At 72.7% G+C, this 57671-nt stretch carries 46 protein-coding genes and 1 riboswitch (1 of these 47 cut by a window edge); of the genes, 32 read left to right on the forward strand and 14 right to left on the reverse strand.

Going from position 1 to position 57671, the window contains the following annotated elements:
• A protein-coding gene (locus ACFY8O_RS23345) for a flavin monoamine oxidase family protein (protein WP_387905268.1) crosses the window boundary here: on the forward strand, positions 1–1559 show its 3' portion. 133 nt of this gene lie to the left of the window's left edge; only the last 1559 of its 1692 coding nucleotides appear in the window; its start codon lies beyond the left edge, outside the window; its stop codon occupies positions 1557–1559.
• 344 nt (positions 1560–1903) lie between these two features.
• On the opposite strand, the gene ACFY8O_RS23350 is transcribed toward ACFY8O_RS23345, so the two are convergent.
• Entirely contained in the window at positions 1904–2614 is a 711-nt protein-coding gene (locus tag ACFY8O_RS23350) for a DUF5995 family protein (RefSeq protein WP_387905270.1), read from the reverse strand.
• 97 nt (positions 2615–2711) lie between these two features.
• On the opposite strand from ACFY8O_RS23350, the gene ACFY8O_RS23355 reads away from it, so the two are divergent.
• Positions 2712–3908, forward strand: a complete 1197-nt coding sequence (locus ACFY8O_RS23355; protein ID WP_387905273.1) for a glycoside hydrolase family 6 protein — start codon at positions 2712–2714, stop codon at positions 3906–3908.
• Positions 3909–3924: 16 nt separating this feature from the next.
• On the opposite strand, the gene ACFY8O_RS23360 is transcribed toward ACFY8O_RS23355, so the two are convergent.
• Both ACFY8O_RS23360 and ACFY8O_RS23365 read right to left on the reverse strand, forming a co-directional pair.
• Positions 3925–5316, reverse strand: a complete 1392-nt coding sequence (locus ACFY8O_RS23360) for a uracil-xanthine permease family protein (protein ID WP_145812460.1) — start codon at positions 5314–5316, stop codon at positions 3925–3927.
• Positions 5317–5479: 163 nt separating this feature from the next.
• Complete coding sequence (locus ACFY8O_RS23365) at positions 5480–6709, reverse strand: MFS transporter (protein ID WP_387905275.1); 1230 nt, start codon at positions 6707–6709, stop codon at positions 5480–5482.
• A gap of 142 nt (positions 6710–6851) precedes the next feature.
• Between ACFY8O_RS23365 and ACFY8O_RS23370 the strand changes: the two genes are divergently transcribed.
• The 11 genes from ACFY8O_RS23370 to ACFY8O_RS23420 all read left to right on the forward strand — a co-directional run bounded on the left by ACFY8O_RS23370 (position 6852) and on the right by ACFY8O_RS23420 (position 17025).
• Positions 6852–8084, forward strand: coding sequence for an ROK family transcriptional regulator (locus ACFY8O_RS23370; protein ID WP_387905278.1), 1233 nt, complete (start codon positions 6852–6854; stop codon positions 8082–8084).
• 67 nt (positions 8085–8151) lie between these two features.
• Positions 8152–8282: riboswitch (FMN riboswitch) on the forward strand.
• Between the two features lie 161 nt (positions 8283–8443).
• Positions 8444–9544: a bifunctional diaminohydroxyphosphoribosylaminopyrimidine deaminase/5-amino-6-(5-phosphoribosylamino)uracil reductase RibD gene (gene ribD, locus ACFY8O_RS23375; protein WP_145812466.1), complete on the forward strand. Its 1101-nt coding sequence runs from the start codon at positions 8444–8446 to the stop codon at positions 9542–9544.
• The gene (locus ACFY8O_RS23380; RefSeq protein ID WP_387905280.1) at positions 9545–10165 is read left to right on the forward strand and encodes a riboflavin synthase; all 621 of its coding nucleotides are present in this window, start codon (positions 9545–9547) and stop codon (positions 10163–10165) included.
• Positions 10162–10806, forward strand: a complete 645-nt coding sequence (locus ACFY8O_RS23385) for a nicotinamide mononucleotide transporter family protein (RefSeq protein ID WP_145812471.1) — start codon at positions 10162–10164, stop codon at positions 10804–10806. Before ACFY8O_RS23380 ends, ACFY8O_RS23385 begins: the two co-directional genes overlap by 4 nt.
• Positions 10803–12092, forward strand: a complete 1290-nt coding sequence (locus ACFY8O_RS23390) for a bifunctional 3,4-dihydroxy-2-butanone-4-phosphate synthase/GTP cyclohydrolase II (RefSeq protein ID WP_145812473.1) — start codon at positions 10803–10805, stop codon at positions 12090–12092. The genes ACFY8O_RS23385 and ACFY8O_RS23390 overlap by 4 nt, the downstream gene beginning before the upstream one ends.
• 25 nt (positions 12093–12117) lie before the next feature.
• Entirely contained in the window at positions 12118–12603 is a 486-nt protein-coding gene (gene ribH / locus ACFY8O_RS23395; RefSeq protein ID WP_073751806.1) for a 6,7-dimethyl-8-ribityllumazine synthase, read from the forward strand.
• Between the two features lie 35 nt (positions 12604–12638).
• On the forward strand, positions 12639–12911 hold the full coding sequence (locus tag ACFY8O_RS23400; RefSeq protein ID WP_031097852.1) for a phosphoribosyl-ATP diphosphatase: 273 nt from the start codon (positions 12639–12641) through the stop codon (positions 12909–12911).
• Positions 12912–12962: 51 nt separating this feature from the next.
• Complete coding sequence (gene hisG, locus ACFY8O_RS23405; protein WP_145812475.1) at positions 12963–13811, forward strand: ATP phosphoribosyltransferase; 849 nt, start codon at positions 12963–12965, stop codon at positions 13809–13811.
• Between the two features lie 95 nt (positions 13812–13906).
• Positions 13907–14386: a PH domain-containing protein gene (locus ACFY8O_RS23410; RefSeq protein WP_387905285.1), complete on the forward strand. Its 480-nt coding sequence runs from the start codon at positions 13907–13909 to the stop codon at positions 14384–14386.
• A gap of 189 nt (positions 14387–14575) precedes the next feature.
• Positions 14576–15943, forward strand: a complete 1368-nt coding sequence (locus ACFY8O_RS23415) for a hemolysin family protein (protein ID WP_387905287.1) — start codon at positions 14576–14578, stop codon at positions 15941–15943.
• Positions 15940–17025, forward strand: a complete 1086-nt coding sequence (locus ACFY8O_RS23420) for a hemolysin family protein (RefSeq protein ID WP_145812482.1) — start codon at positions 15940–15942, stop codon at positions 17023–17025. Before ACFY8O_RS23415 ends, ACFY8O_RS23420 begins: the two co-directional genes overlap by 4 nt.
• A 79-nt stretch (positions 17026–17104) precedes the next feature.
• Here ACFY8O_RS23420 and ACFY8O_RS23425 read toward each other — a convergent pair whose 3' ends face one another.
• Positions 17105–19009, reverse strand: coding sequence for an AAA family ATPase (locus tag ACFY8O_RS23425; protein WP_387905291.1), 1905 nt, complete (start codon positions 19007–19009; stop codon positions 17105–17107).
• Positions 19010–19377: 368 nt separating this feature from the next.
• Positions 19378–19992 (reverse strand): uridine kinase family protein, encoded by a 615-nt coding sequence (locus ACFY8O_RS23430; protein WP_387905293.1) that lies wholly within the window; start codon positions 19990–19992, stop codon positions 19378–19380.
• Positions 19993–20178: 186 nt separating this feature from the next.
• On the opposite strand from ACFY8O_RS23430, the gene ACFY8O_RS23435 reads away from it, so the two are divergent.
• The 3 genes from ACFY8O_RS23435 (at position 20179) to ACFY8O_RS23445 (ending at position 23054) form a co-directional block, all read left to right on the forward strand.
• Positions 20179–21537 carry a peptidase C39 family protein gene (locus ACFY8O_RS23435; protein ID WP_387905295.1) on the forward strand — a complete coding sequence of 453 codons (1359 nt, stop codon included), beginning with the start codon at positions 20179–20181 and terminating at the stop codon, positions 21535–21537.
• A 196-nt stretch (positions 21538–21733) separates the two neighbouring features.
• The gene (locus ACFY8O_RS23440; protein ID WP_387905298.1) at positions 21734–22351 is read left to right on the forward strand and encodes a TOPRIM nucleotidyl transferase/hydrolase domain-containing protein; all 618 of its coding nucleotides are present in this window, start codon (positions 21734–21736) and stop codon (positions 22349–22351) included.
• A 553-nt stretch (positions 22352–22904) separates the two neighbouring features.
• On the forward strand, positions 22905–23054 hold the full coding sequence (locus ACFY8O_RS23445) for an SCO1431 family membrane protein (protein WP_145812495.1): 150 nt from the start codon (positions 22905–22907) through the stop codon (positions 23052–23054).
• A gap of 95 nt (positions 23055–23149) precedes the next feature.
• Here ACFY8O_RS23445 and ACFY8O_RS23450 read toward each other — a convergent pair whose 3' ends face one another.
• Entirely contained in the window at positions 23150–24415 is a 1266-nt protein-coding gene (locus ACFY8O_RS23450) for a glycoside hydrolase family 18 protein (RefSeq protein ID WP_387905301.1), read from the reverse strand.
• 348 nt (positions 24416–24763) lie between these two features.
• On the opposite strand from ACFY8O_RS23450, the gene ACFY8O_RS23455 reads away from it, so the two are divergent.
• A complete protein-coding gene (locus tag ACFY8O_RS23455) occupies positions 24764–25936 on the forward strand; it encodes an acyl-CoA dehydrogenase family protein (RefSeq protein ID WP_387905304.1) in 1173 nt (390 codons plus the stop codon).
• A gap of 420 nt (positions 25937–26356) precedes the next feature.
• Here ACFY8O_RS23455 and ACFY8O_RS23460 read toward each other — a convergent pair whose 3' ends face one another.
• The gene (locus ACFY8O_RS23460; RefSeq protein ID WP_145812501.1) at positions 26357–26767 is read right to left on the reverse strand and encodes a hypothetical protein; all 411 of its coding nucleotides are present in this window, start codon (positions 26765–26767) and stop codon (positions 26357–26359) included.
• 202 nt (positions 26768–26969) lie between these two features.
• Between ACFY8O_RS23460 and ACFY8O_RS23465 the strand changes: the two genes are divergently transcribed.
• The 4 genes from ACFY8O_RS23465 to fxsA all read left to right on the forward strand — a co-directional run bounded on the left by ACFY8O_RS23465 (position 26970) and on the right by fxsA (position 31127).
• The gene (locus ACFY8O_RS23465; protein WP_014157449.1) at positions 26970–27410 is read left to right on the forward strand and encodes an Lrp/AsnC family transcriptional regulator; all 441 of its coding nucleotides are present in this window, start codon (positions 26970–26972) and stop codon (positions 27408–27410) included.
• A 125-nt stretch (positions 27411–27535) separates the two neighbouring features.
• Complete coding sequence (locus tag ACFY8O_RS23470) at positions 27536–29176, forward strand: amidohydrolase (protein WP_387905307.1); 1641 nt, start codon at positions 27536–27538, stop codon at positions 29174–29176.
• A gap of 534 nt (positions 29177–29710) precedes the next feature.
• Positions 29711–30478 carry a polyprenol monophosphomannose synthase gene (locus ACFY8O_RS23475; RefSeq protein WP_145812505.1) on the forward strand — a complete coding sequence of 256 codons (768 nt, stop codon included), beginning with the start codon at positions 29711–29713 and terminating at the stop codon, positions 30476–30478.
• A gap of 55 nt (positions 30479–30533) precedes the next feature.
• Positions 30534–31127 carry an FxsA family membrane protein gene (fxsA, locus tag ACFY8O_RS23480; RefSeq protein ID WP_387905310.1) on the forward strand — a complete coding sequence of 198 codons (594 nt, stop codon included), beginning with the start codon at positions 30534–30536 and terminating at the stop codon, positions 31125–31127.
• Between the two features lie 222 nt (positions 31128–31349).
• Here fxsA and ACFY8O_RS23485 read toward each other — a convergent pair whose 3' ends face one another.
• The 4 genes from ACFY8O_RS23485 to yczE all read right to left on the reverse strand — a co-directional run bounded on the left by ACFY8O_RS23485 (position 31350) and on the right by yczE (position 34838).
• Positions 31350–31724, reverse strand: coding sequence for an RNA polymerase-binding protein RbpA (locus tag ACFY8O_RS23485; protein ID WP_014044757.1), 375 nt, complete (start codon positions 31722–31724; stop codon positions 31350–31352).
• Between the two features lie 264 nt (positions 31725–31988).
• Entirely contained in the window at positions 31989–33353 is a 1365-nt protein-coding gene (locus ACFY8O_RS23490) for an MFS transporter (protein ID WP_387905313.1), read from the reverse strand.
• A gap of 46 nt (positions 33354–33399) precedes the next feature.
• On the reverse strand, positions 33400–34164 hold the full coding sequence (locus ACFY8O_RS23495; protein WP_387905396.1) for a glycerophosphodiester phosphodiesterase family protein: 765 nt from the start codon (positions 34162–34164) through the stop codon (positions 33400–33402).
• 5 nt (positions 34165–34169) lie between these two features.
• On the reverse strand, positions 34170–34838 hold the full coding sequence (yczE, locus tag ACFY8O_RS23500; protein WP_145812511.1) for a membrane protein YczE: 669 nt from the start codon (positions 34836–34838) through the stop codon (positions 34170–34172).
• Positions 34839–34939: 101 nt separating this feature from the next.
• On the opposite strand from yczE, the gene ACFY8O_RS23505 reads away from it, so the two are divergent.
• Positions 34940–36439, forward strand: a complete 1500-nt coding sequence (locus tag ACFY8O_RS23505) for an SCO1417 family MocR-like transcription factor (protein ID WP_145812513.1) — start codon at positions 34940–34942, stop codon at positions 36437–36439.
• Between the two features lie 173 nt (positions 36440–36612).
• Here ACFY8O_RS23505 and ACFY8O_RS23510 read toward each other — a convergent pair whose 3' ends face one another.
• Together ACFY8O_RS23510 and ACFY8O_RS23515 are read right to left on the reverse strand one after the other, a co-directional pair.
• Positions 36613–38214, reverse strand: coding sequence for a hypothetical protein (locus ACFY8O_RS23510; protein WP_387905317.1), 1602 nt, complete (start codon positions 38212–38214; stop codon positions 36613–36615).
• A gap of 37 nt (positions 38215–38251) precedes the next feature.
• Positions 38252–38446 carry a hypothetical protein gene (locus tag ACFY8O_RS23515; protein WP_014044751.1) on the reverse strand — a complete coding sequence of 65 codons (195 nt, stop codon included), beginning with the start codon at positions 38444–38446 and terminating at the stop codon, positions 38252–38254.
• A 317-nt stretch (positions 38447–38763) separates the two neighbouring features.
• Between ACFY8O_RS23515 and ACFY8O_RS23520 the strand changes: the two genes are divergently transcribed.
• The 6 genes from ACFY8O_RS23520 to ACFY8O_RS23545 all read left to right on the forward strand — a co-directional run bounded on the left by ACFY8O_RS23520 (position 38764) and on the right by ACFY8O_RS23545 (position 52276).
• Positions 38764–39156, forward strand: a complete 393-nt coding sequence (locus tag ACFY8O_RS23520) for an ankyrin repeat domain-containing protein (protein ID WP_387905321.1) — start codon at positions 38764–38766, stop codon at positions 39154–39156.
• 242 nt (positions 39157–39398) lie between these two features.
• On the forward strand, positions 39399–40817 hold the full coding sequence (locus ACFY8O_RS23525; RefSeq protein WP_145812525.1) for a HEAT repeat domain-containing protein: 1419 nt from the start codon (positions 39399–39401) through the stop codon (positions 40815–40817).
• A gap of 390 nt (positions 40818–41207) precedes the next feature.
• Positions 41208–44819, forward strand: a complete 3612-nt coding sequence (locus ACFY8O_RS23530; RefSeq protein ID WP_387905324.1) for a hydantoinase B/oxoprolinase family protein — start codon at positions 41208–41210, stop codon at positions 44817–44819.
• A gap of 57 nt (positions 44820–44876) precedes the next feature.
• Positions 44877–46403, forward strand: a complete 1527-nt coding sequence (locus tag ACFY8O_RS23535) for a hypothetical protein (protein ID WP_387905326.1) — start codon at positions 44877–44879, stop codon at positions 46401–46403.
• Positions 46404–46554: 151 nt separating this feature from the next.
• Positions 46555–47466, forward strand: a complete 912-nt coding sequence (locus tag ACFY8O_RS23540; protein ID WP_387905328.1) for a hypothetical protein — start codon at positions 46555–46557, stop codon at positions 47464–47466.
• 97 nt (positions 47467–47563) lie between these two features.
• The gene (locus ACFY8O_RS23545; protein WP_387905331.1) at positions 47564–52276 is read left to right on the forward strand and encodes a hypothetical protein; all 4713 of its coding nucleotides are present in this window, start codon (positions 47564–47566) and stop codon (positions 52274–52276) included.
• Positions 52277–52318: 42 nt separating this feature from the next.
• Here the strand turns inward: ACFY8O_RS23545 and ACFY8O_RS23550 are convergent, their stop codons facing one another.
• Positions 52319–52771, reverse strand: a complete 453-nt coding sequence (locus ACFY8O_RS23550) for a hypothetical protein (RefSeq protein WP_387905334.1) — start codon at positions 52769–52771, stop codon at positions 52319–52321.
• Positions 52772–53274: 503 nt separating this feature from the next.
• Between ACFY8O_RS23550 and ACFY8O_RS23555 the strand changes: the two genes are divergently transcribed.
• From ACFY8O_RS23555 to ACFY8O_RS23570, 4 genes are read left to right on the forward strand one after another with little or no spacing between them, the layout of a single operon-like run.
• Positions 53275–56103 carry a nitrate- and nitrite sensing domain-containing protein gene (locus ACFY8O_RS23555; protein ID WP_387905337.1) on the forward strand — a complete coding sequence of 943 codons (2829 nt, stop codon included), beginning with the start codon at positions 53275–53277 and terminating at the stop codon, positions 56101–56103.
• Positions 56100–56543: a roadblock/LC7 domain-containing protein gene (locus tag ACFY8O_RS23560; RefSeq protein WP_145812539.1), complete on the forward strand. Its 444-nt coding sequence runs from the start codon at positions 56100–56102 to the stop codon at positions 56541–56543. The genes ACFY8O_RS23555 and ACFY8O_RS23560 overlap by 4 nt, the downstream gene beginning before the upstream one ends.
• 9 nt (positions 56544–56552) lie before the next feature.
• Positions 56553–56990: a DUF742 domain-containing protein gene (locus tag ACFY8O_RS23565; protein WP_145812541.1), complete on the forward strand. Its 438-nt coding sequence runs from the start codon at positions 56553–56555 to the stop codon at positions 56988–56990.
• Positions 56971–57576, forward strand: a complete 606-nt coding sequence (locus tag ACFY8O_RS23570; RefSeq protein WP_145812545.1) for a GTP-binding protein — start codon at positions 56971–56973, stop codon at positions 57574–57576. Before ACFY8O_RS23565 ends, ACFY8O_RS23570 begins: the two co-directional genes overlap by 20 nt.
• Positions 57577–57671: the final 95 nt, after the last annotated feature.

Here is a 57671-nt window from a genome sequence, read left to right on the forward strand (position 1 = left end):
CCGAGCACGGCACCGAGGTCGCCGTCATCGGCGGGGGACTCTCCGGCATCATCGCCGCGTACGAGCTCATGAAGATGGGCCTCAAGCCGGTCGTCTACGAGGCGGACCGGATCGGCGGCAGGCTCCGGACCGTCGGCTTCGAGGGCTGCGACCCCTCGCTGACCGCCGAGATGGGCGCCATGCGCTTCCCGCCCTCGTCCACCGCGCTCCAGCACTACATCGACCTGGTGGGGCTGGAGACCACGCCGTTCCCCAACCCCCTCTCCCCGGCCACCCCGTCGACCGTCGTCGACCTCAAGGGCGAGTCCCACTACGCGCGCACCATCGACGACCTGCCCCCGGTCTACCGCGAGGTGATGGACGCCTGGAACTCCTGCCTGGAGGAGGGCGCCGACTTCTCCGACATGAACCGCGCCATGCGCGAGCGCGACGTCCCGCGCATCAGGGAGATCTGGGCGAAGCTCGTCGAGAAGCTCGACGACCAGACCTTCTACGGTTTCCTCTGCGGCTCGACCGCCTTCACGTCGTTCCGGCACCGCGAGATCTTCGGCCAGGTCGGCTTCGGCACCGGCGGCTGGGACACCGACTTCCCCAACTCCATCCTGGAGATTCTGCGGGTCGTCTACACCGAGGCCGACGACCACCACCGGGGGATCGTCGGCGGCAGCCAGCAGCTGCCGCTGCGCCTCTGGGACCGTGAGCCGCAGAAGATCACGCACTGGCCGCTCGGCACCTCGCTGTCCTCCCTGCACGGCGGTCAGCCGCGCACCGCCGTGACCCGGCTCGACCGCACCGCGGGCAACCGGATCACCGTCACCGACGCCACCGGCGACATCCGCACCTACCGGGCCGCCGTCTTCACCGGGCAGTCCTGGCTGCTGCTCTCCAAGATCGCCTGCGACGACGCGCTCTTCCCGATCGACCACTGGACGGCGATGGAGCGCACCCACTACATGGAGTCCTCCAAGCTGTTCGTCCCCGTCGACCGGCCGTTCTGGCTCGACAAGGACGAGCGGACCGGCAGGGACACCATGTCGATGACGCTCACCGACCGGATGACCCGCGGCACCTACCTCCTCGACGACGGGCCCGACCGGCCGGCCGTCATCTGCCTCTCGTACACCTGGTGCGACGACAGCCTGAAGTGGCTGCCGCTCTCGCCGAACGAGCGGATGGAGGTCATGCTGAAGTCGCTCGGCGAGATCTATCCGGGCGTCGACATCAGGAAGCACATCATCGGCAACCCGGTGACGGTCTCCTGGGAGAACGAGCCCTGGTTCATGGGTGCGTTCAAGGCCAACCTGCCGGGTCACTACCGCTACCAGCGGCGGCTGTTCACCCACTTCATGCAGGACCGGCTGCCCGCCGACAGGCGCGGACTCTTCCTCGCGGGCGACGACATCTCCTGGACGGCCGGATGGGCCGAGGGCGCCGTGCAGACCGCGCTCAATGCCGTATGGGGAGTGATGCACCACTTCGGCGGTGCCACGGACGCGACGAACCCCGGCCCCGGTGACGTCTTCGACGACATCGCCCCGGTCGAGCTCCCGGAGGACTGAGCGGCCTCCACGCCGGCCGGGGCCGGGATCTCGACCTCCGTCACCTCGTCCGGCCGCAGATACGGGAAGCGTCAGGAGAGCGCCACGCCCTGCGGCGTAGCGGTGTTGACGGCGTCGCCCGGCTCCCGCACCGGACACTGCGACAGCCGGCGGCGCTCCCCCTCCTGCTCGTGGACCCCACGGCCGTCGGGACGCGGACGGGAACGGTCGCCCGCTGCCGGCCGGAGTGCCGGCGCGGTCGGGACACGGTCACGGCTCCCGGCGCGCTCCACCGGTCCGGCGCGACAGCTTGAGGGGCCCGGACGGTGTGCCGCACCGCAGGGGCGGACACGAGGGGCGTGACGTCAGGCGCAGGGTGTCAGCAGACAGCGTCCGACCAGACCGACCGCCCCGTCCGTCCGCTGCCTGAACTCCTCGGCCAGCAGCGGGAACGCGCGCAGCCGCCACAGCACCTTCGCCGCCGACCAGGCGCCCTCGCGGGCCCGTTCCAGGCTCCACGCCCCCGCCAGATGGGTCAGTGGATCGGCGACCTCCAGCAGATCGGGACCGGGCATCAGATCGTCGCGGATCCGCTCCTCCAGCAGGACGAGGAGATCGCCCACCCGGTCGAACTCCTCCTCCAGGTCCGCCGGAGCGCAGCCGAGCGTACGGCAGGTGTCCACGACGGCCAGCGCGAGATCGTGACCGATGTGCGCGTTGACACCGGCCAGCGCGAACTGCAGCGGGCGTACGCCGGGATGGCGGCGGTACTGGAAGAGGGGGCGCCAGCACGCGGGCGGGCTGCCGCCGGAGGCGGCCGTGTCGACCGCCGTCAGATAGCGCTCGGCGAACCGCACGTCCAGCGCGGACACGGCCTCCCGGTCCGTGAACGCGCCGTCTGCGATGTGCCGGCCGAGGGCCTCCGTGACCGTCAGGTACACCTGGTTGAAGACCGCCACCCCGTCCCCGGGCGGCCAGCCGGAGCGGAACGCGCGCATCCGCTCGATCACCGTGCCGACATCGGTCACGGTGCCGGCCGCGTCGGCCGGAAGTGCGAACTGCTCGATCCGGTCCATGCGGGCAGCGTCCCAGCCATAGGCTCGCCACTGCGCCGACCGGCCGGAGACTTCATCGGAACGGGCGAACACCGGGCGCCGGAGGAGGGGACGAGGGGTGTCGGGCGTACGGGAACACGGCAGGACCGAGGTGGGGCGGCGCAGGCGCGCCGCAGGGCGCCACACGATGGCCGCGCCGGCATCGGCCGTCGTGGTGGCCGGCGCGGCGACCGGGGTGATGACAGCGGAGGACGGCGAGCGTACGACCGCCCGCCCCGGCCCGACGGCGTCCCCGGTCCTGGAAGCGCTGCCCGCCGTGCCCACCCCGTCGGAGTCCGCCCCGGCGTCCGCGCCGCCCTCGGCCCCGGCTTCGGCGAGCCCGCGCCCGGCCAGGACGGGACCGGCGAGCGGCGCCCCGGCCCCGTCGGCGAAGCCCGCGCGGCGTGCCGGGGGGATCACCGCACTGCACCGCCATCCGCAGTCCCAGGTCCTGGACTGGGTCGCCGCCCACCGGAGCGATCCGCGCCGCCCGCTGATCGAGTCGAGGATCGCGTCGCAGCCCGCGGCGGTCTGGTTCCCCGCCTACAACCCGGGCGCCGTCACAGGCCAGGTCCGCGGTGTGACGGCCGCAGCCGCCGCGGCGGGACGTACGCCCGTGCTCGTGCCGTACGCCATCCCCGACCGGGACTGCGGCGGGGCCTCCGGGGGAGGGGCGCCCGGCCTGGACGCCTACGACGCGTGGATGGAGGACTTCGCCGCGGGCCTCGGCAGCGGTCCGGTCATCGTGATCCTGGAACCGGACGCGATAGCCCTGTCGGACTGCCTGCCGGCCGGACAGCGGGCCGACCGCTTCGCCTCGCTGGCCCGCGCGGGCCGCACGCTGCACGCGGCCGACCCACGGGCCAGGGTCTATTTCGACGGCGGGCACTCCGGCTGGCACAGCGCGGCGCGACAGGCCGCGGCGCTCCGCGAGGCGGGAGCCGCGACCAGCGGCGACGGCATCTTCACCAACGTGTCCAACTTCCACAGCACGGCCGACGAGACGGCGTACGCCCGACGGGTGCTGGCCGCGCTCGACGGCCCTCCCGGCCTGGGCGCCGTCATCGACACCAGCCGCAACGGCAACGGGGCACCGAAGGCCGGTGAGTGGTGCGACCCGGACGGACGGGCCCTCGGCAGGACCCCCACCACGGACACCGGTGCGGCCGGGATCGACGCCTACCTCTGGGTGAAGCTGCCGGGGGAGTCCGACGGCTGCAAGGGCTCGGCCGGGTCCTTCACCCCCGGCTACGCCTACGAGCTGGCCACCGGCTGAGCGGCCCTGGCCCTGCTCAGGCCTTGTCGGCCGGCGGCTTCTCGTCGTACTGGGACGTGCCGGAGTCCAGCAGGGGCTCCTGCGTCTTGAGGTGCGCGGGGGCGAACGCGCGCAGTGCGTGGTAACCGGTGATCACGACGAGCGTGCCGAGCGCGATCCCGCTCAGCTCGAAGTTGTCGGTGATCTTCAGGCTGACCCCGCCGACGCCGATGATGATGCCCGCCGCGGCCGGTACGAGGTTGAGCGGGTTGCGCAGGTCGACCTTGGCGTTCAGCCAGATCTGGGCGCCCAGCAGGCCGATCATGCCGTAGAGGATGACGGTGATGCCGCCGAGCACCCCGCCGGGGATCGCGGCGACGACCGCGCCGAACTTGGGGCAGAGACCGAAGAGCAGCGCGAAGAAGGCCGCGGCCCAGTAGGCGGCGGTGGAGTAGACGCGGGTCGCCGCCATGACCCCGATGTTCTCGGAGTACGTGGTGTTCGGCGGGCCGCCCACGGCCGTGGACAGCATCGAGGCCGCGCCGTCCGCCGCGATGGCGGTGCCCAGCTTGTCGTCCAGCGAGTCGCCGGTCATCTCCCCGACGGCCTTCACGTGCCCGGCGTTCTCGGCGATCAGCGCGATGACGACCGGCAGTGCGACCAGGATCGCCGACCACTCGAAGCTCGGGGCGTGGAAGGACGGCAGCCCGATCCAGTCGGCGTCGGCCACCGCGGACAGGTCCAGCCGCCAGTGGTCGACGGCCTCGGCGCCGCCGGCCGGGGAGTGGATCTTCCCGAAGACCAGGTCCAGCACCCAGGACAGGACGTAGCCGAAGACCAGCCCGAGGAAGATCGCGATGCGGGAGAAGAACCCGCGCAGGCAGACCACGGCCAGCCCGGTGAACAGCATGACCAGCAGGGCGGTCCACTGGTCCTGGGGCCAGTACGTCGACGCGGTGACGGGGGCCAGGTTGAAACCGATCAGCATGACGACGGCGCCCGTCACCACCGGGGGCATCGCCGCGTGGATGATCCGCGCGCCGAAGCGCTGCACCATGAGCCCGACCAGGAAGAGCACGGCACCGACGACCAGCACCGCGCCGGTGACCGTGGCGCTGGTGCCACCCGTGGCCCGGATCGTGGCGGCCACCCCCACGAAGGAGAGCGAGCACCCCAGATAGCTCGGCACCCTCCCCTTCGTCGCCAGCAGGAAGATGGCGGTCGCGACACCGGACATCATGATCGCGAGGTTCGGGTCCAGCCCCATCAGGACCGGAGCGACGAACGACGCGCCGAACATCGCCACCACGTGCTGGGCCCCGAGACCGAAGGTGCGGGGCCAGGAGAGCCGCTCGTCGGGGCGCACCACGGCCCCCGGTGCGGGCGTCTTTCCGTCGCCGTGCAAGGTCCAGCGCACGCCGAGGCCCATGGTCGCTCCCTGATTGGTGTGTGCGGTACGCCCAGTGGGTCCATCCGCGGAAAAAGATCAGAGCCATGGTAGTGCCGCAACGCCGTGGCCTCGTGCGCGCCCCCGCCGCGGCCGGGTGCGGGGAGGTGCGCCCTCGCCGCCGCCCCGCACCTCGGCCCGTCCGTCAGCCGACCGTCGGGCTTCCGCTCGGGGCGGGCTGCGGAACGCCGCCCTCCGCGACCTTGCGGTCGGCCGACCTCAGTACCCCGGCCCCCAGGACCAGCCCGAAGGCCAGCGCCGTGACCAGGCCGAAGGAGACGAGCAGCGAGGTCGTCTCGGCCAGGGAGCCGATCGCGGAGGGGGCGATGAGCCCCGAGGTGTACGTGATGGTGGCGACACCCGCGATGGCCCGCCCCGGGTTCGTGCCGCTGCGCCCGGCCGCGGCGAAGGCGAGGGGCACGACGACGGCCACGCCGAGGCCCAGCAGCCCGAAGCCGCACAGGGCGACGGCGGGGCCGGGGGCCAGGACGACGAGGAGTCCGCCCAGCGTGGCCAGGGCGCCTCCGGCCCGTACGGTCCGCACCGCGCCGAAGCGGTCGACGATCCTGTCGCCGGAGATCCTGGCGATGGCCATCATCAGTGCGAACGCGGTGGTCGACGCCGCCGCGAGCCCGGCCGAGCTGCCCATGATGTCGCGGAGGTAGACCGCCGACCAGTCCATGCTGGCCCCCTCGGCGAAGACCGCGCAGAAGCCGACCGCGCCGATGACCAGAGCGGACTTCGGCGGCAGGGTGAAGCGCGGCGGCGGCTCCTCGCCGGGCTCGCTGCGCAGGTCGAGCACACCCTGGCAGGCAACCAGGCCGAGCGTGGTCAGCACCAGCGCGGCCAGTGTGTGGTGCAGCCTGGCGTCCGTCCCGATGTGCGCCGCGACCGTGCCGGCCGCCGAACCGATCAGGGCGCCCACGCTCCACATGCCGTGCAGCCCGGACATGATCGACTTGTTCAGCCTGTTCTCCACCTCGACGCCGAGCGCGTTCATCGCGACGTCCGACATCCCTGCGCTCGCCCCGAACACGAACAGCGCGGCGCACAGGGTGATCAGGTTGGGGGCCAGCGCGGGCAGGGTCAGCGCCAGCGTCCACAGGGCCAGGAGTCCTCGCAGGGCGTTCCTGGCCCCGAACCGGTGGCTGATGCTGCTGGCCAGCGGCATGGCCAGCGAGGCTCCGACGGCGGGGAAGGCCAGGGCCAGACCCAGCTGGCCCGCACTCACCGAGGCGTGGTCCTGGATCCAGGGCACGCGGGTCGCGAAGCTGCCGGTCACCGCCCCGTGCACGGTGAAGACCGCCGCGATCGCGTACCTGGCCCGTCTGATCTGCTCCGTACCGAAGACCGGGACCGCTGGATCCGTTGTCATACGCCGTGCCCTCCCCTGGGAATGCTCGCCCGCCGGTGTCTCCGGCGCCCGCAACGTGGTGCGGGCCGTAAACTATCAGGAACCCTGCCTGATAAATAACCCCCCTGGCGGCGCACCGTCAGCGATCTGGAAGGATCCCGGCATGCCCGCATCCCCGAGCACCGCCCGGGCCATCAACGACCGGCTCGCCCTGCGACTGCTCCAGCAGGACGGCCCGCTGACGGCCACTCAGCTGAAGACCCTGACGGGGCTCTCCCGTCCCACGGTCGCCGACCTGGTGGAGCGGCTCCAGGACGCGGGCCTGGTCAGGGTCGTGGGGGAGAGCGGCGCGGACCGCCGCGGGCCCAACGCCCGGCTGTACGGGATCGTCGCCGACCGCGCGCACCTGGCCGCCCTCGATGTCCGTACGGACAGCGTCGCCGTGGCCGTCGCGGACCTGCTGGGCGTCACGCTCGCGGAGGCGACCCTGCCGATCGGCAGCGACACCGGGACGGGGCCCGCCGTCGAGCGGGCCGTCGCCATGCTGGAGCGCACCGCCCGCAGCGCGGGCCCGGCCCCGCTCCACAGCGTGGGCATCGGCGCCCCCGGCCTGATCGACCCCCTCAGCGGCGAACTCCGCCCCACCGCGGGCCTGCCGGGCTGGCACCGGGCCCTGGTGAAGGAGCTCCAGCGCAGGCTGTCCGCCACGGTCCTCGTGGAGAACGAGACCAACCTCGCCGCCGTCGCCGAACACCGCATCGGCGCCGCCCAGGACCGCGACACCTTCGTCCTGCTCTGGCTCGGCCACGGCATCGGCGCCGCCGTCATGCTCGACGGGAAGCTGCGGCGGGGTGCCTCGGGAGGAGCGGGTGAGATCGGCTTCCTCCCCGTGCCCGGCACGTCGGGGGTCCCCTCGTCGGTCAACTGCGACGGTGGCTTTCACTCCTTGGTGGGATCGGCGGCCGTCTGCGAACTGGCCAAGGAGCACGGCATCGGGGCCCGGCCCCCGTCGCCGGACGCGGCGCAGGAGCAGGACCCCGCCGCGGCGTTCGCCGTACGCGCCGCGCTGCGCGACGGCGGTGCGGCCGGCGAGGCGTTCCTCGCCGCCCTCTCCGACCGCCTCGCGCTGGGGGCCGCCTCCGTCGTCTCCGTCCTGGACCCCGGCTGCCTCGTCCTGGCCGGTGAGGTCGGCCGGGCCGGCGGCGACGCGCTGGCCGCGCGGGTGGAGGAGCGGCTGGCCCGGATGTCGCCGCTGCGCACGGAGGTCAGGGCCGGCACGCTGGGCGGCGGCGCGGTCATGCGCGGCGCCCTGTTCGCCGCGAGGGAGGCGGCCCAGGACGCCCTCTTCGCCCCCGGGGCGGGCTCGGCGGACGCGGTGGCGCACGGCCGCCTGTGAGCGGTTCCACACAAGGCACCCGGATGGACCCTTGCCTTACGTGGCAGAATGACGTCTGTATCAGCAGCAGCGCACTCCGGGGTCGGTGTAATTCCGAACCGGCGGTTATAGTCCGCGACCCGTCCGCATCCAGCGGCCGGTTGACCAGGTGAGATTCCTGGACCGACGGTGAAAGTCCGGATGGGAGGCAGTGCGCGGCGGGCCGTTGCAGGTGTGCCGCCGTAGGCGGATGCGTTCCGGGGTGTCCGGGACGATCGCATCCGTCCCTTCGGATGTCGGCATGTCCCTGTTCGCGTTCCGCTTCATCTGTCGTCATCGACAGGCCCCGGAGTCCGTGCCCGAAGAGGCAGGAGGACCCGGTGGCCACCGCAGCCGAAAGAACCGCCATGCGGCGGGCGATCACGCTCGCGGCCCGCGGACTCGGCGCCACCAGCCCGAACCCGGTCGTCGGATGCGTCGTCCTCGACGCCGACGGCGAACAGGCCGGAGAAGGCTTCCACCAGCGCGCCGGGGGACCGCACGCCGAGATCCACGCCCTGCGTGAGGCCGGCGTACGGGCCCGTGGCGGCACCGCTCTCGTTACCCTCGAACCCTGTAACCACACCGGACGCACGGGCCCCTGCGCCCAGGCCCTCATCGAGGCCGGCGTACGGCGTGTCGTCTACGCGGTGAGCGATCCGAACCCGCAGGCCACCGGCGGTGCGGACACCCTCCGCGCCGCGGGCGTCGAGGTGGAGCAGGGCCTCCTGGCCGACGAGGCGGAGGCGGGCAACACCGCGTGGCTCACCTCGGTGCGCCTCGGCCGCCCGTACGTCCTGTGGAAGTACGCGGCCACCCTCGACGGCCGGATCGCCGCCGCCGACGCCACCAGCCGCTGGATCACCTCCCCCGAGTCCCGCGCCGACGTCCACCGGCTCCGCGCCGAGGCCGACGCGGTCGTGGTCGGATCGGGCACCGCCCGCGCCGACGACCCCCAGCTCGGTGTACGCGGCGTCGAGGGCGCCACCCAGCCGCTCCGGGTGGTCGTCGACACCGCCGCCACGGCCGTACGGCCAGGGGCCCGGGTCCTCGACGGGACCGCGCCCACCCTGGTCGCGGTCGCCGGCGACGCCGACGCCGGTCACCTCCCCGAGGAGGCCGTGCTGCGCCTCCCGCGCGCCGCCGCCGGCCCCGGCCTGGACATCGACGCGCTGCTCGCGGCCCTCCACGGGCGGGGCATCCGATCCGTACTCCTCGAAGGAGGCCCGGTCCTCGCCGGCTCCTTCGTCGCCGCGGGAGCGGTCGACACCGTCGTCGGCTACCTCGCTCCGGTCCTCCTCGGCGCGGGCCCGGCGGCCCTCGCCGACGCCGGAATCTCCACCATCTCCCAGGCGTTGCGCCTCGATGTGACCGAGACCGTCCGAATCGGCCCCGATCTGCGCATCACCGCCGTCCCCGTTCCTGCTCGGAAGGGAAACTGAGTGTTCACCGGAATTGTCGAAGAACTGGGTGAGGTCACCGCCGTCGAGAAGCTCGACGACGCCTCCCGCTTCCGGCTGCGCGGCCCCGTCGTCACCGACGGCGCCAAACACGGCGACTCCATCGCCGTCAACGGCGTCTGCCTCACCGTCGTGGACCTCGCGGAGAACGAGTTCACCGCCGACGTCATGGCCGAGACCCTGGAACGCTCCAGCCTCGGCGCGCTCGCACCGGGCTCCCGGGTCAACCTGGAACGCCCCATGGCCCTCGGCGGCAGGCTCGGCGGGCACATCGTCCAGGGGCACGTGGACGGCACGGGCACGATCGTCGACCGCACGGTCTCCGAGAACTGGGAGATCGTGAAGATCTCCCTGCCCGCCGGACTGACCCGCTACGTGGTGGAGAAGGGCTCGATCACCGTCGACGGCGTGAGCCTGACCGTCGTCGACGCGGCTCCCGACCACTTCACCATCAGCCTCATCCCCACCACCCTCGCGCTGACCACGCTCGGCATCAAGAAGCCCGGCGACCCGGTCAACCTGGAGGTGGACGTCCTCGCGAAGTACGTGGAGCGGCTGCTCGCCCACGGCTCCGCCCCGGAAGCCGGGGAGTCGGTCGCATGAACGCCCTGGACTGGCTGAACTCGGAGGCCTTCAGCGCCTTCGGGCAGCACATCATCTGGTCGGACATGATCGGCAACACGATCGGCCTGATCGCCCTGGCCCTCGGCTGGCTGCGCTCGGTGTGGACCTGGCCCGCCCAGCTCCTGTCCGGAGTCGTCCTCGTCGCCGCCAACGTCTCCGTGCAGCAGGCGGGCAGCGTCGGCAAGCAGCTGATCGTCATCGCCGTCGCCGTCTGGGGCTGGCAGCAGTGGACCCGTGGCAGGCAGCAGGCCCAGGACGGCTCCATCGCCGTGCGCTTCGCCACCTGGCGCGAGCGCGGCTACCTGCTGGGCGGCGCCGCCCTCGGCACCCTCGCGGTCGGCGGGCTGTTCACGGCCTTCCCCTCGCTCTCCTGGAGCCCGTGGGCCGACGCCTACATCTTCGCCGGGACCCTCGTGGCGATGATCGCCCAGGCGCGCGGCATGGTGGAGTTCTGGTTCGCCTGGCTGCTCGTCGACCTCGTCGGCGTACCGCTGAACTTCCACAGCGGCCTCGCCTTCTCCGGCCTCATCTACGTCGTCTACGGCGCGCTCGTCCTGTGGGGCATGCGCGACTGGTGGCTGCGTACGCGGACACCCGCTCTGAAGGGAGCCACGGCATGACAGCCCAGCCCGCCTGGTTGCACGACCGCACCCTCGACGACCTCTCGCTCGACCCCGTGGAGCAGGCGATCCGCGACATCGCCGCCGGACGGCCCGTGGTGGTCGTCGACGACGAGAACCGCGAGAACGAGGGCGACCTCGTCATCGCCGCCGAGAAGGCGACCCCCGAGATCGTCGCCTTCATGATGAGCGAGTGCCGGGGCCTGATCTGCGCGCCCATGGAGAACGACGAGCTCGAACGCCTCGAACTCCCGCAGATGGTCACGCACAACACCGAGTCGATGAAGACGGCCTTCACCGTCTCCGTGGACGCCTCCGCGGAGCACGGGGTGAGCACCGGGATCTCCGCCGCCGACCGTGCCACCACCCTGCGGATGCTGGCGGGCGGCAGGGCGGGCCCCGGCGACTTCGTGCGGCCCGGCCACGTCTTCCCGCTCCGCGCCCGCTCCGGAGGGGTCCTCGTCCGCAACGGACACACCGAGGCCGCGGTCGACCTGGCCCGTCTCGCCGGGCTGCGCCCCGCGGGAGCCATCGTCGAGATCGCCGGTGAGGACGGGGTGATGCTGCGGCTGCCCGAACTCGTCCCGTTCGCCCGCAAGCACGGCCTCACGATCATCTCCATCGAGGACCTGATCGCCTACCGCCGCAGTTCCGAACCGACCGTGCGCCGTGAGGCCGAGGTGCGGCTGCCGACGGCCTTCGGCCCCTTCACCGCGTACGGCTACCGCTCCGTCGTCGACGGCGTCGAGCACGTCGCCCTCGTCCACGGCGACATCGGTGACGGTCAGGACGTCCTCGTCCGGATGCACTCCGAATGCCTCACCGGTGACATCTTCCAGTCCCAGCGCTGCGACTGCGGCCCCCAGCTGCACACCTCCATGGAGCGTGTCACGGCAGAGGGACGAGGGGTCGTCGTCTACCTGCGCGGACACGAGGGCAGGGGCATCGGGCTGGTGTCCAAGCTGCGCGCGTACGAACTCCAGGAGCGCGGCTCCGACACGCTCGACGCCAACCTCGAACTCGGCCTGCCCGCCGACGCCCGGGACTACGCGGCGGGCGCGCAGATACTGCGTGACCTGGGCGTGCGCACCCTGCGCCTGATGACCAACAACCCGGACAAGACCGCCGCGCTCGTGCGGTACGGCCTCGGGATCACCGGGCGCGAGCCCATGCCCGTCCAGGCCGGCGAGCACAACCTCCGCTACCTGCGCACCAAGCGGGACCGTATGGGACACGACCTGCCGTGGCTCGACGCCACCGTCGCGTCCGCCTGCGGCAACCAGTAACCACCGACGAACACACAGGAGAGACATGAGCGGCAAGGGCGCACCCGAACTGTCCGTACGCAACTGCGGGGACCTGCGGGTGGCGGTGATCGCGGCCCAGTGGCACGAGAAGGTCATGGACGGGCTGGTCGACGGGGCGCTGCGCGCCCTGCACGACCTGGGCATCGACGAGCCGACGCTGCTCCGGGTCCCCGGAAGCTTCGAGCTCCCGGTGGTCGCCAAGGTGCTCGCCGGCCGCGGCTACGACGCGATCGTCGCCCTCGGCGTGATCATCCGCGGTGGCACCCCCCACTTCGAGTACGTGTCCCAGGGCGTCACCAACGGCCTCACCCAGGTGACGGTCGACACCGGAGTGCCCGTCGGCTTCGGCGTCCTCACCTGTGACAACGAGGAACAGGCCCTGGACCGTGCCGGGCTCGAGGGTTCCAACGAGGACAAGGGGCACGAAGCGGTCACCGCGGCCGTCGCCACCGCGGCCACGCTGCGGACCGTAAGCGAACCCTGGCGCTGAGCAGTGCTCCGGGACCCCGTATTCTAAGGACCATCATGGCGAACAAAACCTTCGAAGAGCTCTTCGCCGAGCTGCAGCTCAAGGCCGCCGACGGCGACCCCTCCACCTCCCGCACCGCCGAACTGGTGGACAAGGGCGTGCATGCCATCGGCAAGAAGGTCGTCGAGGAGGCCGCCGAGGTGTGGATGGCCGCCGAGTACGAGGGCAAGGAAGCCGCCGCCGAGGAGATCTCGCAGCTGCTGTACCACGTCCAGGTGATGATGGTCGCCCGCGGGATCTCCCTCGACGACGTCTACGCCCACCTCTGAGCCACGCCGCACGCCCCCGAACATCCCTCCGCACAAAGGAAACCCGACCTCATGCTGCGCATCGCCGTCCCTAACAAGGGTTCACTCTCCGGGCCTGCGATGGCGATGCTCCATGAGGCCGGCTACCAGCAGCGCAAGGAGTCGAAGGAACTCGTCCTCGTCGACCCGTCGAACGAGGTGGAGTTCTTCTACCTGAGGCCGCGCGACATCGCGATCTACGTCAGCTCAGGCCGCCTCGACATCGGGATCACCGGCCGCGACCTCCTCCTCGACTCGGGCGCCGAGGCCGAGGAGATCCTCCAGCTCGGCTTCGCGCGCTCCACCTTCCGCTACGCCACCAAGCCCGGCACGGCCGACGGTCCCCAGGACTTCGACGGCATGACGATCGCCACCTCCTACGAGGGCATCGTCGGGGCCCACCTCGCGGAGGCGGGCGTCAAGGCGTCCGTCGTCCACCTCGACGGCGCGGTCGAGACCGCCATCGAGCTCGGTGTGGCCCAGGTCATCGCCGACGTCGTCGAGACCGGCACCAGCCTGCGCAACGCCGGACTCGAGGTGATCGGCGAGCCGATCATGACGTCGGAGGCCGTCGTGATCCGGCGCAAGGGCGCCGACGCCGAGGAACCCAAGGTCCAGCAGTTCCTGCGCCGCCTCCAGGGTGTCCTGGTCGCCCGCACGTACGTGATGATGGACTACGACTGCCGCGTCGAGCACCTGGAGCGCGCCGTCGCCCTCACGCCGGGCCTGGAGTCGCCGACCATCTCCCCGCTGCACCACGAGGGCTGGGTCGCCGTCCGGTCCATGGTCGCGTCCAAGGAAGCCCAGCGGATCATGGACGACCTGTACGAGCTGGGGGCGCGCGCCATCCTCACGACGGCCATCCACGCCTGCCGCCTCTGACCGCCGGACGGACGGCCCCGGCCGGCCCACCACACCCGGCCGGAGCCCTCCGAAGACCTCCGGAACACCGCACACCTAAGGACGACAGCGCCGCCATGTCCGCCCCCGCGACCCGGCCGCCCGGGCTTCCCTCCCTCCCGGCCACCTTCCGGCCCACCCTCACCCGAGTGGTCCTGCTCGCCGTGGGGGCGGCGACGTTCCTCGTCATCACCGTGATCGCACTGATACTGGAGAACCTCGGCCCGGGGGAGCGCGCCAGCTTCGTCCTCGTCGCCCTGCTGTTCTTCGGGGTCCTCGCCCTGCTCAGCAGGCCCCACATCACCGTGGACGAGGACGGGGTCACCGTCGTCAACATCACCCGCACCCGGCGCCTGGCCTGGGCGGAGATCCTCCGCGTCAACCTGCGTGCCGGAGACCCGTGGGTCTTCCTCGACCTCAGTGACGGCACCAGCATGCCCGCCCTCGGAATCCAGCCCGGAATGGCCAAGGAGCGGGCGATCCGTGACGCCCGGACCCTGCGCGCTCTCGCCGAATTGCACGGCAGCGGAGTGAACGACGCCACGGAGAACGGCTGAGCCCTCTGCCCCGTCGAGCCGGATCCCGATTATTCTGGGACCCGGTGGCGCACCGGGTGCGCCCCGCCCCGCAGCAGACGGCCCCCGAGGCCCGCGGGGCCCTTTCCTGCGACCCAAGGAGTGACTCCCTCCAGCAATGGACGGATCGTCCGGTAGTACCTGCGCCGCCCTCTCTCCGGAGGCGGCGGCATGACCACCCCCCTGTTGCTGCTCCTCGCGGCATTCCTTCTCATCCTCGCCAACGGATTCTTCGTGGCAGCCGAATTCGGGCTCGTCACCGTGGACCGGCCGGACGCCGAGCGCGCCGCCGCCGAAGGCGACCGCCGGGCCCGCACCGTCGTCGCGGCCCTGCGTGAACTCTCCTTCCAGCTCTCCGGCACCCAGCTCGGCATCACCGTCACCTCGCTGGTCGTCGGCATGCTCGCCGAACCCGCGCTCGCCCAGCTGCTCGCGGGACCGCTCACCACCCTCGGACTTCCCGCGGGCGCCGTCCCCGGAGCGAGCGTCGTGATCGGGATGCTGTTCGCCTCCGCCGTCCAGATGGTGGTCGGTGAACTGGTACCGAAGAACTGGGCGGTCTCCCGGCCGCTCCAGGTGGCCCGGTTCGTCGCCGGGCCCCAGCACCGCTTCTCCACCCTCCTGCGCCCGGTGATCACCGCGCTGAACACCGTCGCCAACCGGCTGGTACGGCTGCTGGGCGTCGAGCCCACCGACGAGCTGGCATCCGCCCGCACCCCCGGCGAACTGGTCTCCCTCGCCCGGCACTCCGCCGAGGCAGGCACCCTGGAGCAGGACACCGCCGACCTGTTCGTGCGCACCCTGTCCCTCGCCGGACTCACCGCCCAGCACGTCATGACCCCGCGTGTGAAGGTCAGCGCCCTGCAGTCCTCGGCGACCGCGGCGGACGTCCTCAACCTCACCCGGGCCACCGGGCTGTCCCGCTTCCCCGTCTACCGGGAGCGCATCGACGAGGTGGTCGGCATGGTGCACCTCAAGAACGCCCTGGCCGTACCCGCCCAGGACCGGCTGCGCACCCCGGTGAGCGGGATCGCCGTCCCACCGCTCCTGGTGCCGGAGTCCCTGCCCGTCGAACAGCTGCTCCAGCGGCTGCGCAGCGAGCAGCCGATAGCCGTGGTGGTCGACGAGTACGGCGGCACCGCCGGCGTCGTCACCCTGGAGGACATCATCGAGGAGCTCGTCGGCGAGGTCAGGGACGAGCACGACGCCGAGGGCGCCGACCGTCCCGAGCTGACACCCGTCGTCGCCGAGGACGGGCGCCCGGGCTGGGACGTGGAAGGCAGCACCCGGGTGCTGACCCTGCGACGGACCGGCCTCGACGTGCCCGACGGGCCGTACGAGACCGTGGCGGGGCTGGTCGCCGATCTGCTGGGGCGCATCCCCGTACCCGGTGACCGCGCGGAACTGCCCGGGTGGCGGATCTCCGTCCGCCAGGTCGGCCACTACCGCGCCGAGCGGGTCCGCTTCGTCCGCCTGGCGGACCTGCCGCCCGTGACACCGGAGCGCCTCACCCAGGACCTGATGGAGGCCGTGCGATGAGCCTCGTGCAGCTGATGTTCGCCGGCCTCCTGGTGCTGGCCAACGGCTTCTTCGTCGGCGCGGAGTTCGCACTCGTCTCCGTACGGCGCAGTCAGGTCGAACCCCTTGCCGCGGCCGGGTCGAGCCGGGCCAAGCAGGTCCTGTACGGCCTGGAGAACCTGCCGCAGATGATGGCCGCCGCCCAGTTCGGCATCACCGTCTGCTCGCTCACGCTCGGCGCGGTCGCCGAGCCGACCGTCGCCCATCTGCTGGAACCCGTCTTCCACGCGGCGCACCTGCCCGAGGGCCTGGTCCATCCGCTGGGCTTCGCGGTGGCCCTTGTCTCCGTGGTCTTCCTCCACCTCGTCATCGGCGAGATGGTCCCGAAGAACCTGGCGATGGCCGCCCCCGAGAAGACCGCGCTGTGGCTCAGCCCCGGCCTGGTCGGCTTCGCCCGGCTCTGCCGCCCGGTCACCTCGGCGCTCGGAGCCTGTGCCCGGGTCGTCCTGCGGCTCTTCAAGGTCGAGCCCAAGGACGAGGTCGAGGCCGTCTTCACCAGTGAACAGCTCAACCGGCTGGTGGAGGACTCCGGTATGGCGGGCCTGCTGGAACCGGAGGCGCAGGAACGCCTCGGGGACGCCCTCGAACTGGGCAGCCGGCCCGTGACCGACGTGCTGCTCGACCGGGCCTCCCTGGTGACGGTGGACCCCTCGGTCACCCCGCGCCGCCTGGAGGAGCTGACCGTACGGACCGGCTACTCGCGCTTTCCCGTCTGCGCGGAGGGCGGAGGCCCGTTCATGGGCTATCTGCACGTGAAGGACGTCCTGGAGCTGGAGGACGCCGAACGGGCCGTGCCCCAGCAGATCTGGCGCCCGATGGCGACCGTACGGGCCGAACTCCCGCTGGACGACGCCCTGACGGTGATGCGCCGCGCGGCCACGCACCTCGCCCAGGTCGCGGACGCCTCGGGGCGGGTGCTCGGCCTCGTCGCCATGGAGGACGTCCTGGAGATGCTCGTGGGCGAGGTCCGAGACCCGGCCCACCGGGTCTCGGTGCCCCGCCGCACGGTGGAGGCGCCGAGAGCCATGGCGCCTCTGGGCTGACCGACGTCGCCGGACGGGCCTCTCGGGGCTCGTCCGGCGGTCGGTCGGCGTGCGGTCCGGGCTCGTCCGGCGACCGGCTCTACAGCCCTCCCGGTCCCTGCTTCCCGCGGTCCACGGGCCCGCGCCCGGACAGCACCTCGCCGTACGCCTGCATCAGATCCGGCAGCCGCAGCGTGGCCAGGTCGTCCCGGTTCGGCGTGACCGTGTACCCCGAGAGCCGCAGGTCACGGTAGGCGCAGCTCTTCTCGTACAGGGTGCGCAGGAAGCGGCCGTTGCCCAGCTCGTCGATCCAGCCCTGGTCCACCACGTGCCCGCTGATGCTGCGCAGTTCGTCCAGCGACTCCTCGTCCCACACGTCGCCGTTGTCCGCGGCCAGCACCTCGCCGATCGCGGTCAGTTCGAGGGGGCGGTAGCTGGGGAAGTCCACCCGGGTGGTGAAACGCGAGGAGAGCCCGGGGTTGGTGGAGAGCAGCCGGTCCATGCCCTCCGGATAGCCGGCGAGTATGACGACCAGGTGGTCCCGGTTGTCCTCGGCACGCTTCAGGAGGACCTGAAGAGCCTCGTCGCCGTACGCGTCCCCCTTGCTGTAGCCGGAGTTGGAGAGGCTGTACGCCTCGTCGACGAACAGCACCCCGCCGAGGGCCGAATCGATCAGCTCGTTGGCCTTCACCGCCGTCTGGCCGAGGAACTCGCCCACCAGATCGGACCGTTGGGCCTCCACCAGATGATCGCCGCCGAGCAGCCCGAGTGCGTAGAACACCCGGCCCAGGATGCGGGCGACCGTGGTCTTGCCCGTCCCGGAGGGGCCGGAGAAGACGAAGTGGCGCTTCGGCGGCTGCACCGGCAAGCCCTGCTCCGCCCGCAGCCGCGCCATGTTCAGCTGCGCCGACAGGGCTCTGACCTGGCGTTTCACGGGTTCCAGGCCGACCATGCGCTCCAGCTCGGCCAGCGCCTCGGCGAGCAGCGCGGGATCGCTGGGGCCGGCGGGGAAGACGGCCGTCCTCGGCGGGCCCGGCTTCTCCCGCGCACCGCAGCCGGAACCGGGCGGCGGAACCCCGGCGCCGGACAGCAGCAGCGGATCACCGCCGAGCCAGGGCTCCCGCCCGTCCACCAGATCCGTACCGGGGACCGTGTCACCGTCCGGCTGGGCCTCCGTGCCCGCCCCGTCCGAGCCGAAGCCGGCCAGCGAGACCGCGGCGAGATCGGCCGCCTCGTCGAAACCGTCCCCCTCGGAGATGGCGGCGAGCCTGGCCGAGGTGTCCATGAAGGCCGGGTCGACGCGGTGCACCGCCCGGTACAGCGGCAGGGCCGCCGCACTGCGGCCGGTGCCCTCGTGCGCCCGCGCCAGCCAGTAGCGCAGCTCCTTGCGCTGCGGCTGCTCGCTCCGGCAGCGCATCAACGCGGCGGCCAGGAGGGGTTCCGCCTGCCCGTACATCTCCAGGCGCACCCGGGCCATCCCGCCGAAGAGCCCCGCCTCGATGCCGAGCAGCGGATCGTCGAGGAGCTGTTCCGTCGTGCGGACCAGCTGCTCCCAGTCCTTGACCAGATAGGAGCGGCAGGCGTGAAGGAAACGGACCTGCGGATCGGCGTCGACCGGTGGCAGACCCGCCAGCGCGCGGTCCAGCTCCGGCACATGGCGGCCGTCCAGCCAGTGCGAGGCGTGCGCGAGCAGCAGGTCGCGCGGGCTCTCCAGCACCGGTTGCACCCACCAGCCCAGCCAGTACCACGAGTTGAGTGTGCGGCGATGGCGTTTGCGCTGCTCCCCGAAGCGCTCGCGGTGGCGATACATGCGCAACAGCGCGGTGGTGGTGTCGATCCGCAGCGCGTGGAGTCCCAGCCAGCCGTCGGCCATACCGGGGTCGAAACGCACCGCCGTCCTGAACTCCTCCTCTGCCTGCGGGTACGCGCCCATGGTGTAGGCGTCCACCCCGCGCAGCCAGGCGAGGTCGGCCGGGGCCTGTGCGCCCTGCGTGCCGATGTCCATCAGGTCCCCCACAAACCGTGCCCCCACGAATGTCCCGCCCGCACAGCATGCCCAGCGCAGCACGCCTAATCACCGTCCCGGGGACGGGAATTGACCACACCGAGACGCATCGTACCTGCACAGGGAGTGAGCGGTTAAGGGCGTAACCGGCGCTTCGGGGGAGGTCACCGAGCGTGAGTGGACGCGGCTTCCCGACGTCTCACGAGGGCAGGACGAAGCCCCCGATCACGGGGGAACAACCGGGGGCTTCGCGTCTGCGGGGGGCTCCGAAAAGCCCCACATCGAGAACGTAAGACCTGTACGGCCCCTTGGTCAAGCCGAGTTGGGGCACTTCCGGGGTGTCTTCCGGCGGGCCGGTATGCCAACCCTCATCCTTCACTCTCCGTGAGGATTCGACTCGTCCCCGCAGTCACGCGAGGGCCTTTCAGCCACGCGTATCCCGTGGGCATCTGCCGTATCACCGCGTCCGCGAACGGGTGGGACGGGTCGTCGGCGAAATGCCGCCGCTCGGCCACGGTCCAGCCGTCCCAGAACTCCGAGAGCGCCGGGCCGTCACGGCGCCTGCCCCGTGCCCAGGACGCCGCGCTCCCGCCCTCCATCCACAGCAGTCCCGCGAGAAACGGCCGTACCGCGGCGCGGCCGGCCCCCACTCCCTCGACCAGCATGACGGGGGCGGGCTCCAGGCTCCTCGGCGGCCCGAACCGCCGGGCCGTCCAGTCGTACGGGGCGTACCGCGCGGTCTCGCCCCGGGAGAGCGGATCCAGGACCTGGCTCCTGAGCCTGTCCGTCCACGCGAAGAGCCCGTCATGGGTGGCCAGGTCGTCCAGGTGCAGTACGGGGGCGTCGCCGAGCGCCGTGGCCAGCCGGCCCGCGAAGGTGCTCTTGCCCGAACCCGCGTGGCCGTCCACGGCGATCAGCCGCACCGGCCCGCAGGACGGCGGCAGGGAGCGCAGCCGACGCGCGCGGTCCGCCAGGTCGTTCATGGCTCCACCCTACGAGGGGGAGCGGCGGGGGCGTCCCGGGTGCGCGCACGTCACGCCAGTGGACCAGACCAATATTGCTCGTGCGGCGCGGGGTGAATCACTGGCAGGATCCGGCCGCGACCCGCGATAGTTGGCCCGATCGGCACCCGCAGCCCCAATCCGCTCACACGACCGGGGGTCTCGCCCATGAACAGACCGACATCTCGCAGGACCGTGCTCGCCGCCGCGATCGCGGCGGCGGCCGGCGCCGGCGCGGTGGCCTCCACCGCTCAGGCCGCCGCTCCCTCCGGCACCTCCTCTTCCTCCCCGGCGGCCTCGCTCGTGGACAACCGCTTCTGGACGACGTACTCCGACTGGCGTTCCGGCGCGGCAGAGGGCACCCGCGCCGTGGCCGGCCGCAGGGCAGGCCTGGTGATCTCCACCCCCGCCGGGAGCACCGACTACACCGACCCGCACACCGGCACCACCCGCACCTGGGAGTACGCGACCTGGACATCGCCGGTCCACCGCTCCTCGGTCCCGGCCACCGAGGTGATCGCCTCCTGGAACGCGCAGACCCCGCAGGGCACCTGGATCCAGGTCGAGCTGGGCGGCAGCTACTCGGACGGCACGCAGACGCCCTGGTACGTGATGGGCCGCTGGGCCGCCGGCGACACCGACATCCGCCGGACCTCCGTGGACGACCAGACCGACGGCAGGAGCACGATCTGGACCGACACCTTCTCGGTGGACGACGCCGCGAGCGGGCTGCGCCTGGTCTCGTACCGGTTGCGGCTCACCCTGTACCGCACCCCCGGCACCCGGCTCACCCCCACCGTCCACCGCCTCGGTGCCATGGCCTCGGACGTCCCTGACCGCTTCACCGTCCCGGCCACCGCTCCCGGCGTCACGCGCGAACTCGCCGTGCCCCGCTACTCCCAGAACGTCCACGTGGGGGAGTACCCGGAGTACGACAACGGCGGCGAGGCCTGGTGCAGTCCGACCTCCTCGCAGATGATCATCGAATACTGGGGCCGGCGTCCCACGGCCGAGGACCTCGCCTGGGTCAAGCCCGGCCTCGCCGACCCCCAGGTCTGCCACGCCGCCCGCCAGACCTTCGACTACCAGTACGAGGGCTGTGGCAACTGGCCGTTCAACGCCGCCTACGCCTCGACCTACCGGGACATGAGCGCCGCCGTGACCCGGCTCGGGTCGCTGACCGAACTGGAGGCGCTGATCGGCGCGGGCATCCCGGTCATCACGTCCCAGTCGTTCTTCAAGGGGGAGCTGACCGGTGCGGGTTACGGCACCTCGGGCCACCTGATGACGGTCATCGGCTTCACGGCCGAGGGCGACGTGATCGCGAACGACCCCGCGTCACCCGACAACGACGCGGTCCGCCACGTCTACGTCCGGCGGGAGTGGGAGAACATCTGGCTCCGGACGAAGCGCTACGACGCGAACGGGGCGGTCAGGGGCGGCACGGGCGGCGTCTGTTACGTCTACTGGCCCGCACTGCCGACCGCGCGTCAGCGCCTCGTGCTCCGGTCGCTCGGCCTGCTGTGACCGTGTGAGGCCCACGGCCGCCGTCTCCCGGCGGCCGTGGGGCGGCCTGCTCGGTCCACCCGGGCGTGGCCCCACACCGCCGGAGACCGGAGACGGCTGATGATCCACGGCCACGGGAGTCCGCCGGGCCCGCCCGTGACAGGCCCCGGCGGAAATGCGTTTCCGTCGAGGACGGGAGGAGGCGCAGACTCGCGCCATGACTGACATGGGGGCGTTCAGGGACGCGGTCGTCGCATGGGCGGCCGACGGCCCCGGCGACGACGCACGCCGGCTGGCCGCGCGACTGGACGTACGGGCGGCCGTCCTGCTGGAAGGGCCCAGCGATGTCGCCGCGGTCGACGCGCTGGCGCGGAGCAGGGGCCGGGACCTGGCGGCCGAAGGAATCTGTGTCCTGCCGATGGGCGGTGCCATGAGCATCGCCCGTTTCGCCCACATCCTCGGGCCCCCCGGTCTCGGCCTCCGGCTCACCGGGCTGTGCGACGAGGCGGAGTACCCCTTCTACGCCCGGGGGCTCACGCGGGCCGGAGCGCCGGAGCAGGGGTTCTTCGTCTGCGCGGCGGACCTGGAGGACGAACTCATCCGCGCCCTCGGACCGGAGCGGGTGGCGGAGCTCGTCCGGGCCGAGGGCGACCTGCGCGCCCTTCAGACCTTCCTGCGCCAGCCGGCGCAGCGGGGCCGCACCCCGCGACAGCAGCTGCGGCGCTTCCTCGGTACGAAGAAGGGGCGCAAGATCCACTACGGCCGGGTCCTCGTCGAGGCCCTCGGTACCGGCCGCGTGCCCGCCCCGCTCGACGGCCTCCTCGCGACCCTCTGACGGCCGACGTCAGGGCCACTGCCCGCCACCGTGGAGCCGGTGTCCAGGGCCGGTGTCCAGGGCCTGCCCCGGCGGGCCGTCGGACGCCGCCCGTGCCGCCGACGGGGGGCGCTTCTCCGGACCGGGGAACCGGGGCGCTCAGGACAGGCCGCGGAGGGAGCCGTGCCCCGGCCCGTCGTCCCGCACCGGCCGATGCCCGGCGCCAGGGCCGGCGCCTCGCGCCCCCTCACGTCGATCGGCGAGAGGCCGTACGCGTCGGTGTACGTGCGCCGGTCGGTGTCGACGTCCAGAGCCCGCCGCCCGCCCGCGCGGACATCGGCCGGACGATCGCCGCCGGACCGCGTGTGCCGCGACCCACCCCGGAGCTGTGGCGTGGCACACACCCGGTCCGGCGGCACCGTGCCCAGACCCAGGAGGGACACGGGAGAACGGCTCCGCCCGGTGCGGCACCCCCGGGGGCTGTGACCCGGATCTCTACCGCGCCGCACGCCTCCGCTGGCACTGTGGTCGGGTCACGGGGGACCCCCACCACCGCACGACCGAGCGAGATGCCATGACCGCCACCGCAGCCGAGAAGACCACCCACGCCCGCCGCGCCCGTACCGGCGGCCCCGAGGACGGTCCGAAGATCCTCGAACACATCCTCGGCTGGACGCTCGTCGTCGTCCTCGCCATGTTCGTCACCCAGGCCGGGCTCATGTGAGCTGACCTGCGAGGGCCCCTCATGACGGGTGGGGTGGGGCGCCCGCCCGGCACCCCACCCCTGACCCGCCCTGTGACGCGTCTACCCCGCCTCGGCTAGTTGATGGCCCTGATGAGCTCACCGTCCGCCGTGTCACCGCTGAGCTCCCAGAAGAAGGTCCCGCCGAGGCCCTGCTGGTTCTTGTAGTCCATCTTCGTGGCGATGGTGGCCGGGGTGTCGTAGCTCCACCAGTCGTGGCCGCAGTGGGCGTACGCCGTCCCGGCGACCGTGCCCGTGGCCGGGCAGCTGTTCTTCAGCACCTTGTAGTCCTCGATGCCTGCCTCGTACGTCCCCGGCGCGGCTCCCGTCGCCGTGCCGCCGGGCTCGGACTGCGTGACGCCGGTCCAGCCCCGGCCGTAGAAGCCGATGCCCAGCAGCAGCTTCTCCGCCGGGATGCCCAGTCCCTTGAGCTTGGAGATCGCCGCGTCGCTGTCGAACCCCTCCGTCGGGATACCCGGGTAGGAGGTCAGCGGGGAGTGCGGAGCGGTCGGTCCCTGCGCCGCGAAGGCACCGAAGAAGTCGTACGTCATCGGGTTGTACCAGTCGAGGTACCGCGCCGCCCCCGCGTAGTCCACGGCATCGATCTTGCCCCCGTCGGAGCCGTCGGCGGTGATCGCCGAAGTGATCAGGTTGCCGGTGCCGAACTTCGCACGCAGCGCCGACAGGAGGTTGCCGTAGGCGTCGCGTCCGCTGGTGTCGCAGGTCAGGCCGCAGGCGTTCGGGTACTCCCAGTCGATGTCGATGCCGTCGAACACGTCGGCCCAGCGCGGGTCCTCGACCAGGTCGTAGCAGGAAGCGGCAAAGGCCGCCGGATTCCGCGCGGCCTCGGCGAAGCCGCCGGACCAGCTCCAGCCGCCGAAGGACCAGATGACCTTGAGGTCCGGGTGGACCTTCTTCAGCTTCCGCAACTGGTTGAAGTTGCCCCGCAGTTCCTGGTCCCAGGTGTCCGCGACGCCGTCCACGGACTGCTCCGCCGTGTAGGCCTTCTCGTAGTCGGCGTAGCTGTCCCCGATGGTGCACCTGCCGCCCTGGACGTTGCCGAAGGCGTAGTTGATGTGGGTGAGCTTGGCCGCCGATCCCGAGGTCTCGATGTTCTTGACGTGGTAATCGCGCTGGTAGACGCCCCAGTTGGTAAAGTATCCGACCACTTTGTCACCCGCCGCGGTGGGGGCGGCCTCGGCGGCTGCGGGCGTCGGGGCGGTGGGGGCCGCGCCTGCCGGGGAGGTGCCGGCGAGGCCGAGCAGGGCGGCGCCGAGCGCGGCGGAACAGAGGGTGGCGGCGAGCGCCTTGAGGCGTGCGTGGGGGCGGCGAAGTCCGGTCATGGTGGCTCCTCGTGGGGGAGGGCTTGGTCGTGGGGGTGCTGCCCGGTCCAGCCGTGGGGTGACATGGACCTGATAAGACATTGGGGGAGACCGTAGAAGGACTAGACCAGTTGGGTCAATGGTTCGGACCAATTTCCCTGATCACCGGGGTGAGGGCCCGGTGACGGACGCGCTCCGATCGGGCATACTGCGACGCGCCACAGCCGCTGGCCAGCGCCTCCCGTGATCCGGGAAGGCAGGATCGGCTGGGGAGCCGTAGATTTTCCGGGCAGCGCCCGGGACAACCCGGCGGTGCCGCGCACACCCCGCGCGACCGCCGCAACGCCCGACAGGGAGGAGAGCGCCGTCATGTCCGACCGTGCCCAGCAGCCGGTGGAACGCCGACTGCCCACCGAGGAGTCCCGGCAGCTCGTCGAGCTCGTACGCGACATCGTGTCGAAGGAGATCGCTCCCCGGGCGGCCGACGAGGAGGAGGCGGGCGTCTTCCCGCGCGCGGTCTTCACCCTGCTCTCCGAGTCGGGACTGCTCGGACTGCCCTACGACTCCGCGCACGGGGGCGGCGACCAGCCGTACGAGGTCTACCTCCAGGTCCTCGAAGAGCTCGCGGCCGCCCGGCTCACCGTCGGCCTCGGCGTCAGCGTCCACTCCCTGGCCTGTCACGCGCTCGCGGGCTACGGCACCGAGGAGCAGCGGGCCGCCCACCTCCCCGCGATGCTCTCCGGCGGCCTGCTCGGCGCCTACTGCCTCTCCGAGCCCGCCTCGGGCTCCGACGCCGCCTCGCTGCGCACCAAGGCCGTACGGGACGGCGAGGACTGGGTGCTCACCGGGACCAAGGCGTGGATCACGCACGGCGGCATCGCCGACTTCTACACCGTGCTGGCCCGCACGGGCGAGGACGGCCCCCGCGGCATCACCGCGTTCCTCGTCCCCGGCGGCGCCGACGGGCTCAACGCGGCGGCACCCGAGAAGAAGATGGGCATGAAGGGCTCGCCCACCGCCCAGCTCCACTTCGACGGGGTACGGATCGCGGACGACCGGCGCATCGGCGAGGAGGGACAGGGCTTCGCCATCGCCCTGTCCGCACTCGACTCCGGGCGGCTGGGAATCGCCGCCTGCGCCATCGGCGTCGCCCAGGCGGCCCTGGACGAGGCGATCGGATACGCCACGGGGCGCCGCCAGTTCGGCCGTCCCATCGCCGACTTCCAGGGGCTGCGCTTCATGCTCGCCGACATGGCCACCCGGATCGAGGCGGGCCGGGCGCTCTACCTGGAGGCGGCGCGGCTCCGTGACGCCGGCCTGCCGTTCTCGCGGCAGGCGGCGATGGCCAAGCTGTTCTGCACCGACACGGCCATGGGGGTGGCCACCGACGCGGTCCAGGTGCTCGGGGGCTACGGCTACACCCTCGACTTCCCCGTGGAACGCCTGATGCGCGAGGCCAAGGTGCTCCAGATCGTCGAGGGCACCAATCAGATCCAGCGGATGGTCATCGCCCGTCACCTCGCGGGTCCCGAGACGCGTTGACCCGGACCGGCCGGTCCGACCAGACGGGTGTCGTCATGATCCGGTTCCACTCCTGGTCATGACGGCCCGGCATCGTCCGGCCCGTGCTCTCCCAATGCCGCAGCATGGCGCGGTAGATGGGCGGGTCGGTGGTGTGGGGCACGGACTGGCGAGGGGACTCGCGGGGCGGCTGTCCGGGCTGCGGAACCGATTCTCCGGCCGCCGGGGTGGCGAGACGGCGGCGGGCGGGGCCGGCCGTCGAATGCAGGGTGGTCATACAGGACCAACGCCCGTACGGGGCCCGGAGTCACTGTCCGGCCGATTCGCGCGCCCGTTCCTCGGGTACCCGCTCACCGGCCGTCCGGTGAACTGTCCGCACCACGCCGGTCCGGCCGTCGTGGTGCGCGCAGTGAGGGTGCGTGTGCGGTCCGCGGGCGGACCTCAGGCGGCCTGGCGCCGCGTCTGCGGGACGTACTGCCGGGGGCGCGAGCCCGGACCGCCGGCGTGCGAGAACGGCTGCGTCCGCCAGTCAAGCCCCTGAGGCAGCGTCAACAGCAGCGCCGTCTCCTGCTCCTGGGCCTCCAGCGACTCGTCGGCGGGACGCGCGAGGGAGGCGTCACGGGCCGTACCGGGGCACACGGTGAGCACGAACGGGTTCCACGGCGTCGGGCAGAGCGCGTGTTCGGGAAGCACGTCCTCGTCCGCCAGCAGGGCGATCGGCTGCGTGCAGTCCGGGCAGATCACCCGGTACATCTCGAAGGTGTCGTACGCGTCGGGAACGCCGTCCTCGTCCGGTTCCGCGAATGCGTCGGACTCCGGTTCGGTACGTCCGGTGATCTTCAGGCTCTGCATGGATTTTCCCCCCTCGGGTGGGCCGGTGAGCCGCCACGGCCCCGGCCACAGCAAGCACTTCCCGTCAGGGGTCACCCGTAACCGCGAGGTGGTCGGCTACCCACCCGTAAACTTGTGGCATTCGTCACACCCCCCTCGAACGTGCCATTCGAGGGCGCCCACGACTGTGCCTGGAGGGACCTGGGGCCATAGGTTGATCCGCATGGAGGAGCTGGACCGTCAAATCGTGGAGTTGCTCGTCAAGGACGGGCGGATGAGCTACACCGACCTGGGCAAGGCCACCGGCCTGTCCACCTCGGCCGTTCATCAGCGAGTCCGCCGGCTGGAGCAGCGCGGGGTGATCCGGGGCTACGCCGCGGTCGTCGACCCCGAGGCCGTCGGCCTGCCCCTCACCGCGTTCATCTCGGTGAAACCCTTCGACCCGAGCGCCCCCGACGACATCGCCGAACGGCTCGCGGGTGTGCCGGAGCTGGAGGCCTGCCACAGCGTCGCGGGCGACGAGAACTACATCCTGAAGGTGCGGGTCTCCAGCCCTCTCGAACTGGAGCACCTGCTGACCCGCATCCGCACACTGGCGGGGGTCTCCACGCGTACGACCGTCGTCCTGTCCACGCCGTACGAGGCGCGTCCGCCCCGCGTCTGAGGCGCGTCCGCCCCCGCGCACGCGGCGCGTCCGCCCCGCGCGTGAGAGTCCTGACGGACGCGGCCGGCACCGGCGAGGGAGGGGGTGCGGGCGGCGCGGGCCGGGGCAGGCGCGAGACTGGTCCCATGACCGAGAGCACCGCCCCCCAGAGCGAACACCGCACCGTGCTGCTGCGCGGTGGAGACGTCCACAGCCCCGCCGACCCGTTCGCCACCGCGATGGTGGTCGAACGCGGCCATGTCGCATGGGTGGGCTCCGAGGGGGCCGCCGACGCCTTCGCGAGCGGCGTCGACGAAGTGATCGACCTGGAAGGTGCGCTGGTCACCCCGGCCTTCACCGACTCCCACGTCCACACCACGTCGACCGGGCTCGCCCTCACCGGGCTGGACCTCTCCGGCGCGCGCACTCTCGACGAGGCCCTCGGACTCGTCCGCGCCTTCGCGCGGGCGAACCCGGCGCGGAGCGTGATCCTCGGCCACGGATGGGACGCCACCCGGTGGCCCGGTCAGCAGCCCCCCTCCCGCGCCGAACTCGACGAGGCGGCAGGCGGCCGGGCGGTCTACCTGCCCCGGGTGGACGTCCACTCCGCCGTCGTGACCTCCGCGCTCCTCGACCTCGTCCCCGGCGTCACCGCGCTCGACGGCTACCACCCCGACGCCCCGCTGACCGGCGACGCCCACCACGCCGTTCGCGCGGCGGCCCACCGCGCCGTCACCCCACGGCAGAGGACGGAGGCGCAGCGCGCCGCCCTCGCCCGGGCCGCCTCGCTCGGCATCGGAACGGTGCACGAGTGCGCGGGCCCCGAGATCTCGGACGAGGAGGACTTCACCGGGCTGCTCGCACTCGCCGCCCAGGAGCCCGGCCCCCGGGTCTTCGGCTACTGGGCCGAGCACATCGAGGACGAGAAGGGCGCCCACCGGGTCCGTGAACTCGGCGCCGCCGGGGCCGCGGGCGACCTCTTCGTCGACGGCTCGCTGGGCTCGCACACCGCCCTCCTGCACGAGCCGTACGCCGACACCCCGCACACCGGAAGCGCCCGGCTGGACGCCCGCCAGATCGCCGCCCACGTGACGGCGTGCACCGAGGCGGGGCTGCAGGCCGGGTTCCACGCCATCGGTGACGCGGCGGTCTCCGCCGTCGTCGCGGGCGTCAGGGCCGCCTCCGAGACGCTCGGACTCGCCCGTGTGCGGGCCGCCAGGCACCGGATCGAGCACGCCGAGATGCTCACCCCGGAGACCGTGGCCGCCTTCGCGGAACTCGGCCTGACCGCCTCCGTCCAGCCCGCCTTCGACGCCGCGTGGGGCGGCCCCGACGGCATGTACGCCCAGCGCCTGGGCGCGGAGCGTGCGGCGACCCTCAACCCGTACGCCGCCCTGCTGCGCGCCGGCGTGCCCCTCGCGTTCGGCTCGGACAGCCCGGTCACGGCGCTCGACCCCTGGGGGACCGTGCGGGCCGCGGCCCACCACCGCACTCCGGAGCACCGGGTCTCCGTACGCGCCGGGTTCACGGCCCACACCCGGGGCGGCTGGCGGGCCGTCGGCCGTGACGACGCGGGTGTGCTCGTACCGGGAGCCCCCGCCGACTACGCCGTCTGGCGTACCGGCGAACTGCTGGTCCAGGCGCCGGACGACAGGGTGGCGCGGTGGTCGACCGACCCCCGTTCCGGCACCCCTGGCCTGCCGGATCTCACCCCGGGCGCGGAGCTTCCGGTCTGCCTGCGCACGGTCGTCCTCGGGCGAACCGTCTACGTGAGGCCGAACGAGTGACGTCGCGATCTTCCTTACCGCCGATCGTAGGCGGGCGGACTCTGCCGCCACCTGGGAGTCCTCCCCGCTGACCAGGCGTTTCTCGGCGAAGCCGCAGGTCGGACGACTGTTGACAGGGAGCGCCCACGGGCCGGTAGGTTCGGCCGGGTCCACCACTGGACGTCCGACCGGTCAGACCTCCCCGCAGTCGTCGAACGCCGCTGGGTCATGAGGTGGTGTGCCGCACCGGTGCACCACCACTGGCAGCCAGGTTCAGCGCTCGCGCCTCGGGGGCGAGGGAAGGTTTCGGCTGGGCGGTAGGTGTGACCCGGGTGGGGCCCGGAGGTTCAGTAGACAACGGCCTTCGGCCGACCCGCAGCCAGCGGGTCCCAGGTCGGCCCGAAGGACACCGGGCCCCGACCCGCAGCGCTGTCCTTCTGTCCGCAGTTCCACGTTTCTGTCCACGCGTGCCGCGCCACCCCGTGACCGCGTCGGAGCCCTGGCGCGGCGCGCTGGATATGGTGTGCACCTGCGTACGGACTTTAAGGGGCAGTAGTGAACGACGGCGGTCAGAGGCAGTTCGGCCCGCTCGGCAGAGTCTTGGTGATCATCCCGACCTACAACGAGGCCGAGAACGTCAAGCTGATCGTCGCCCGGGTGCGCGCCGCCGTTCCGGAAGCGGACATCCTCGTCGCCGACGACAACAGCCCCGACGGCACGGGCAAGGTCGCCGACGAGCTCGCGGCAGGTGACGAGCAGGTGCACGTGCTGCACCGCAAGGGCAAGGAAGGGCTCGGCGCCGCCTACCTGGCCGGCTTCCGCTGGGGCTCCGAGCACGGCTACGGCGTCCTGGTCGAGATGGACGCGGACGGCTCGCACCAGCCCGAGGAACTGCCGAGGCTCCTCACCGCGCTGAAGGGGGCCGACCTGGTCCTCGGCTCGCGATGGGTGCCCGGCGGCCGGGTGGTGAACTGGCCCAGGCACCGCGAGATGATCTCGCGCGGCGGCAGCCTCTACTCCCGGATGCTGCTCGGCCTCTCCGTCCGCGACGTGACCGGCGGCTACCGCGCCTTCCGTACGCCGACACTGGAGGGCCTGGGTCTGGAGGAGGTCGCCTCGCAGGGCTACTGCTTCCAGGTCGACCTCGCCCGGCGGGCCGTCGAGGCCGGGTACCACGTCGTCGAGGTGCCGATCACGTTCATGGAGCGCGAGATCGGCGACTCCAAGATGAGCCGGGACATCCTCGTCGAGGCGCTGTGGCGGGTCACCGGCTGGGGCATCACGGGCCGGGCCAACAAGGTGCTGGGCCGCAAGGGCCCCTGACGGCCATGATCACCCCCTTACGCCGCTCGGACGCGGGTCCAGGCACACTGGGGGCATGACGACCGGCACACCGCCTCCGACCCGTCCACGGCGCTCACGCGCCCGTACCCTCCTGCCGCTGGGCCTCGCCGCCTGGCTCGTGCTGGAGATCTGGCTGCTGACGGCGGTGGCCGACGCGGCGAACGGTTTCACCGTGCTGCTGATCCTGGTCGCCGGCGCCGTGCTCGGTGCCGCGGTGATCAAGCGGGCGGGCCGACGGGCCTTCCGCGCGCTCACCGAGACCCTCCAGCAGATGCCGGGGCAGCCCGGCGCGTCCACCGGCCCCGCCGCCGCGCCCACGGAAAGCAAGGGCAACGGCCTCCTGATGCTCGGCGGCCTGCTCCTGATGATCCCGGGCATGATCTCCGACGTGGCGGGGCTGCTGCTCCTGCTGCCTCCGGTCCGCTCGGTCCTCGGCCGGTACGCCGAGCGTTCCCTGGACCGGCGCATGCGGAGGGCGGCCCCCGGCGGCTTCTCGGACGCCTTCCAGCAGGCGCGTATCCACCGTCCCGACGGCAAGGTCGTCCAGGGCGAGGTCATCCGCGAGGACGGCGCTCCCGCACGCTCCGACGAGGGACCGGGCGCGGACCGCCCGCCGCTCACGGGCTGACCGGGAGCCGGAACCGCCCGCTCCTGACGGGCCGGCCCGGGCACCTGAGGCCGGGCCGGGCCGTCAGTCGTGAGAGCGGCGGAACCGCCCGGGAACCGTGAGGCCTGGAAAGGCGCGGGACCAGGAGAGCTGGCCGCCGTGGGCGGACGCACGAAAGCCGCGGGGCCGTGCCACAGAATCTGTGGCACGGCCCCGCGGCTCGATCAGTGCGGTGCTGCGCGGTCAGGCAGACTTCCTGCTGTCCCGCGGGTGCACGGCGATGTTCATGGCTCCGGAGCGCAGAACCGCCAGCCTCTCGGCCAGCACCTCCTCCAGCTCCTCGCGGGTGCGCCGCTCCATGAGCATGTCCCAGTGCGTGCGCGCAGGCTTGCCCTTCTTCTCCTCGGGGCCATCCCCGTCCACCAGGAGTGCCGTGGCGCCGCACGCCTTGCACTCCCACTCCGGCGGAATTTCCGCCTCTACCGAGAACGGCATCTCAAATCGATGGCCGTTCGGGCATGCGTACTCCACCGCCTGGCGCGGGGCCAGATCGATGCCGCGGTCCGTCTCGTAGCTGGTAACCACGAGTCGCGTGCCGCGGAGAGCTCGCTCACTCATGAATCGTGCCTCCCGGGCTTGTCGCCCACAGGACAGGTGTCGCTGTCGTCGTCATCCGGTCAACGTCCGGTCGGCGGCAAAGATTCCCGTTGCCGGTCATGCGTCGCCCGTCGTGCCGCTGCTTTGTCTGGGTTGAATACCCTCCGCTGCCCGGTTTGTCACCTCTGGTTGAAGTTGTCACCCAACGGTTCGACGTCTTCCACTCGCAGTAACGGTCCTCCGGGCAGGCCAAAGGCGTACACTACCGGCCTTTCACTTCAACGTCTAAATCCGTTCAGGGACGGCGTTGCCCGCGGCGGCCACGGCGGCCCGAACGGGGACCCTCGCCAGCAGCACGGCACCGAGCGCGAAGAAGGCCACCAGGGACAGGAGGGCGTCCCGGTAGCTGCCGGTCAGCTGGTAGCAGAGGCCGAAGACCAGGGGCCCCAGCCAGCTCAGGCCCCGGTCGCTCATCTCGTAGGCCGAGAAGTACTCGGCCTCCTTGCCGCGCGGCACCAGATGCGAGAACAGCGACCGCGAGAGCGCCTGGCTGCCGCCCAGGACGAGACCGATCGCCGCCGCCAGCGTGTAGAAGAAGACCGGAGCTCCGGCGGGCAGCACGTAGGCCGCGGCGAGGATCAGCGTCCACACGGCCAGCGAGACCAGGATCGTGCGCTTGGCGCCGTACAGGCGGGCGAGCCGCCCCATGCCGAGAGCCCCCGCTACGGCCAGCACCTGCACGAGCAGGACCGCGGTGATCAAGGTCGTCTGGTCGAGTCCGAGCTCCTCGGAGCCGTACAGGGAGGCCTGGGAGATCACCGTCTGGACGCCGTCGTTGTAGACCAGATAGGCGAGCAGGAACGACAGGGTGAGCGGGTGGCGGCGCATGTCCCGCAGCGTCGCCCGCAGCTGGCGCCAGCCGGAACCGACCGAACCCTCGCCTCCGGAAGTCACCCGCCGGTCGCGCAGCCTCCGCAGCGGCACCAGGGCGAAGGCCCCCCACCAGACGCCCGCCGAGGCGAGACAGATCCGGACCGCGTCCGACTCGGAGAGCCCGAAGGAGTCGTGGCCCGTGAAGAGGACCAGGTTCATCACGAGGACGAGCGCGCCCGAGGTGTACCCGAAGGCCCAGCCCCGCGAGGACACCGCGTCCCGCTCCTCCGGCGTGGCGATCTGCGGGAGGTAGGCGTTGTACAGGGCCATCGACACGGAGATCGACGCGTTCGCCACGATCAGCAGGAGGGCCCCCAGCAGGTAGCGGTGGCCGTCCAGGAAGAACATGCAGGCCGTCGCCGTCGCACCCGTGTACGCCGCCGCCGCCAGCAGCGGCTTCTTGCGCCCGGTGCGGTCCGCCGCCGCGCCCGCGACCGGCATGACGATCACCGCCACGACGATGGACACCGACACGGCGTACGCGAAGAGCGAGCCCGCCCGCACGGGTATCCCCAGCGGATGGACGAATCCGTCCGCGTCCGCGGCCGCCTTGGCGATCGACGTCAGATAGGGGCCCAGGAAGACCGTGAGGACACTGGTCGAATACACGGAGCACGCGAAGTCGTAGAAGTACCAGCCGCGTTGCTCGCGCCTGCGCTCCTCCGCGCCGACAGGGTGCCCCGCCGGATCCGCCGTGCCTGCGGTCTCGGTGCTCACGCCGCGCCCCCTCGCTCGTTCCGTGCGGACGCGGCGGGTCCCGGCGTCAGGCCCATGCCCCCCGCTCGCTCAGCACCGTGCGCAGCGTCTCGATGTGATCGGTCATGATGCCATCCACGCCGAGGTCGAGAAGGGCCGCCATCCGATCCGGTGCGTTGACGGTCCAGACATGGACCTGCAGGCCCCGCGCGTGCGCCGTGCGGACGAAGCCGCGGTCGACGACGCGGATTCCGTTCTGGGTCTCGGGGACCTGCGCGCAGACCGCGCCGGCCCGCAGCGCCGCCGGTATGCCGTACGAGCGCAGCCGCAGCCCGAGCACTCCACGTACGCCGTAGGAGGTGGCCAGCCGATCGCCCCCGAGGCGGTGCGCCCTGGCCACGCGCGCTTCCGAGAACGACCCCACGCACACGCGGTCCCAGGCGCCGGTCCTGCGGATCAGGCCGACCAGCGGGGCGAGGGCGGGCTCCGCCTTGATGTCCACGTTCCAGCGGGCCCCGGGGAACTCCTCCAGCAGCTCCTCGAAGAGCGGCAGCGGTTCGCTGCCCGCCACCCGCGCCCTGCGGACCTCGCTCCAGGGGAGCGCGGCGATCCGGCCCCGGGAATCCGTCACCCGGTCAAGGGTGGGGTCGTGGAAGGCGACCAGGCGGCCGTCCGCCGTGGCGTGCACGTCGGTCTCGAAGTAGCGGTAGCCCGCGTCGGCTGCCCGCCGGAACGCGGCTGCCGTGTTCTCCAGCCCGTCCGCCGCCCCGCCGCGATGGGCGAAGGGGATCGTCGAAGGGTGGTCCAGGTACGGATGGCGTCCAGAAGTCACTGCGGTCACCGCGGAAGTATCGCCCCTCGCGGTGACCTCCCGGCAACGGCCCGGGAATCGGTGTCCGGCGCGGGGAGGGCGAAGAAGCGCAGGAAGAACTGTGCGAGCGGGCCGATGGCCAGCGCGTAGAGGACGGTTCCCACGCCCAGAGAACCGCCGAGCAGGAAGCCGGTCACCACGACGGCCACCTCGATCGCCGTACGCACGAGCCGGATGGACCGGCCCGTGAGCCGGTTCAGCCCCGTCATGAGGCCGTCGCGCGGTCCGGGTCCGAAGCGCGCCGAGATGTACAGGCCGGTGGCGACGCCGTTCAGTACGATCCCCGCGGCCATCACCGCGATCCGCGACCAGAGCCCGTGCGCGTCCGGCACCAGGGCGAGTGTGCCGTCCATCGCGAGTCCCACGGCGAAGACGTTGGAGACGGTGCCCAGCCCCGGCCGCTGCCTGAGCGGGATCCACAGGAGCAGGACGACCGCTCCGACGACGATGGAGACGACCCCGATGGAGATGCCGGTGCGCTCCGCCAGCCCCTGGTGCAGGACCCCCCACGGTTCGAGCCCGAGGCCGGCGCGGACGAGCAGCGCCGAACTCGCTCCGTACAGAGCGAGGCCCGCGTAGAGATGGATCAGCCGCCGGGTGAGCCGACGGCTGCTCCGGACGGTGGGATCGGACACGTGGTGCCCCCTGTGTGGTCGGAGTGGACTGTTGCGTGTCACTCTGTGGCAGGGGATTGGCTTCCAACTATGGCCAATCCGAGGAAGGTGGACTGATATCCATGGCGCAGTGGACTTCGACGGTCGGTGCGGCGCAGCTCGCACGGCAGCTCCAGGCCCAGCAGGCCCGCCCCCTGGCGCCCGGCACCCGTAAGCCCCCGGCCTACCGCGCCCTGGCCGACGGTGTGCGGCTGCTGGTCCTGGAAGGCCGGGTCCCGGTCGCCGCGCGGCTGCCGGCCGAGCGGGAGCTCGCGCTGGCCCTCTCGCTCAGCCGCACCACCGTCGCCGCAGCCTACGAGGCCCTGCGGGCGGAGGGATTCCTTGAGTCGCGCCGTGGAGCCGGCAGCTGGACCGCGGTCCCGGCCGGCAACCCGCTCCCCGCCCGCGGCCTCGAACCCCTGCCCCCCGAGTCGCTCGGCTCGATGATCGACCTGGGCTGCGCCTCGCTGCCCGCCCCCGAACCGTGGCTGACCCGCGCCGTCCAGGGCGCGCTGGAGGAACTGCCGCCGTACGCCCACACCCACGGCGACTATCCCGCGGGGCTGCCCGCCCTGCGCCAGATGATCGCGGACCGCTACACCGAGCGCGGCATCCCCACGATGCCGGAGCAGATCATGGTGACCACCGGGGCGATGGGAGCCATCGACGCCATCTGCCACCTGTTCGCCGGCCGTGGCGAACGCATCGCCGTGGAGTCACCCAGCTACGCCAACATCCTCCAGCTCATGCGGGAGGCGGGTGCGCGGCTGGTGCCCGTGGCGATGGAGGAAGGGCTGGGCGGCTGGGACATGAACCGCTGGCGGCAGGTGCTGCGGGACGCGGCGCCGAGGCTCGCCTACGTCGTCGCGGACTTCCACAACCCGACCGGCGCCCTGGCCGACGAACAGCAGCGCCGCGCCCTGGTCGAGGCGGCCCGCTCCGCGGGCACGGTCCTGGTGGTCGACGAGACCATGAACGAGCTGTATCTCGACGCCGACGTGGACATGCCGCGCAGGGTCTGCGGGTTCGACCCCGCGGGCAGCACCGTGCTGACCGTCGGGTCCGCGAGCAAGGCCTTCTGGGCCGGCATGCGGATCGGGTGGGTGCGAGCCGCGCCCGACGTGATCCGCAGCCTGGTCTCGGCGCGCGCGTACGCCGACATGGGGACCCCCGTGCTGGAGCAGCTCGCCATCAACTGGCTGATGCGCACGGGCGGCTGGGAACAGGCCGTGGCGGTGCGGCGCGACCAGGCACGGGAGAACAGGGACGACCTGGTGCGGGCGCTGCGCCGGGAGCTGCCCGACTGGGAGTTCGAGGTGCCGCGGGGCGGCCTCACGCTCTGGGTCCGCACCGGCGGGCTCTCCGGATCCCGGCTCGCGGTGGCCGGCGAGCGGGTCGGCGTACGCGTCCCGTCGGGGCCCCGGTTCGGGGTCGACGGTGCCTTCGAGGGCTATGTGCGGCTGCCCTTCACCGTGGGAGGGCCGGTGGCGGACGAGGCGGCACTTCGGCTCGCCGCGGCAGCCGAGCTGGTCGGCTCCGGGGCGAGCTCCAGCGCGGAGGCACCCCGGACGTTCGTGGCCTGAGACTCACGGCTCACGGCGCCGCGGCTGTCCGGGCCCGGGGCCCGGGGGTGCACGCCCTCACGGCGCCCCGGCTGTCCGGCGTCCGGGTGCACACGCTCACGGCCCCGGGCCTTCGGCGTCCGGGGACCGTGAACGAGCCGTCCGCGCTCAGGACGGCGTCAGGGGCGGGGTTCTCAGCCCTCCGCGACCGCGGGCGTCGCGACGAGCTTGTCCGTGTGGACGGGCGAGGCCTCGGTGGCGCGGGGCTCGGACCTCTCCCGCACCGCCGGCGCCGCGCCCGGCAGCAGGTCGAGTACCGCCTGCCGGTGCGCCTCGCTCGTGGCGGGGTCGTACGGGTCCGGGGTGGCCGGCACCTGGAGCCGCAGGACCGGTCCCGTACCCAGCCGGGTGTAGCCGCGTCCCGGCGGTACGTCGGCGGTGGGGGTCGTGTGGGGCTCCGTTCCCAGCACCGCTTCCACCTCCTCGCGGGTCGCGGGGCCGAGTACGACCCGGGCCCTGGTGTGGGTCCGCACGGCCTCGGTGAGGGAGTCCAGGCTGTCGAACTGGTCGGCGACGACGACCGTCACACCGGCGGCGCGGCCGTGCCGCAGCGGGACCTGGAGCAGTTCCTGCGGGTCCTGCCTGCCGTCGGCCGCCGCCAGGTGCCCCAGCACGCTCGGGCGGTCCAGCAGGAGCCAGAGGGGGCGCTTGATGTCCTCAGGCTCGGGGTGCCCGGCCTGTCGCGCCCGGTTGGCGGCGATGAGCCGCCGCTCGGTCTCGTGCGCCGCCCACTCGAGCGTCGCCAGGGCCCCGGCCAGCCCGCATTCCACGGCCAGCACACCGTCCCTGCCGGCCAGGAAGCCGTACTCGCCGGTGCCGCCGCCCTCGACGACGAGGACGTCGCCGTCCCGGAGCGCCTGCAGGGCCAGGGAGCGCATCAGGGTCGTGGAGCCGCTCCCGGGGTGCCCGGCGATCAGCAGGTGCGGCTCGGTGGACCGGCTTCCGGTCCGCCAGATCACGGGGGAGGCGTCCCGTCCCGTGTCGCCGTCCTGGACCGGCACCGTGCGCTGGACCGCGTCGGCGTCGGTGAAGCCCAGCACGGTCTCACCGGGGGCGGTGACGAAGCGCTGGGCGGCGATCGAGGTGGGGAGCGCGGCGAGCACGGTCATGAGGAGCTGGTTGCTCTCCTCGTCCCAGGCGAAGTGGTATTCGCGGCCTCGGCCCGACTTGGCGTGCAGCACCTGCTCGACCCGGGCGCGGGACTCGGGGTCGCCGTCCGTGAAGTACGCCGGATAGGTCACCTGGAGCCGGGTGAGGCGGCCGTTGCCGTCGAAGGCGTACGAGGTGCCGAAGACCTTCTCCCAGTCGCCGCCGTGGGAGAACAGCGGGCCGGGGTCGTCGGGCGCGGAGAAGTGCGGGACGAGCGCCTCGTACAGAGCCCGGAGCCGCGCGGTCTCCGCCTCGTCGGGTCCCGTCCTCACGGGGGTGCGCTCGCGGCCCCGCCACGCGGCAGCGCCCATCACCGAGATGAGGGCCAGCAGGGGCCCGTAGGGGATGAGCGCCACCGTCAGCACGCAGGCCGCGACGAGGAACAGCACGTGCCCGCGCCGTTCCCTGGGCGTCGCGGCCCACTTCTGCCGCCCTGCTCCCGCCAGCAGCCGCAGACCCCGGGTGACCGTGATCAGTGGATGGAGGACGTCGGTGGCGTTGTCGGCGGCCGTGCGCGCGATCTCGCGACCGCGGGTGATCGAAGCGCTGCCGCTGCTCAGAATGCGGGGGAGTGGTCGCCGGGCCACGTCGGTCTCCTGGAGAGGTGGGAGCGGTTTCGGAGCGTCAGAACTTGATCCCGCCCAGCATGCTGGCGAGGCTCGCCCCGCCGGCCGTGATGCTGGGGGCGATGGCTGTGCCGGCGAGGTAGAAGCCGAACAGAGCGCAGATGAGGGCGTGGGAGGCCTTGAGTCCGTCCTTCTTGAAGAACAGGAAGACGATGATGCCGAGCAGTACCACGCCGGAGATCGAGAGGATCATGAGCGGTTCTCCTGGTTGAGGGGACAGTCACCATGAGTACTTCCAGGATCACAACATGTACCTATACGATAAAAGGTGCAAGTGAGTGAATAACCTTCCATTTCACTCCACCGGTGGGTGAAAAGCGCCGCCGCCGGGAGCCCGACGGGCGGTGGAGGGCCCGCTCCCGCCCGGGCATCACGCGGGACGCCGTGATCTTCCGCCGCTCCGGGGCAGACTGACGGCGGCCATGGAGCAGTACCCTGTCGATTCACTCGTACGGCCCCCGCCGTACGTCCCCACCAGCTCAGACCATGCAATGGAAGGCGGTCCGTCCGATGAGCGAAGCCCTTGATCCCGAGGTGGTCGAGCTGGCGGCCAAGGTCTTCGACCTGGCCCGCCGGGGCGAGAGCGACGCGCTCGCCGCCTACGTCGACGCGGGCGTCCCCGCGAACCTCACCAACGACCGCGGCGACTCCCTGCTGATGCTCGCCGCCTACCACGGGCACGCGCCCGCCGTGGCGGCGCTCGCGGACCGCGGTGCCGACCCGGACCGGGCCAACGACCGCGGCCAGACGCCCTTGGCCGGAGCCGTCTTCAAGGGCGAGCGCGGAGTGATCGACACCCTGCTCGCCGCGGGGGCCGATCCGGCCGCCGGAACACCGTCCGCGGTGGACACCGCGAGGATGTTCGGCAAGGACGACCTGCTGGAACTCTTCGGTGCGCGCTGAGACACCGTCCCGGCCCCGGCCCGGCCGGGGCGCCGTAAATGTGGTCGCGTCGGCGAAATGGGTGGGTCATCATGACGTCGCGGGTCCGCTCAGGACCACCGACGAGAGGCAGAGGAAGATGAGCACCAGGCAGAAGACGGCGGTCGGCCGATCATGTTGCTGCGCGGCCTAGGGGATGTCACCCCGGCACATGGAACAGCACAGTCCCGGTTGCGTCGACAGCTTGATGTGAGGCTTTCCCCATGTTCGATCCGTTCATAGCGCCGAGCGGCACCCTGCTCGGCCTGCTGCAGAGGGGCCGTGGCGACGGCACGCTCCACGCGCTCGCCGCCCCCCGCCCCGAGGCCCTCGCGGCTCTCAACCACTGCGTCCTGAGCGATCCTCGTCATGACTGGCAGCTCGAGAACCGCTCCCTCTACTACGCGCGCCTCTACCTCGATCTCGACGGCGGCGTCGAAGAGATCGAGCGGCACCTGTGGGACCCCGAGGACCACCTCGACACCGAGGACTCCCGCACCGGCCTCGCCCTGTCCGTGCTGGGGCACCTGGCCTCCTACGGCAGGGACGACGCCCTCGCGCTCCTGCGGCGTTACGCGGCCACCGGGTCCAACTGGGCCTGGGCGCTCGACGAACTCGCCCTGCGGGACGACGACGCCGGGCTGCGCTCCCTCGCCGAGCCCGTGCTCGCCCGCTTCCCCGCGACCACCGACGGCACCGCCGAGCTGGCCACCGCCGTACGGGACGCCTTCGAGCCCCGCCCGTGGCGGCTGTGGGCCGACGACCCCCGTGAAGCGGTCGGGGCCCGGATCAGGGCCGCGACGGAGCAGGGCTCCTTCGACCGATGGCAGCGGCAGATGCGGCCGGGCGGCCCACGCCCCGGCTGGAGCGTGCAGGCGGTCTTCGACTGGGCCCAGGAAGGACTGGAGCGCGGCAGCGTCCTCCACGTGCCCGCGGCACGCTGCCTGTCCGCGGTCGCGGGCGCCGAGGACCGGCCCCTGATCGTCGAGACGGCCCGCAGCGGCTCCGAGGGCGCCCGCTGCGCCGCCCTGCACTACCTGGCGGAGGCACGGGACCCCGCCGTGCTCGACCTCGTCGAGCTGGCCGTCGCCGACCCGTCCCGCACCGTCGCCGAGGCAGCCGTGGCCGCGTTCGAGCGCATGTGCGGAGAAGCGGCCGTCGAACGGGCCAGGCGGTGGGCCCATCGCCCCGACGACCTCGGATCGTCGGCGGCCGGAGTGCTGGCCTGCCGGGGAACGGGCCGGGACGCCCCGCTCGTCCTCGCCGCCCTGCGCGAGGCCGTGAGGGGCGAGGGCCCCGACGCGCCCCGCCTCTGGAACCTCGTCGACGGCACGGGCCGCCTCGGCATCGTCTGCGCCGCACCCGTCCTGCGCCACGTGTACCGGGAGACCTCGTCCTCGCACCTGCGGGGCCGGGCCGCCCGCGCGCTGGCCGCCACCGACCCGTCCTTCGCCACCGGCTTCGCCGTCGAATGCCTGTGGGACTGCGAGGAGACCACCCGGGAACTGGCCGCGCTCCACGCGGAGACCGGGGACATCAGGGTCGCCGAGCGACTGCGGCGCCTCGCCGCCGACCCGGCCGAGGAGGCCGAGGTCCAGACCGCGGTGCGCAGCAGGATCGGACCCGACGCACCCGCCGTCTGAGCCGGCGCTCCGCTGACCGACGGAGCCCGGACGCCGCGCGCGGGGGGCGCGCGGCGCACAGCTCACGGGACGTTCCCCGGGCGGACAGATCCACGTCGCAAGGGGCACTCCCGGCGCGCCGGCACCCGCCACCGAGCCGGGTGGCCGCAGCTCACCGCCTCGCCGCGCAGGGCATCGCCTCGCCACACAGGGCACCGGATGGCCGCCCGCAGGAGTACGGACCTGGCGCCCGAGCTCCTGGGCCTCGCGACGGCCGAGGCCGTCCACCGGGCGCGCGGCGCCGGCGCCCGGCTCGACGCCCGCGGCGGAAGCGGCGCTGCCGGAGGCCCGGGCCGGGCTCACCCGAACGCCCTCTCTGCGGGGGTTCCTCCCCCACGCGAGAATGGAGGGATGACCGGACGCTGGGAGTTCTGGATCGACCGCGGCGGCACCTTCACGGACGTGGTGGGACGCGACCCCGGCGGTCACCTGGTCTCGCGCAAGCTGCTCTCGCATGACCCCGGCCGCAGGCAGGACGCCGCCGTCGCCGGAATCCGGCTGCTCCTCGGCCTCGGCCCTCGCGAGCCCGTCCCCGCCGACCGGGTCGCGAGCGTCAAGATGGGCACCACCGTCGCTACCAACGCCCTCCTGGAGCGGCGGGGTGAGCCGACCCTACTCGTCGTCACCGAAGGCTTCCGGGACGCCCTGAAGATCGCGTACCAGAACAGGCCACGCCTCTTCGACCGCCGCATCCTCCTGCCGGAGACCGTGTACGACCGCGTCGTCGAGATTCCGGAACGCCTGGACGCCCGGGGAGGCACCGTGCGCCCCCTGGACCGCGCCACCGTGGCCGAGCGGCTGAGGGCCGCCGCGGACGACGGGCTGCGCAGCGCGGCCGTCGTGCTCATGCACGGCTACCGCCACCCGGACCACGAGAGGGCCGTCGCGGATCTGGCGAGGGAGGCGGGCTTCACCCAGGTCAGCTGCTCGCACGAGGTCAGCCCGCTGATCAAGCTGGTGCCGCGCGGCGACACCACCGTCGTCGATGCCTATCTCTCGCCGATCCTGCGCCGGTACGTCGACGAGGTGGCCGCCGAACTGGCCGGCATCCGCCTGATGTTCATGCAGTCCAACGGCGGACTGCGCGAGGCCGCGCACTTCCGGGGCAAGGACGCCGTGCTCTCCGGCCCCGCCGGGGGCGTCGTCGGCATGGCGCGTACGTCCGAGGAGGCGGGACACGACCGGGTCATCGGCTTCGACATGGGCGGCACCTCGACCGATGTGTCGCACTACGCGGGCGAGTTCGAGCGCGAGCTCGGAACCGAGGTGGCAGGGGTGCGGATGAGCGCGCCCATGATGAGCATCCACACCGTCGCCGCGGGAGGCGGGTCCGTCCTCCACTTCGACGGCAGGCGCTACCGGGTGGGCCCCGACTCGGCGGGGGCCGACCCGGGGCCCGCCTGCTACCGCCGGGGCGGGCCGCTCACCGTGACCGACGCCAACGTGATGCTCGGCCGCATCCGGCCGGACCACTTCCCGGCGGTCTTCGGTCCGGCGGGTGACCAGCCGCTCGACGCCCCCCTCGTGCGGGAACGCTTCGGCGCACTGGCGCGCGAGGTGTCGCACGCCACCGGCCGCGACCGGAGCGCGGCGGAGGTGGCCGCGGGGTTCCTGGAGATCGCCGTGCTGAACATGGCGAACGCGGTGAAGAAGATCTCCGTCCAGCGGGGCCACGACATCACCCGCTACGCGCTCACCGGATTCGGCGGGGCGGGAGGGCAGCACGTCTGCGCCGTCGCCGACGCCCTGGGCATCGACACGGTCCTCGTACCGCCGCTCGCCGGGGTCCTCTCCGCGTACGGCATCGGCCTCGCCGACGCCACCGCGATGCGCGAGCAGTCGGTCGAGGCCGAGCTGAGCGAGGAGACCAGGAGCCGCGTCGAGGAGATCTCCGACAGCCTCGCCGCGCGCGCCCGCGCCGATCTCCGTGCCGACGGGGTCCCCGACGGCGCCATCGGCACCCGGGCGCGGATCCTCCTGCGCTACGCCGGGACGGACGCCGCCCTGCCCGTCGCACCCGGCACGGCCGTGGCCATGGGCGAGGAGTTCGGCGCCGCGCACCGGGCCCGCTACGGGTTCACCATGGACAAACCCCTGGTGGTCGAGACCGTCTCCGTGGAGGCCACCGGGACCGCGGGACCCCCCGTCCCGCACGTCCTTGGAGGGGACCCGCGCGAAGACCCTCCCGAGCCGCTCGGCAGCGTCCGGATGCACATCGGGGGCGGATGGCGCGAGGCCGGGCTGTACCGGCGGGAAGCACTGGGGCCCGACGCCACCGTGACCGGCCCCGCACTCGTCACCGAGGACGACGCCACGACCGTCGTCGCCCCCGGCTGGCAGGCCACGACGGGACGGACCGGGCACCTCGTGCTGCGCCGGAAGGACCCGCGACCCGAACGGACCGCGGTCGGCACCCGGGTGGACCCGGTCATGCTCGAAGTCTTCAACAACCTCTTCATGTCGATCGCCGAACAGATGGGGGTGCGCCTGGAGAACACGGCGCACTCCGTCAACATCAAGGAGCGCCTGGACTTCTCGTGCGCCCTGTTCGACGCGGAAGGCGGACTGGTCGCCAACGCCCCCCACATCCCGGTCCACCTGGGATCGATGGGGGAATCCATCAAGGAGGTCCTGCGGCGCAACGAGGGCACCTTGCGCCCAGGCGACGTCTACGCCGTCAACGACCCCTATCACGGCGGTACCCATCTGCCCGACGTGACCGTCGTGACGCCGGTGTTCGACGATCCGGCGCACGGGCGGGAGCGGCGCCTGCGCTTCCTGGTGGCGTCGCGCGGCCACCACGCGGAGATCGGCGGCATCACACCCGGCTCCATGCCCGCCTTCAGCCGTACGGTCCACGAGGAGGGCGTCCTCTTCGACAACTGGCTGCTGGTACGCGACGGAAGACTGCGCGAGGCGGAGACCCGGGAACTCCTCACCGGTGCGGCATACCCCTCCCGTGACCCCGGCACCAACCTCGCGGACCTGCGCGCCCAGATCGCCGCCAACGAGAAGGGCATCGAGGAACTGCGCCGTATGACCGGCCAGTTCGGCCAGGAGGTCGTCGAGGCCTACATGGGCCACGTCCAGGACAACGCGGAGGAGTCCGTACGGCGCCTCGTCGCAGGCCTCCGCGACGGCTCCTGCCGCTACGAGACCGACAACGGCGCCGTCGTCCAGGTGACCGTGACCGTGGACCGCGACGCCCGCCGGGCCGTCCTCGACTTCACCGGCACCTCCCCCCAGCAGCCGGGCAACTTCAACGCCCCCACATCCGTGGTCATGGCGGCCGTGCTCTACGTGTTCCGGACGCTCGTCGACGAGGACATCCCGCTCAACAGCGGCTGCCTGAAGCCCCTGGACATCCGCGTCCCCGAAGGGTCGATGCTGGCCCCGGTCCACCCCGCCGCGACCGTCGCGGGCAACGTGGAGACCTCCCAGGCCGTCACCGGGGCCCTGTACGCCGCCCTCGGCGTCCAGGCGGAGGGATCGGGCACCATGAACAACCTCACCTTCGGCAACGACCGCGTCCAGTACTACGAGACCGTGGCCTCCGGATCCGGCGCAGGGGACGGCTTCGACGGAGCGGACGCCGTGCAGACCCACATGACCAACTCCCGGCTCACCGACCCGGAGATCCTGGAGTGGCGCTACCCGGTGCTGCTCGAGAGCTTCCGCGTACGCGAGGGGAGCGGCGGCACGGGCCGGTGGCACGGGGGGCGGGGCGTGGAACGCAGGATCCGCTTCCTCGAACCCGTCACCGTCGCCCTGCTGTCCGGGCACCGCAGGGTGGCCCCCTACGGCATGGCCGGCGGCGGGCCCGGGGCGCTCGGCGAGCAGTACGTCGCACGTGCCGACGGCACCACCGTCACCTCGCTCGACGGCTGCGACACCGCCGAGCTGGACGCCGGGGACGTCCTCGTGCTGCGCACCCCGGGAGGGGGCGGATACGGGCGGACGTGAGCGGTCGCTTCCGCACCGTTTCGACCGTTGTCGGTGTGAGGACCTAATCTGTGCAGCGTGACTTCGCCTGCCGACACCAGCGCCGCTGCGCCCCAGCTCAGCGCGGGACCGAGGCCCGCCCCGGGGCCCGCCGCCGATGAGGGGCTCTCGCGTCGGCTCCGCGCGCTCGCCTGCACCGCTCCGCTGCACGACCTCGACGTACGCAAGGCGAATCTGGCCGGTGAGTACACGGTCTACGCGATGGCCGAAGTCGCCCTGGCCGCGATCGACCTGGTCACCCTGAACATGGACTTCGACACGGGCGCCGACCACGACCAGATAGTGGCCAGGCTGCTTCCCCGGGTCGCCGCCCAGGCACCCCGCCGCCCCGTCACCGAACACGAACGGGTCGCCCGCTGGGTCCTGGAGAACCTGATCAACGTCGGCAGCGTGGACCGGGGATTCCGCGCGGTGTACGGCACCTTCGGGCCCGACGGGGTCTACGTGCGCAGGGACTACGACTTCAAGCTCATCGAGGAAGTGCCCGGTCACGGCGGCAGCGTGTTCCTCCGGGCCACCGACGAGGCCGTCAACGTCCTGGTCGGGGCGCTGGACACCGATGTCACCAGCGCCCAGATCGCCGCCGAGGTGAAGCTGGAGGTGCTCATCAGCAGGGGCCGCCTCGCCGACGCCCAGCTCGCCGCCGAACAGGCCCGCTACCGCACCGTGCAGTACGCGGAGACGCTCCGCAGGACACTCGAGGCGACCCGGCGCAACGTCCGCGCGGTCGACTGGCTGAACGCCGTCCCCGACATGATCACCGAAGCGCTGGACCACGTCGCCGACCGCTACCGCCACGAGAACGCGATCCTCACGAACATCCGTAAGGCCCGGGACGAGGCGGAGGAGCCCGAGCACAAGCGCCGCGCGGCCGAGCTCGTCGACATCGTCAAGGACTGCATCCGCCGCCACACGCAGCTCCAGTCGAGACTGCTGGAGGCGGGACCGCTCTTCCGCGCGGAGCAGGACCGGCAGGCGTTCGCCACCCCCACCGCACGGGCCGGCCTCGACCTGTACGGCCAGCTCGTCGCCCCGCTGCTGCCGCTCCCCGTGGAGGAGGCGAGCCGGGTCACCGACGCGTTCTTCGCCCATGGCACCGGGCTGCGCCTTGCCCCGTCGGTCCGCGTCGGGGACCTGGTCGACCTGCTGCTGACGCCTCCGGTGGAGCGGGAGCACCTGGGCGCCGAGATGCCCGAACCCGACCTCATCGCCACCCCCGACGACAGCCGGTTCAGCGAGGGGCAGCTCGCGAGCGCCATGGAGCTGCTCGACCTGGAGCACGACGCCCCACGCCGGCTCTCCGGGCTCCTCGCCGAGGCCCGGCTCAGCGACCCCGAACTGCCCTACCTGGTCGCCCTGCTCGCCGTGCACGCGGCCAGCCCTCCGGTGGGCACGGCCTACCGCCAGGGTGAGCGGCGGCTGCTGTTCGCCGTGGACGACGGCACCCCGCTGGAGGACCACGAATTCGGCGGCGCCGACCTGATAGTGGGCACGGCACTCCTGGACGCGGCGGGCATGGCGGCGGACCGCAAGGACGCCTCATGACCGTCCGTACCGCCGCTCCACCGCGAGCGGAGGGTGGCGCTCCCGTCCGTACCGCCGCTCCAGGGTGGCCCGAGCGCGGCGCCCCCGTCCGCACCGTCACCCCACGGCCGCCCGAGCGCGGCACCCCCACAGACACCGAGGAGTCACCGAGTTGAGCGAGCAGCACGCCGAGCACACCGACGCGTGGGGGGACCCGCCCTTCCCGCAGGCGGCCGACGCCGCACGGCAGGCCGCTCCCGCCGCTGTCACCCCCGCCGACGCGGCCGACGCGGCGCGGCTCGTCTCCTTCGGGCTCCAGCCCAAGCTGATGCCCGCGCGCGACGCCGAATACGCCGAACTGCTCCGCCGCTACCGCGAGGAGCCCGCCTTCGCGCGGCTCGCCGACGCGGTCGCCACCGGTCTCGGACTCGTCGTCCTGGAGGTCTCCACGCGTGCGGGCATGGCCGTGACCGCGGCCGAGGACTCTGTCTTCGCCGTACGCATGGGCGACTACGCGCGCCGCGCCTCGACCGACTCCGCCGACCGCTTCCTGCACGGCCTCGCCCACCTCGCCGTCGCCGCCATGGCCTTCCCGCGCCCGGAGGACCTCGCCGACGACTCCTACATCGGCCGCATCACGGTCAACGGCGTCGACGCCTTCGTGCGCCAGGCCTGCCGGCGACTGGAGGAGCGCGCCGAGGAACAGGGGGACAACACCGACCCGGCCACCGACGCCCCCGGCCTCGAGTCGGGGTGGCGGATCTACGCCCGCCGCAGCTCCACCGGCGCGACCAAGGACGCCCGCAGACTCGCCGGATCCACCACCGGCATCATCGGCAAGGCCGTCGCCTTCCTCACCGACTCGGGCTTCCTCCAGCGCACCGGCGACGACGCGGGCGGCGCGTACCGCACCACCGCCCGCTACCAGCTCCAGGTGCGCGACATGGCGGGCAGCGCCGCCATGGCCGAACTCCTGGATCTCGGCGTCGTCCCGGTCACCGACGGCTCGGCCACCCTGCTGCCCCCACCCGACGCCGAAGGCCTGGAGCTCGCCGCCGACGCGGGGCTCCCCTTCCACTCCTGAGACGCCCCGCTCCTCCTGAACCGCCCCCCCCGAGGGACCCGCCTCCGCCGCCGGAGCGGGTGCCCGCCCGCCGCCTGAACGACGAGAGTCCGCCGCCATGTACGAGTTGTCCCGGGTCCGCCTCTACTCCATCGGGCCCGCCGGTGCGCGCTACGCCGACACCGTGCTCGACCTGCGCGGAGTCGGCGAGCCCGTTCCCAGGCCCGCGCCGGCCCAGGCGGAGTTCTTCGAGGAGGAGCCCATCGGGCCTCCCCGCCGCCCGGCACCCGCGGGAGTGCTGTTCCTGGAGAACGGCGGCGGCAAGTCGGTCCTGCTCAAGCTGATCTTCTCCGTGATGCTGCCGGGCCACCGCAACACCCTGGGCGGCGCCAGTTCCGGTGTCCTGCGCAAGTTCCTGCTCGCCGACGACTGCGGGCACGTGGCACTGGAGTGGCAGCACACGCTGACCGGCGAGTGCGTGGTCGTCGGCAAGGTCAGCGAGTGGCGCGGACGGCAGGTCTCCAACGACCCCCGCAAGTTCGCCGAGGCGTGGTACTCCTTCCGTCCCGGCCCCGGCCTCAGCCTCGACAGCCTCCCCGTCGCCGAGGCCACCACGGTGGGCCGCCCGGCCGAGGGGGTCTCGGGCGCCCGCGGCCGGCGCCGCACCATGAAGGGCTTCCGGGACGCCCTCACGGACGCGGGCAAGTTCTACCCGCACCTCGACGTGCACTGGGAAGAGATCCACGACCGCTGGAACGAACACCTCGGCGACCTCGGCCTCGACCCCGAACTCTTCCGCTACCAGCGCGAGATGAACGCCGACGAGGGTGAGGCGGCGGGGCTCTTCGCCGTCAAGAAGGACTCCGACTTCACCGACCTGCTGCTGCGGGCCGTCACCGACACCCGCGACACGGACGGCCTCGCCGACCTCGTCAGCGGCTTCGGCAACAAGCTCGGCCGCCGTGCCGAGCTCACCGCCGAGCGTGACTTCACGGCGGGCTCCGTCGACCTGCTGGGCAGGATCGTCGAGGCCACCGCCACCCGGGCCCGCAGCCGTGACGTCCACGCCGGAGCCGAGCGGCGCACCCGCACCCTGGTGCGCAGGCTCTCCGGCCGGGCCGCCGAGGAGCGTGACCGTACCGCCGAGCTGGCCCGGGAGGTGACGGCCGCCGCCCACACCGTCACCGAGGCCGAGAGGACCCGGGGCCACCGGGACCTGGTGGCCGCCGAACTGGCCTACCGGCACGCCTCCCTCGCCCTCGCCGCCGCGGAGAAGAGCGCGGCTGCCCAACGCCGTGAGCTGGGCGAGGCGCGAACTTTGCACGCCGCGTGGCAGGCCGCCGAGGCGGTCCTGCGTCACCGTGCCGCCGCCGACCGTTCGGCCCGCGTCGCCTCGGCCATCCAGGAGGCCGAGCGCGACGCGGCCCCGGCCCTCGCGGCCCGCGCCACCGCCGCCGCCGATCTCGTACGCGCCCTGCACACCGCCGCCGAGGCGGGGGAGCGGGTGGCCGACGAGGAGGAGGAGCGCTCCGCGACCCTGCAGAGCGTCGGCGAGACGGCGCACCGGGATGCCACCACCGCGGCCACCGAGGCGCAGCGCGCCCGCAGCGAGGCCGGTCACCTGCGACAGCGCCTCGCCGAGGTCGAGCAGGAGACCGCCGAGGCCGTCCGGGCCGGCTGGCTGGACGACTCCGCGCCGGACGCCGACCCGGCCCGCGCGGCCCTCGCCGCCAACGACGCGGAGAAGTCGGCCGTCGCCGCCTGGGACACCGCGCGCGAGGCGGCCCGCGCCACCGCCGACCAGGCGCGTGAGGCGGCGGCGGCGGAGAGCCGCACCGAGCTCGCCGCCGCCCGCGCCGCAGACGGCGCCCAGGCCGCCGAGCAGTCCTACGAGGCCGAGCGCAGGGCCGCGGAGTCGATCGCCGCCGAACCCCGCCTCGCCGATCTGCTGGGGCTCCCCACCGCGGCCGGCGCCGACGTGCCCCGCCCTCGCAGGGCCGCCGCGCCGGACGGCGCGGCCGAGGGGGAGGACGCCGCTGCCGGGCAGGCGCGGTTCCTCACCGCGGAGGAGTTCGACAACAGCGCCGACGAGCTGCGGGAACTCCTGGACCAGGGCATCGCCACCGCCGAACGCAGGCTCTTCGACCTGCGCACCGCGGCGGCCGACGACTCCCGCATCCTCGGGGCCCTGGGCGACGGCGGCCTGCTGCCCCCGGGGCCTGACGTCCTCGCCACCGTCGAGCACCTCGGCGAGCACGGCATCCCGGCCCTGCCCGGCTGGCGTTACCTCGCCCAGGCCGTCGACCCCGCGGACCACGCCTCGGTCCTGGCCACCCGTCCGGAGCTCGTCGACGGCGTCGTCATCACCGACCCGGACGCGCACTCCCGGGCACGGGAGGTCCTCGCGGACGCCGCCCTGCTGCCGCGGTCGGCCGTGGCCGTCGGTACCACCGCGGCCCTGCTCGCCCCCGTACAGGCGTCAGGTGCCACCGACGGAGTGTTCCTCGTTCCGCCGAACCCCGCGATGCACGACGAACACGCCGCCGACGAGGAGCGCCAGGCGCTCAGGGCCCGGGCCGCCGCCCGCGACGAGGACATCAGGGCGCTCGCGGCCCGGCTCACCGCCGACCGCTCGCTGGCCTCCCGCATCGGATCCTGGCGTGCGGACTGCCCGCCCGGCATGCTCGCCGAGCTCGGCGAGGCCGCGCGCACCGCCCGCGCCGCCGCCGAGACCGCGGCGGACGCACTCGCCGAGGCGCGCACCCTCCGGGCCGAGGCCGACGAGGCCGCCGCCGACGCCGCGCGCGTGCGCGAGGAGCGGCAGGAGGCGGCCCAGCGCGCCCGACGCGCCGCCGACGCGCTCGCCGGCCTCGCCCACCGCCTCCGCGACCGGGCCGGCTGGCAGGCGCGGCTCCGCGAACTGACCGACGAGGCGGCCGAGTCCGAGGCCCGCGCCACGGCATGCCTGGAGCGGGCGCGCGCCGCCGACGAGGACCGCAGGGCGGCCCAGCGCGCCGCCGACGACGCCCACCGCACCGCCCGGGCGCTGCGCGCCGAGCGCGCCGAGATCGCCGGAGCGCCGGAGACCCTCCCGGAGCCGGACCCAGCCGCCCCGCGCACCTCACTCCCCGCTCTGCGCGAGGCCTACCGTGCCGCGTCCCGGCTGTACGAGAAGGTCGGCGTCGGCGCGGATCTGCGCGCGGAGCAGGCACGCGCCGAGAGCGACGAGAGCGCAGCGCTGGCCGAACTGGACCGCCTCACCAACAAGGTCCGTACCCGCGCCGCCCAGCTCCTCGAAGGCACCGACGGCGCCGACGGGCCCTCCCGGCAGGCAGCCGCGGCCCGCGCCGAGTCCCTCGTCCAGATCCTGGAAGCCCGGGCGTCCGCCGCGAGCGAGCAGCTCGGCCGTCTGCGGGGCGAGGCCGAGCGGCTCGCGCCGGCCGACGAGGCGCCGCACCACACCGAGCTCCCCGCCGATCTCGTCCCCGCCGACGCCGAGCAGGCCCAGATCCTGCTGCGTACGGCCACCGCCGAACTGGCCTCCGCCACCGCCGCACTGGACACCGCACGCGCGGCCCACGCCGAACTGCTGCGCGCGCACCGCACCGCCGAGGACTCCGCGAGCGGCTTCGACGAGACCGCGGCGCTCCTGCGCGACCTGCTGAGGGATCACGGCGCGGACGACGAGACGGAGGCCCCCGACCCGTACCCCGGCACCCTGGAGGAGGCCAGGCAGTCGGCCGCCGAGGCCCGCCGCTCACTGCGCGGCTGCGCCACCGACCTGTCCGCGGCGGAGAGTTCCGTACGGGAGGCGAGCGACGTCCTCGTACGGCACGCCAACTCCACCCGCTACGAACAGGTACGCACCCCGGCCCGTCAGCAGATCCGGGAGCTCCCCGCGGTCGCGCTGCCCGATCACGCGGAGAAGTGGGCCGCGGCCTTCGCGCCCCGGCTGCGCGTGCTCACCGATGAACTGGCACAGCTGGAGCGCAATCGCGACTCCATCGTGGACCGGCTCCGCGGCCTCGTGGAATCCGCCCTCACCACCCTGCGCTCCGCCCAGCGGCTGTCCCAGCTCCCCGAGGGACTGGGGGAGTGGTCGGGCCAGGAGTTCCTCCGGATCCGCTTCGAGGAACCCGACCAGGCGACGCTCACCGAGCGGCTCGGCGAGGTCATCGACGAGGCCACCCACGCCGCGCTCAAGAAGAATTCCGACCTGCGCAGGGACGGCATGTCCCTCCTGCTGCGCGGAGTCCAGGCGGCCCTGCAGCCCAAGGGCATCGCGGTGGAGATCCTGAAGCCGGACGCGGTGCTGCGGGCCGAGCGCGTCCCCGTCGGGCAGATGGGCGACGTCTTCTCCGGCGGCCAGTTGCTCACCGCCGCGATCGCGCTCTACTGCACGATGGCCGCGCTGCGCAGCAACGACAGAGGACGCGACCGGCACCGCCACGCGGGCACGCTTTTCCTCGACAACCCGATCGGCCGCGCCAACGCCACCTACCTGCTGGAACTGCAACGCGCGGTCTCCGACGCCCTGGGGGTCCAGCTCCTCTACACGACCGGGCTGTTCGACACGACGGCGCTCGCCGAATTCCCGCTGGTCATCCGGCTGCGCAACGACGCCGACCTGCGAGCGGGGCTGAAGTACATCAGCGTGGAGGAGCACCTGCGGCCCGGACTGCCCCAGCAGGACCCCGAGGGCGAGACCGTGCACGGCGAGATCACCGCGACCCGGATGTTCCGGCGGACCGGCCAGGCGCAGGGCGCCCCGGCCGGGGCTCAGGTCCCGGAGATGCGTACGGAGACGGCCCAGGCACCGGTCACGCCGTGACCGCACCGATCAGGCCGTGACCCCCCCCCGGGGCGAGGTCCGTCAGGCTCGGGAGAGCCGGCCCTCGCCCCGGCGCCGTATCCGTGCCTCCCGGCGCGCCCCGGCCCGGGCGGCGCGGCGGGCCGCCCGGCGCTCCCGGCGCATCCGGCGTGCGGTGCTGCTCGGTACGGACACCACGCCGTTGCGCTGGTTCCACACCTGACGGGTCACCCACACGTCCAGTACCGACCACGTCGCGACGACCGTGCCCGCCACACCGCCCAGCACCATCGGGAAGGCGAACCAGGAACCCGCGACCGTGCAGAGGAAGGCCACCATGGCCTGGATGATCGTCAACGACATGATGAGGACGGCACGCACGGCAGCCGTCCGGACCGGGTCCGGCATTCTGCGCCGTATCGCGGGCTCCTCCACCCACAGCTGCCGTGGGATGCGGCCGGCCGCCGATCCCGCCGACGGTGCCGCCACGCCCTCACGGCGCTCGTCCGTTTCCACAGCCCTTCAACTCCCCGCCACTGTCCGACTCCAGGGTGGCTGCCCGGCCTGCGCCCGTTCTACGCGGACGATGCCGCTCGCCTGTCGCACGTACCCCCGTGAGGTTCTTCTGCCCCGTACATCTGGACGAACGCCACACGGTGAAGATTCCCGCCCGGAGGCCCCAACCGGCCCCGAAAGGTCACGGAACGAAGAATTCCAGCCAACTGCCGTGTGAGGATGCACTGCCTTCGGCCAGGGCGTCTCTGTCGCTTTCGCGAACTTCTGGGCCAGAAATACCAGGACAACTGGTGGGCAGGGTGAGGCGGAGAGGCTGGAAAACGTCCGGACACGTCTTCGAGTTACCCACGAGTCAGTAGTAGGCTCGCGCCGTTTGTTGACGGAACACGGGACGCGTCCGGTGAGCCACGGCGGGATGACGGGACCGAGCAGAACAACCGGAACGACGCCGGACAACACCGACACGACCACCCCCGCGGTGCGGGGCCGAGCTGGGGGAGGCCATGCGCTTTCGCGGGAAGTCCATCCGCAGGAAGATCGTGGCGTTGCTCCTGGTGCCGCTCGCCTCCCTCACGGGCCTGTGGGTCTTCGCCACCTACGTGACCGGCCGTGAGGCCGATGAACTGATGGGCGCCAGCGCCGTCGTGGAGAAGGTCGGCCACCCGCTCGAGGACACCATCCGCGCCGTCCAGGACGAGCGCCGCCAGACCCTCGTGTTCCTCGCCGACCCCCGAGCCTCGGACGCCCTGCCCCTCCTGCGACGGCAGCGCGCGGCCACGGACCGGGTCGTCGCCGACGTCCGCCGGAGCGCCAGGAGCAAGGACGTCCGGGACAAGCTCAGCCCGGAGTCGGAGGCACGGCTCGACTCGATCCTCAGCGAGGTCGACGGCCTGGACGCGCTGCGCGGATCCGTCGAGAAGCGCACCATCGACCGGACCCGGGCGCTGGACTTCTACAACGGGCTCGTCGATCCCTGCTACCGCTTCCTGAACGGACTCCACACGATGGAGAACGTGTCGATGGACAAGCAGGTCAGGGCCCTCGTCGGTATCTCACGGGCCCGCGAGATGCTCTCCCGTGAGGACGCCCTCGTCGCCTCGGGCCTCATAGCGGGACGGCTCGGCGCGCCCGAGCTCCGCGTCGTCTCCGACCTCGCCGCCAGCCGCGCGCTCCTGTACGACGTCAACCTCGAACTGCTGCCGGGGAGCGAACGCTCCCGCATGGAGCAGTACTGGGACGGGCCGGACACCGAACCGCTGCGCAGCGCAGAGCAGAAGCTCATCGCGGCCGGGCCGTTCACCGAACCGGGGGACATCGACGCCGGGCGCTGGGAGGAGGTCGCTCCCACGGTCCTGGACCACCTGGCCAACGACGGCACCGAGATGTCCAACCGCTTCCAGGACCGTGCCGAGCCCGCCGGCTACCGGGTCCTGATCCAGGCCGGGGTCGCCGGTGTCCTCGGATTCGCGGCGCTGCTGGTGTCGATCTTCGTCTCCGTACGCGTGGGGCGTGAGCTCATCCGCGACCTCTCCAGGCTCCGCAAGGACGCCCACGAGGTCTCCGGGGTGCGGCTGCCCAGCGTGATGCGCCGGCTGGCCGCCGGCGAGCAGGTCGACGTCGAGACCGAGGCCCCCCACCTCAGTTACGAGCGCGACGAGATCGGCCAGGTCGGTCAGGCGCTCAACACCCTTCAGCGGGCCGCCGTCGAGGCCGCGGTCAAACAGGCGGACATGCGCCGGGGCGTCTCCGAGGTCTTCGTGAACCTCGCCCGCCGCAACCAGGTGCTCCTGCACCGTCAGCTGACGCTCCTGGACACCATGGAGCGGCGCACCGAGAACAGCGACGAACTCGCCGACCTCTTCCGCCTCGACCACCTGACCACCCGGATGCGGCGCCATGCCGAAGGCCTCGTGATCCTCTCCGGTGCGGCCCCCTCCCGCCAGTGGCGCAAGCCGATCCAGCTGATGGACGTGGTGCGGGCGGCCGTGGCCGAGGTCGAGGACTACGAGCGCGTCGAGGTCAGGCGGCTGCCCCGCATCGGCGTGGGCGGGCCCGCCGTCGCCGACCTGACCCACCTGATCGCCGAACTGCTGGAGAACGCCACGGTGTTCTCGCCCCCGCACACCGCGGTCCAGGTGCACGGCGAACGCGTGGCCAACGGCTTCACCCTGGAGATCCACGACCGGGGCCTCGGCATGGCGCCGGAAGTCCTCCTCGACGCCAATCTCCGGCTCGCGGAGACCCCCGACTTCGAGCTCTCCGACACCGACAGGCTCGGCCTCTTCGTCGTCAGCCGGCTGGCGCAGCGGCAGAACGTACGGGTCTCGCTCCAGACCTCACCGTACGGAGGGACGACCGCCGTCGTCTTCATCCCGTCCCAACTGCTCACCGACGCCCCCGACACGCACGGCACCGGCTTCCGTCTCGACCGCCGGGCCGAGAAGGCCATCGGCGGCGGCCGTCCGGTCAGCGACGCGCCCGGCAGCGACAAGGCGCGCCGGGACGGGGTCGCGGACAGGAGCATCCCGGGCCGGCCTTCCGGGCTCTCCCCGGTCCCCACCGGCCTCACCGACCCGTCCCTGCTCGACGGCCCGGTCGAACTGGAGGGCCCGGTCGGCACCTTCGGGTTCACCGGCGATCCGGCGCTCGACCGGGAACTCGATCCGGCGCTCGGCCCCGTCCTCGACGGCGTCTCCGACCTCGAGGACACCGAGAGCGAGCGGGGCGGCATCTTCCGGGCTCGCGACCTGCGCAGGGAGGCCGACCGCGAGCAGCACCAGCAGGCGTTCGACGCCTCGGGCGACACCTCCGCCGACGTACGGCCCATGAGGCCCGCCGGGCCCGTCCCGCTGCCGCGCCGCAAGTCGCCGAAGCTGGTCGCCGACCAGGGCCGCCGCATCGGCGGGCCCGGCCGTTCGGGCGACGGCGGGCGCGCCCACCCCGCCTCCCGAGGCGGCTTCCCCACGGCGTCCCGCTCCGGCGGCTTCGCTCCGGAATCCGGCCAGGACACGGGGGAGGACACCGCCGAGCGGCCCCGTTCCGCCTCCCCGGCGCCGGCCCGGCCCTCCGCCCAGGACACGGTGGGCGGCCTCCCGCGCAGGGTCCGGCAGGCCAACCTCGCCCCACAGCTCCGGGAGGACTCCGCAGGGCGGCCTTCCGGTCACCCGCCCGCGGTCACCGACGAGGACCTGGAACGTGACGCGGACGACGTACGCAATCGCATGGCTTCGCTTCAACGCGGCTGGCAGCGCGGTCGTCGGCAGAACGCCGAGGACGTGACCGGCCCCGGCGAGACAGCACCAGGAACGACTCCGGGAGGGGACGGTCGATGACCGCACCGAACGCAGCAGCACACGACGCCGCACGCCAGGGCTCGGGCGAACTCAATTGGCTCCTCGACGAACTGGTCGAGCGCGTCGCGAGCATCCGCAAGGCGCTGGTCCTCTCCAGCGACGGCCTCGCCACCGGGACGTCCAAGGACCTGCCCCGGGAGGACAGCGAACACCTCGCGGCCGTCGCCTCCGGGTTCCACAGCCTTGCCAAGGGCGTGGGCCGCCACTTCGACGCCGGACGGGTCCGGCAGACCGTGGTCGAGCTCGACGAGGCCTTCCTCTTCGTGACGGCGGCCGGCGACGGCAGCTGCCTCGCCGTCCTGGCCGACTCCGACTCGGACGTCGGGCAGGTGGCGTACGAGATGACCCTGATGGTCAAGCGCGTGGGGGCCCACCTGGCCAACTCCCCCCGGACCACCGGTATGCCCGCCGGAGGGTGAGGCGAGGGCATGAGCGCCGACTCCGTCCGGGACAGCGCTTCCGGAGCACCGACCGCTTCCGCCGCGGCGGGCTCCTCGCGCTGGTACGACGCCGAAGCGGGCCCGGTGGTCCGGCCCTACGCGATGACCCGGGGGCGTACGAGCAGCGCCTCCCGCCACCGTCTCGACCTGATCGCGATCGTCGTCCCCGAACCGGCGGCCGACGATCCGGGCCGGGACCAGACGCTCTCCCCGGAACACGTGGAGATCGTCCGACTCTGCAACGACCTGCCCCAGTCCATCGCCGAACTCGCCTCAGGCCTCGACCTCCCCGTCGGGGTCGTCCGGGTCCTGGTAGGTGATCTCGTCGAGGACGAACTGGTGCACGTCACCCGTCCCGTTCCGCCGGCCGAGCTGCCGGACGTGAGCATTCTCCGCGAGGTGATCAATGGCCTTCGGGCGCTCTAGCCGCCGGAAGCGGCCCGTCGAGCCCGTCACCCTCAAGATCCTGGTGGCGGGTGGCTTCGGTGTGGGCAAGACGACGATGGTGGGGGCGGTCAGCGAGATCAGACCGCTGCGTACGGAGGAACGGCTGAGCGAGGCGGGCCGCCCCGTGGACGACCTCGCCGGCGTGGAGGGCAAGAACACCACCACGGTGGCCATGGACTTCGGCCGGATCACCTTGCGCGAGGACCTGGTGCTCTACCTGTTCGGGACGCCCGGCCAGGACCGCTTCTGGTTCCTCTGGGACGAGCTGGCCCAGGGCGCCCTGGGCGCGGTGGTCCTCGCGGACACCCGGCGGCTGGAGGACTGCTTCGCGGCGGTCGACTACTTCGAGCGCCGCGCGATCCCCTTCACGGTCGCCGTCAACCTCTTCGAAGACGCCGAGCGGTTCCCCACGGAGACGGTCAGGGCGGCCCTCGATCTCGACCCGGAGGTGCCGGTCCTGCTCTGCGACGCACGCGACAGGACGTCCGTACGGGATGTGCTGGTCGCCGTCGTCGAGCACGCGATGGTGCGTGCGGACGGGGCCAGGGAACCCGCCACGACCTGACAGCCGGACCGAACGCGGCCCGTACCCCCGCCGACCGGGGTACGGGCCGCGCGTACGGTGAGGGGGGCGGCGGACGTGAGGGAAGTCTTCACCGG

Source organism: Streptomyces argenteolus (assembly GCF_042902585.1).
GTDB classification, from domain to species: domain Bacteria; phylum Actinomycetota; class Actinomycetes; order Streptomycetales; family Streptomycetaceae; genus Streptomyces; species Streptomyces argenteolus.

Coding starts and splice junctions, on each gene's coding strand:
- ACFY8O_RS23350 (WP_387905270.1), bottom strand. CDS start 2,614: ATGGACCGGATCGAGCAGTTCGCACTTCCGGCCGACGCGGCCGGCACC.
- ACFY8O_RS23360 (WP_145812460.1), bottom strand. CDS start 5,316: ATGGGCCTCGGCGTGCGCTGGACCTTGCACGGCGACGGAAAGACGCCC.
- ACFY8O_RS23365 (WP_387905275.1), bottom strand. CDS start 6,709: ATGACAACGGATCCAGCGGTCCCGGTCTTCGGTACGGAGCAGATCAGA.
- ACFY8O_RS23370 (WP_387905278.1), top strand. CDS start 6,852: ATGCCCGCATCCCCGAGCACCGCCCGGGCCATCAACGACCGGCTCGCC.
- ACFY8O_RS23385 (WP_145812471.1), top strand. CDS start 10,162: ATGAACGCCCTGGACTGGCTGAACTCGGAGGCCTTCAGCGCCTTCGGG.
- ACFY8O_RS23390 (WP_145812473.1), top strand. CDS start 10,803: ATGACAGCCCAGCCCGCCTGGTTGCACGACCGCACCCTCGACGACCTC.
- ribH (WP_073751806.1), top strand. CDS start 12,118: ATGAGCGGCAAGGGCGCACCCGAACTGTCCGTACGCAACTGCGGGGAC.
- ACFY8O_RS23400 (WP_031097852.1), top strand. CDS start 12,639: ATGGCGAACAAAACCTTCGAAGAGCTCTTCGCCGAGCTGCAGCTCAAG.
- hisG (WP_145812475.1), top strand. CDS start 12,963: ATGCTGCGCATCGCCGTCCCTAACAAGGGTTCACTCTCCGGGCCTGCG.
- ACFY8O_RS23410 (WP_387905285.1), top strand. CDS start 13,907: ATGTCCGCCCCCGCGACCCGGCCGCCCGGGCTTCCCTCCCTCCCGGCC.
- ACFY8O_RS23415 (WP_387905287.1), top strand. CDS start 14,576: ATGACCACCCCCCTGTTGCTGCTCCTCGCGGCATTCCTTCTCATCCTC.
- ACFY8O_RS23420 (WP_145812482.1), top strand. CDS start 15,940: ATGAGCCTCGTGCAGCTGATGTTCGCCGGCCTCCTGGTGCTGGCCAAC.
- ACFY8O_RS23425 (WP_387905291.1), bottom strand. CDS start 19,009: ATGGACATCGGCACGCAGGGCGCACAGGCCCCGGCCGACCTCGCCTGG.
- ACFY8O_RS23430 (WP_387905293.1), bottom strand. CDS start 19,992: ATGAACGACCTGGCGGACCGCGCGCGTCGGCTGCGCTCCCTGCCGCCG.
- ACFY8O_RS23435 (WP_387905295.1), top strand. CDS start 20,179: ATGAACAGACCGACATCTCGCAGGACCGTGCTCGCCGCCGCGATCGCG.
- ACFY8O_RS23440 (WP_387905298.1), top strand. CDS start 21,734: ATGACTGACATGGGGGCGTTCAGGGACGCGGTCGTCGCATGGGCGGCC.
- ACFY8O_RS23445 (WP_145812495.1), top strand. CDS start 22,905: ATGACCGCCACCGCAGCCGAGAAGACCACCCACGCCCGCCGCGCCCGT.
- ACFY8O_RS23450 (WP_387905301.1), bottom strand. CDS start 24,415: ATGACCGGACTTCGCCGCCCCCACGCACGCCTCAAGGCGCTCGCCGCC.
- ACFY8O_RS23455 (WP_387905304.1), top strand. CDS start 24,764: ATGTCCGACCGTGCCCAGCAGCCGGTGGAACGCCGACTGCCCACCGAG.
- ACFY8O_RS23460 (WP_145812501.1), bottom strand. CDS start 26,767: ATGCAGAGCCTGAAGATCACCGGACGTACCGAACCGGAGTCCGACGCA.
- ACFY8O_RS23465 (WP_014157449.1), top strand. CDS start 26,970: ATGGAGGAGCTGGACCGTCAAATCGTGGAGTTGCTCGTCAAGGACGGG.
- ACFY8O_RS23470 (WP_387905307.1), top strand. CDS start 27,536: ATGACCGAGAGCACCGCCCCCCAGAGCGAACACCGCACCGTGCTGCTG.
- fxsA (WP_387905310.1), top strand. CDS start 30,534: ATGACGACCGGCACACCGCCTCCGACCCGTCCACGGCGCTCACGCGCC.
- ACFY8O_RS23485 (WP_014044757.1), bottom strand. CDS start 31,724: ATGAGTGAGCGAGCTCTCCGCGGCACGCGACTCGTGGTTACCAGCTAC.
- ACFY8O_RS23505 (WP_145812513.1), top strand. CDS start 34,940: ATGGCGCAGTGGACTTCGACGGTCGGTGCGGCGCAGCTCGCACGGCAG.
- ACFY8O_RS23515 (WP_014044751.1), bottom strand. CDS start 38,446: ATGATCCTCTCGATCTCCGGCGTGGTACTGCTCGGCATCATCGTCTTC.
- ACFY8O_RS23520 (WP_387905321.1), top strand. CDS start 38,764: ATGAGCGAAGCCCTTGATCCCGAGGTGGTCGAGCTGGCGGCCAAGGTC.
- ACFY8O_RS23525 (WP_145812525.1), top strand. CDS start 39,399: ATGTTCGATCCGTTCATAGCGCCGAGCGGCACCCTGCTCGGCCTGCTG.
- ACFY8O_RS23530 (WP_387905324.1), top strand. CDS start 41,208: ATGACCGGACGCTGGGAGTTCTGGATCGACCGCGGCGGCACCTTCACG.
- ACFY8O_RS23545 (WP_387905331.1), top strand. CDS start 47,564: ATGTACGAGTTGTCCCGGGTCCGCCTCTACTCCATCGGGCCCGCCGGT.
- ACFY8O_RS23555 (WP_387905337.1), top strand. CDS start 53,275: ATGCGCTTTCGCGGGAAGTCCATCCGCAGGAAGATCGTGGCGTTGCTC.
- ACFY8O_RS23560 (WP_145812539.1), top strand. CDS start 56,100: ATGACCGCACCGAACGCAGCAGCACACGACGCCGCACGCCAGGGCTCG.
- ACFY8O_RS23565 (WP_145812541.1), top strand. CDS start 56,553: ATGAGCGCCGACTCCGTCCGGGACAGCGCTTCCGGAGCACCGACCGCT.
- ACFY8O_RS23570 (WP_145812545.1), top strand. CDS start 56,971: ATGGCCTTCGGGCGCTCTAGCCGCCGGAAGCGGCCCGTCGAGCCCGTC.